The following is a 57004-nucleotide window of genomic DNA, read 5'->3' as shown; positions in this document are numbered from 1 at the left end:
CGCGATCGCTCCCGGCGCGCGGCCCCACCTCGGCGTGGGGGCCAGGCCGACGCTGGAGCAGTGCGAGGCGATCGCCTCGGCTCACCCCGTCTACCGAATCAAGCAGGGCGCCGCCAGGCCGTGACCGTCGAGCAGGCCGCCACCGCCCAGTGACCAGTCGAGCAGGCGTCAGCGCCCTCCACCGTCAACCGCTGCACCACCACCGAGCGGGCCGTCACCGGCCCTTGAACACCGGGTCCCGCTTCTCGGCGAACGCCCGCACGCCCTCCGTGGCGTCCTCCGACATCAGCGCCGCCGCGGCGATGTCGGCCTGCTTGGTGAAGGCTTCCTCGGTGGTCCAGTCGCTCGCCTCGGCGATGATCCGCTTGCTGACCTGGACGCTGATCGGAGCGTTCACCGCGATCCGCTCGGCCAGCTCCAGCGCGGCATCCAGCACCGAACCGGCGGGCGCCAGCGCGTTGATCAGACCGAGCTCGGCCAGCCTGCGCGCAGGCATCGGGTCACCGGTCAGCGCCAGCTCCATCGCGATGTTGCGCGGAAGCCGATCACGCAGACGCAGCACGCCACCGGCGGCCGCGGCCAGTCCGCGCTTGGGCTCCGGCAAACCGAACTGTGCGTCGTCAGCGGCCACGATCAGGTCCGCGGCCAGCGCCAGCTCGCATCCGCCCGCCAGCGCGTGACCTTCCACCGCGGCGATCAGCGGTTTCGTCGGCGGCTTCGCGGTAAGTCCGAGCGGCCCACGTTTCTCGGTGACCGGGAACTGACCGCGAGCGGCCGCCTTGAGGTCCATGCCTGCGCAGAACGAGCGACCCGCGCCGGTGATGATCGCCACCCGCGCCCGCTCGTCCGCTTCGAACGCATCGATCGCGCGTTCCAGCGCGGTGGCCGTGGCCACGTCGATGGCGTTACGGGCTTCCGGCCGGTTCAACGTGATGATCATGACCTGGCCACGACGCTCGGTCAGCACCGGCGGCGCAGGAGGCTCCGGCAACGGCTGCGGCTCCCCCGACTCGAACGTGACCTCGCCGTCGGCGATCTGCACCGGACGTCCGACCGCATCACCGTCGAGCAATGTCTGGATCACCTCGGCCTCGGTGGACCGAATCAGCACACGGGCTCCGTCCGGCGCGAGAACGCTGAGGATGGCCGCCTCCGGCTCTCCGTCGCGGCTGTACGGCACGGTGTAGGCCTCCACGACGGCCGGTCCGCGGTAGCTCGACCGCACCGGCCGCGCGGGCGGGTGCTCGATGACCGGCTGCAGGTGCCGGTATCGCTGCTTCGGCGGGGTCGCCGAATAGATCCCCAGCGCGTGCTTGGTCAAGTACCACCCGAGCGAGGTGGCCAGCCCGAACGCCTCCGGCTCGGCCCGCAGCAAGGGCAGCAACGAGGCGACGCCATGGCTGCCGTAGTTGTTGCCCGGGCCACCACCGAACGTCAGCCCGCCGGTGACCGTCAACGGCCGCCGTGGGTCGTCGGTCGGCAGTCCGAGCTCACGGGCGGCGATCTGCACCGCGGACGGGAAGCACGAGTACAGGTCGACGTGCCGGAGCTCGTCCGGCGTGACGCCCGCGTGCTCCATCGCGGCCTTGCCCAGCGTGTTGATGGCCGGCGAGGCGGCGAGCCAGGCGCGGTTGGCGACGTACCACTCGTCGTGGCCGGAGGCACCGGCATGCAGGAAGACCCACTTGTCCTGCGGGATGCCCGCGGCCTCCGCCGCGGCGGCGCTGCACATGATCAACCCGGTGGCCAGGTCGACCTGCAGGTTCGCGCACATCAGCTTGGTGTAGGGCGCCGAGACCATCCGGTTCTGTTCGGACGGCGTGACGATCTCCTCGGGGTCGAATTCCTGCGGGAGCCACGCGTACGGGTTCTTCGCCGCCACCGCCGAGAACTGCGACCACAGCCGTCCGACGGCCTCCTGGTGTTCCTTGGGGTCGCGTCCCGCCTGGGCCCGCACCGCGGTCTCGAGCAGCGCGTACATATAGATCGGCATGCCGAGCCCGACAGCGGTCTCCGCTTCGTGGTTGCCGGGCCGGTCGATACCCACGACGCGGGTCGGCCGGACGTCGGCGCCCTGCACGGGCCAGTCCGGCGTGCCCTCGGTGGCGGCCAGTGTCGCACCGGCCTCGGCGCCGCTGAGCAAGACGATCGACGTCTCGCCGTTCGCGATCGCCTCTGCGGCATCGTTGATCAGCAGCTGCGCGCCGTCTCCCCCGAGCGGCGTGGACTGCACGGTGCTCTGCGGCCTCGCACCGACGCCTTCGGCCACCGCCCTCGCCTGATCGTTGTACGTCCACGACGCGCTCGCGACCGCGTAGACCGCGTCCGCCGCGCGAAGCAGCTCCTCGTCGACACCCGCGTCCTGGGCCGCGCGGCGCAACGCCACGACCGACAGCGCCGCCGGGTCCTGGTTGCCGCCTTCGCGCTGCACGACTTGTCCGGCGCCGACCAGCACCGGGGTGTTGGGGTCCAGCAGCTCACCGGTGGCGTGGTGCCGCACCGGGGCGCGCTTGGCCCTGCCCGGCGAGTCCTCGTTGGCCAGCACTCCGGCAAGCTGCGCCAGCGAGGCCTGCAGTTCGTCGGTCAGGCTGCGCAGCACGGAAGCACCCATCGGCCCCTTGACCGGCTGGCCGTCGAGCCCGGCGTCGAAGAACACCTGGGCGCCGTCGGCGTGCTCGGTGACCGTGATCCAGAAGGCGAACTTGACCCCCATCGGGCCGAGACCGTGCAGCTCGAGCCCGTTGTCGTTGACCGAGACCACGGTCCAAGTGACGTCCGCGGGGATGCCCATGACCTTGGCCTGCTGCACGAACGTCTGCCCCTCCTGGGCACCTTGCGGCGCTTCCCCGCGCCACCCGGCGTGCGTGGTCAGCCATTCCGGGAACCGGCCGGGGTCGGAGATGAACGCCAGGGTGTCCGCAACCGGGGCCGCGACGACCTGCTCGGCGTGGGTGCGCGCCGCCCACTCCGACAAGCCCTCCGGCGGGACGTAACCGGCGGCCTTGGCCTGCGCAGACGGCTCGGGGTGGCCGGCATCGGCCGGTCGCGTCGATCGACCGAACATCCCGCGGAGGAGTTCCCGGCGCAGGCGTGGATCGGAGGCGGCGGCCCGTACCAGCCGCCGAGCGCCTCGCACCTGGGCACGAACCTTGCGCAGCGGGCTGCTCATCGACCCTCCACTTACCGTCCGTTCGGAATGTATGTTGGGGCATTGTGGCTCACCGAGGCGTACCGCGACACATTTCTTCGGCCAACTTCGGCCGGTGCGGCACGCCCCACGCGAATCACAAGCGCACGACCGCGCGAACCGGTGTCACAGAGGCTTGAGCAAAGGAGTCGCCGTGCGGCGCACCGTCTTCACCACCGAACACGAGGACTTCCGCAAGACCATCCGCGCGTTCATCGAGTCGGAGGTCGTCCCGGTCTACCCGCAGTGGCTCGATGCGGGGATCGTCCCGCGCGAGTTCTACTACCAGCTCGGCGAGCTGGGTGTGTTCAGCATCGGCGTGCCCGAGCAGTACGGCGGCGCCGGCGAGGGTGGCTACAAGTTCCAGGCGGTCATCACCGAGGAGGTCGCGCGGGCAGGCGTGTCGTTCGGCGGCAGCAGCGTGCACATCGGGCTGTGTCTGCCGTACCTGCTGCGTTATGCCACCGAGGAGCAGAAGCAGCGATGGCTGCCCGGCATGGTCTCCGGTGAGATCATGTTCGCCATCGCGATGACCGAGCCCAACACCGGCTCCGACCTGGCGGGTATGCGCACCACGGCGAAGCTGTCCGACGACGGCAAGTACTACATCCTCAACGGCGCCAAGACGTTCATCACCGGTGGCGTGCACGCCGACCGGGTCATCGTGTGCGCGCGGACGTCGCCATCCAAGCCGGACGACCGGCGCTTCGGGATCTCGCTGCTGGTGGTCGACACCAAGTCCGAGGGGTACACGGTCGGCCGGAAGCTGGACAAACTCGGCCTGCGGGTGTCGGACACCGCGGAGCTGTCGTTCACCGACGTGCGGGTGCCGGTCGAGGACCTGCTCGGCGAGGAGAACCAGGGCTTCACCTACCTGGGCCAGAACCTGCCGCAGGAGCGGCTCGGCATCGCGGTGTCCGCGTATGCGCAGGCGGCGGCCGCGGTGCGGTTCGCCAAGGAGTACACGCAGGAGCGCACGGTGTTCGGCAAGCCGGTCGCGTCGTTCCAGAACACCAAGTTCGAGCTGGCCGCCTGCCAGTCCGACGTGGACGCCTGTCAGGCCGTGGTGGACCGCGCGCTCGACGCCCACGACGCCGGTGAGCTGACCGCGGCGGACGCGGCTTCGGCGAAGTTGTTCTGCACCGAGACGGCGTCGCGGGTCATCGACCGCTGCCTGCAGCTGCACGGCGGGTACGGCTACATCAACGAGTACCCGATCGCCCGGCTGTACGCGGACAACCGGGTCAGCCGCATCTACGGCGGGACGTCCGAGGTGATGAAGCTGATCATCGCCAAGAACATGGGGCTGTAGCGCGCAGGCCGCCTGCGTCATCCCGCCCGGTCGAGCACCCCCGGCTCGAGGTCGTCGAGCGCGTGGCCGGACAGCGCCATGGTCAGGTCGAACTCGGCGAGCAGGCAGCGCAGCACGTGCTCCACGCCTTCCTGCCCGCCGAGCGCCAGCCCGTAGGCGAACGGTCGCCCGAGCAGCACCGCCTTCGCCCCGAGCGCCAGCGCCTTGACCACGTCGCTGCCGGTGCGGATGCCGGAGTCGAACAGCACGGTGAGCTCGTCGCCGACCGCCTCGACGATCGGCCCCAGCGCGTCCAGCGAAGCGATCGCGCCGTCGACCTGCCGCCCACCGTGGTTGGACACCACGATGCCGTCCATCCCGGCGTCCGCGGCCGCCTTGGCGTCCGCCACCGACTGGATGCCTTTCAGCACGATCGGCCCGTCCCAGTGCTCGCGCAGCCACGGCAGCCGCTCCCAGCCCAGGCCCGGGTTCGGGAAGACCTGCGCGAACTGCAGGGCCGCGGTGGTCATGTCCTCCTCCGGAGGCTTGGCCAGCTTGCTGCGGAAGACCGGGTCGGTGACGTAGTTGGCGATCCCGTCGCCGGCCAGGAACGGCAGGTAGCCGCGATCCAGGTCGGCCGGGCGGTAGCCGAGCAGCAGGGTGTCCAGGGTCAGCACCAGCACGCTGAAGCCGTTGTCCTTCGCCCGCCGCAGAAAGCTCAGGCACAGCTCGTCGTCGGTCGGCCAGTACAGCTGGTACCACCGCGGGGCGTTCCCACCCGCCTCGGCGACCTCCTCGAAGCTGCGCGACGCCTGCGTGGAGTGCACGTACGGCACGCCGAGGCCGGCGGCCGCGCGCACCGTCGCGAGTTCGGCGTCCGGGTGCGCGAGGTTCTGGACCCCGAGCGGGGCGAGCATCACCGGTGCGGGCATCTCGGTACCGAGCACCGTGGTCGCATAGCTCCGGTCGGCGCGGCTACGCAGCATGCGCGGCACGATGCGATACCGCTCGAACGCCGCCCGGTTCGCCCGCGTGGTCGCGCTGTCGCCCGCGCTGGGCACGATGTAGCCGAACGCTTCCGGGCTGAGCTTGTCCCGCGCGTATTCCTCCAGCCGCGCCAGGTTGGTCGTCCACGACGGCTTGGTCCCGGCGAACATGCCCTGCGCATAGATGCCGAGCTGGTGGTCGCTGAAGTTTCCCGGCTGCGTCATCGCCCCTCTTTCCGCTCCCGTTCCCGTTTGCGTCGTTTTCCTTCGTGCATCGCCACGACCCTGGCGACCGGGATCTCCATGCCCTCGGCCACCAGGTCGTCGCTCAGCCGCTGCCGCTCGGGCATCGCGCTTGCCCACGGGTCGGCGTCACCCAGCCGCTCGAGCACCGTCCGCACGGTGAAGTCGCGCGGGTCGACATCCTCCAGGTCGTCCCAGGAGACCGGGAAGGACACCGTCGCGCCGGGCCGCACCCGCGGACTGTAGGCCGCCACCACGGTCGACCCGTACGCCCTGGTCGAGTCGAGGAAGACCTTGCCACCGCGCTTGTCCTTGACGTACTCGGTGGTGCCCACGTCGGGGTCGACTCGTTCGGCCCTGGCCGCGATGGCGCGCGTGGCCGCTGCGGCCTCATCGGCGGTGGCCCCGGCGAGCGGCACGAAGATGTGCGCGCCCTTCGATCCGCTGGTCTTCACCGCTCCGCGCAGGCCGAGGTCGCGCAGCGCCTGCTCCACCAGCCGGGCGGCTCGGGCCACGGCGGCGAAGCCCTCTCCGGCAGGCGGGTCGAGATCCAGCACCAAGTAGTCCGGATGCTCCCAGTCGTCGGCGCGCACCAGCGTCGGGTGGTACTCCACCGCGCGCTGGTTGGCGAACCACAGCAACGTTCGTCGGTCGTCGCACAGCGCGTGCCGCACGTCGCGCCTGGACGACTGCGCCCACAACTCCACGGTGCGGATCCACTCCGGGGTGTACTTGGGCACGTTCTTCTGCATGAACGGCTCCTGACCAGGGCGAACCCGCACTACGGACAACGGACGGCCGGCCAGGCCCGGCAGGATCCGGTCCGCCACGGCGTCCAGGTAGTCGATCAGATCGCGCTTGGTGGCTTCGGCGCCGTCGAACAGCGTGCTGTCCAAACTGGACAGTTCCACTCCGGCCCGGACCTCGTCCGGCTTGCTCGCCATGGCCGCCTCTCATCCGCACGGATCGACGCCCGGCCTGCCCGGACGCTCGATGCCACGCTCGTCGAGGATCCGCTCCAGCAGCGCCGGGTAGGCGGGCATCAGGCCGTCGGCGCACGAGTCGATGATCCGGTTGTACGTCGCTTCGTCGTCCGGCGCCGTTCCGCTGAACCACACGTGCACCGCGTAGCCGTCGGCGTGCGCCCGGCGGATGAACTCCGGCGTGGCGATTTCCAAGCCCTGATACCGCACCGGAATTTGCAGCGCGACAGTGCCGTGCATCGGTTTGACGCCGAGCAGGAAGTACGCGGCGAGCCCGGCCATTCCAGGCGCGATGGGGATGTCGGGCGCCAGCAGATGGAACTTGGCCACCGCGAGGTCGTTGAACGACGTCACGATGAAGTCCGTGCGGCCGGTCTTTTTCAACAGGCGGGCCAACAGCTTCGCGTTGTGCAGGAACGAAGGAATGTCCGCGTCGCTGGTGCCTTTGATTTCGATGTTGATCGGCGTTCGCGGGAAGGCCTCGAGCACATCAGCCAGTTTCGGGATCGCGAAATCCGACGGCTGGTAGCCCGGCGGCGGCTCCTTGTCCCCGGTCCGCACGCCGCGCAGTGGATACGACTCCGGCGGCTCACCGGGCACCGCATGCCTGCCGGGGATGAAGTTGTACGCCGCGTCGAGCTTGTGCACTTGCTCGAACGTCAGGTCGCGCACCTTGCCGGTGCCGTCGGTGGTCTGGTCGACGGTGGCGTTGTGGATGACCACCAGCTGGTCGTCCTTGGTGGATTGGACATCCAGCTCGAGCATGTTCGCACCGAGCTTTACCGCGCGCTTGAAGGCGTATAGCGTGTTCGCTGGCGCTTCATTCTCTCCGCCGGCGTGGGCCATGTTGAGCACCCTCGCGTCCAGCCACGGATTGTCTGTCGTTCTGGTGGTTTCCCCCGCGGCCGGCCCAGGAAATGCCAGTACCAACGCGACTGTGACGACCAGCACAACGGCTCTGCGCATGGGGTGCACTTTAGCCCGAACGGCCCGGAAGTAGCACTATGAAGATCATCGGCGATACCCAGGGCGGGACCAGACATTTCCGGCATTCACGGCGAGGGGTGGTCATGCCCGAGGTGAGCCCGAAGGTGGCCGTGGTTTTGATCAGCGCGGGCACGGCCATCGCCTACTGGCTGACCGGTCTCGCCGGCCTGCAACTGACGCTGGCCGATGGCCAGATCAGCCCCGTGTGGCCCGCCACCGGTGTCGCGCTGTTCTGCCTGGTCCGCTGGGGATGGCGAGCCGCTCCCGGCGTGCTGATCGGTGCCCTGCTGGCCACGTGGGAGTTCGGCGCTCCGCCGCTCGGCGTGCTGTTCAACGGGCTCGGCAACACCCTCGCCGCGGTCGCCGCCTGGCAGGTGCTCCGGCTGGTCGGCTTCCGCCCGGAACTCGATCGCATCCGCGACGCGGTCGCCCTGATCGTGCTCGGCGGCGTCGCAGCAGTGGCGCTGAGTGCCACGCTGGGCACCAGCGCGCTGATCGCTGCCGAAGCCATGCCTGCGGAGCAGTTCTGGACCACGTGGGCCATCTGGTTGACCGGCGATCTGATGGGTGTCCTGATGGTCGCTCCGGCGCTGTTCGCGCTGTGGTACCAACGCCCTCAGGTGGCACGCCCGCAGCGCGTCCGCATCGAAGCCGCGGTGTTGATCACCGCCACGGTGTGCGCGGCTGTACTCGGCACCGAGACCTCGATCGGCATCCTGTTCCCGACGGTCATCCCCCTGATCTGGGCAGCCGTTCGATTCCAGCTGCTCGGCGCCGCCTCGTGCGCCCTGCTCACGTCCGTGCTGGTCTCGCTGGCGGCCATCGAGGGCAACGGCCCGTTCGCGGGGAAGACCGTCCTGGCGACCATGATCGCGCTGCAGGTCTACAACGGATCCCTGGCGCTGATCGCGCTGCTGCTGTCGACCGCGATCACCGAACGCAACAAGGCGCAAGCCGCGGTCGAGGAGACCTGCGAGGTGCTCGCCGACGCGCTCACCCGGCTCGGCGAGAAGACCGGGCTCGGCGAGCGTACGCTGGCCGCGATCCGCCGGGCCACCACGGCCCCGGAGCCGGAGGCCGGGCTGGAACAGGCCATCGCGACGGTGCTGTCCGACGACGAACCGACCACCCCGGTGAACCCAGCGGACTCGGCATCCGTTGTGCGGGTGGGAGTGATCGATGACCGACGACCGCGCCGCGTTGCTGAGGACCCTGCACGACGAACACGCACCTGACCTCTGGCAGTTCGTGCTGCGCCTGACCGGTGACCCTCAGCTGGCCAGTGACGTGGTTCAGGAGACCTTGCTTCGTGCGTTGCAGCGGCCGGGGGCGTTGGCGCGAAGACACACGTCGCCGCGCGCCTGGCTGTTCACGGTGGCGCGGAACTTGGTCATCGACAACCAACGCAGCGCCCGTCAGCGACGGGAGATTCCACACGACGACATGCCCTTGGCGCGCGGCGCCGAATCGGAGGACAGCACCGATGCGTTGCTGGATTCGTGGCTGGTCGCCGATGCGCTCGCCCAATTGTCATCGGAGCACCGCACGGTGATCGTGCATGCCTTCTACGGTCGCCGCCCGATCGCCGACATCGCGGCCGAGCTCGACATCCCGCCCGGCACGGTGAAATCGCGGCTGCACTACGGACTACGCGCACTACGGCTCGCACTGCAGGAAAGGGGGGTGAGCCAATGACCACCACGGACCGGTACCGGGAATGGGACGCCGCGTACGTGCTGGGATCGCTCCCGCCCGGCGAACGCCGGGAGTACGAGCAGCACTTGTCCTCGTGTGACGAGTGCGCGTCCGCGGTCTCGACGCTGGCCGGGCTCGCCGGCCCGCTGTCCGCGTTGTCGTCGGAACAGGCCTTCGCCCTGCTCGACGACGCGGCGGAACCGCCGAGACCGCCGGACTTGTTGCCGGAACTGCTCGCGCATGCCGAACGGCGACAGCGCCGGTCGAATCGGCAGGCGCGCTGGCGCACCGTCGGGATCGCGGTGGCCGCTGCCGCTGCCGCGGCCGTCGTCGCGCTCGCCGTTCCGTGGGGCGACCAAGGCGGCGGACCCGCCCCGTCACCGCCGAGCATGACGGCGATGAAGAAGGTGGCGCCGAGCCCGATCAGCGCGGAGGCGCGACTGGTGGCCGGGCCGTGGGGCACCAAGATCGAGGGTGTCTGCCGCTACTCCGGCAAGTCCCGGCCGGACGGCCCGTCGTTCGAGTACCTGATGTACGTCACCGACCGCCGCGGCAAGACCCATCAAGTGGGTAGCTGGCGCGCGGGCCCGGGTACGACCTACACGTTCACCGGATCGACGAGCGTGCCGCGCACGGATATCGCGCAGGTGGAGATCTACGGCATCTACGGGGAGAAGAAGATCAAGGTACTCACATTGCCGTAGCCGTGGCGCGCCGAGCATGGCAGCCTCGGGCCATGAACCGCAGAAAACAGATCGCGATGACCGACGACGAGGTCGCCGCGTTCCTCGACGAGCAGCGCACCCTCACCTGCGCCACGATCGGCAAGTCCGGCTGGCCGCACCTGGCCCCACTGTGGTTCGTGCTGCGCGACGGCCAGGTCTGGGCGTGGACGTACGGCAAGTCGCAGAAAGTCCGCAACCTGGAGCGCGACCCGCGGGCGACGCTGCAGGTCGAGGCGGGCGTGGATTACTCCGAGCTGCGCGGGGTGACGTTCGAGTGCGATGTGGTGCTGCACCGTGACCCGGAGACCGTGCTCGGCATCGGCCTCGAGCTCACCGACCGCTACACCGGTGGTGCCGGATTGGCGCCCGGCGCCGAGGACATGATCCGCGCGCAGGCCGCCAAGCGGGTCGGGCTGCAGTTCGTCGAGCGCAAGCGGGCGAGCTGGGACCACAGCAAGCTGGGCGGCGCATACTGACGCGGCGACTTACCCTGGGGGGATGATCAGAACGCCGCCGCAGGACCACAGCGGCTACGCCGGCCGGTTTCCGCCGATCGGCGAGTACGGGTTCCTGTCGGATTGCGAGACCGCCGCGCTGGTCGCCCCGGACGGCGGGCTCGAGTGGCTGTGCCTGCCCCGGATGGACTCGCCGAGCGTGTTCGGCTCGATGCTCGACCGGGACGCCGGGGTCTTCCGGATCTCCCCCGCAGGCGTGCGGGTGCCGTCGGCGCGCCGCTACATCCCGGGAACGCTGGTGCTGGAGACGTCGTGGTGGATTCCCGGTGGCTGGCTGGTGGTCACCGATGCGCTGCTGATGGGGCCGTGGCACCACGACGACGAGCGGTCGAAGACGCACCGCCGCGCGCCGACGGACTACGACGCCGGCCACGTGTTGTTGCGCCGCATCCGCTGTGTCAACGGCCAGGTGCAGGTGCGGATGGACTGCTCGCCGGTGTTCGACTACGGCCGGGCGCCCGCCGAGTGGGCCTTCGACGGTTCCGGTTATCGCGAGGCGGTGGCAAGCGCGCCGGGCAGCGACGTGCGGCTGCGGCTGACCACCGACATGAACGTGGGGTTCGAAGGCCCGCAATGCACCGCGCGCACGTTGCTCAGAAAAGGCGAGAGCCGGTTCGTCGCGCTGAGCTGGAGCGAACACGCCCCGCCGCGCACGATCGAGGAGGCCGACGCCCGCTTGGAGTGGACGGCGCACCACTGGCAGCACTGGCTCGACCACGGCGACTTCCCCGACCACCCATGGCGGTCGTACCTGCAGCGCAGCGCGCTGACGCTGAAGGGTCTGACCTTCGCTCCGACCGGCGCGGTCGCCGCAGCCGCCACCACCTCGTTGCCGGAGGCACCGGGCGGGGAGCGCAACTGGGACTACCGCTACACCTGGATTCGCGACACCACCGCCACCTTGTGGGCGCTGGGCACGCTCGGCTTCGAATGGGAAGCCACCGACTTCTTCAACTTCGTCTGCGACGTGGCCGAGACCGAAGGCGGCGACCTGCAGATCATGTACGGCGTCGACGGCGAGCGGGTGCTCACCGAGTCGACACTGGACCATCTGTCCGGCTACGACGGCGCACGACCGGTGCGCATCGGCAACGGCGCCTACGACCAGCGCCAGCACGACGTGTGGGGCGCCGTGGTCGGCGCGATCAACTTGCACAGCGTGCGAACCGGCCGCATCGGCGACCGGTTGTGGCACATCGTCCACACGCAGGTGGAACGCGCGCTGGAGCGCTGGCGGGAGCCGGACCGCGGGATCTGGGAGGTGCGCTCGGCCCCGCAGCACTTCACCTCGTCGAAGGTAGCCTGCTACCTGGCCGCGGAGGCCGGGGCGGCCCTGGCCGAAGGACGCGGTGCGGCCAAGATCGCCGCGAAGTGGCGGGAAGCCGCCGAAGAGATTCGCGCCGACGTGCTGGCCAACGCCGTCGACGAACGGGGTGTGTTCACCCAGCACTACCAGACGAAGGCGCTGGACGCCTCGGCGTTGATCATCCCGCTGTTCGGATTCCTGCCGCCGGACGACGACCGCGTGCGCGCCACCGTGCTGGCCATCGCCGACGAGCTGACCGTCGACGGTCTGGTGCTCCGCTACCGCACGGACGAGACCGAGGACGGCCTGGAAGGCGCGGAAGGCACGTTCACCATCTGCTCGTTCTGGCTGGTACAGGCGTTGGTGTTGATCGGCGAGCTGGAGCGGGCCAGGACGCTGTGCGAGAAGCTGCTGTCGTTCGCCGGGCCGCTGCAGCTGTACGCCGAGCAGATCGATCCGCACACCGGCCGCCAGCTCGGCAACTTCCCGCAGGCGTTCACCCACCTGGCGTTGATCAACGCGGTGACCGCGCTGATCAAGGCCGACCGACAACAGCCCCCGTGGGCGCTCAAGTCCGCGCCTTGAGCCAGGCCACCACGTCGGCCAGCACTTTCTCCTTCTCCGGTTCGTTGAAGATCTCGTGGTAGAGGCCGTCGTAGACGGTGAACGTCAGGTCCGGCGTCGTCGCGCGCTCGGCCAGCAGTCGCGAGCCCTCCAGGCGGACGACCTCGTCGGCTCCGCCGTGCATCAGCAGGGTCGGCAGATCGACCTTGGGCAGCATGTCGCGGGTCTTGGCGACCGTGCTCAGCGTCTCCGCTCCGGTGCGCACCTTGATCTTGCCCCGGTACACCAGTGGGTCGGCGTCGTAGGCCGCCACCACCTGCGGATCCCGGCTGATCTTGCCCGATACGAACGGTGTCACGGCCAGGTCCGGCACGATCTTCGACAGCACCTTGGCCGCCACCTTCTCCACCGGTGAGCCCACCGCGATGTCCAGCGCGGGCGCGGACAGCACCAGGCCGGCGAGCGGGTAACGCGGCAGGCCGGTCACCTCGCACACGTAACCCGTGGCGATCAACCCGCCCATGCTGTGCCCGAGCAGGAAGACGGGCAAGCCGTCGTGCGCCGCGGCCGCTTTGCGTACCAGCCGGTCGGTGTCGATGAAGACCCCGGCGAACGAGTCGATGTTCGCCCGTGGCCCGTCCGACCGACCGTGACCGTGCTGGTCGAGCGCATACACCGCATAGCCCGCCGCGTTCAGCGCCGCGGCCACATGCGGGTACCGGCCGCTGTGCTCGGCGTAGCCGTGCAGGACGACCACGACTCCGACGGCTTGCCCGTCCGGCAGCCAGGACTGCCAGTAGATGCTTCTGCCTGCGGCGCCGGTGAACCAGCCTTCAGCGTGCTCGCTCATGCTCCAGTCCTACCCGACGCCACCCACCGGTCACCAGGGCCGCACGACCCCGGCGGAGCCGCCGCCCCTGCGCTCCGGCTCGGCCGCCGCGAGCAGCTTGCCGCCGGGCAGGAACTCGATACCGGTGGCGGCACCGATCTCCCCGCCGTCGACGAACTTGTGCCCACGCTCCTGCAGCGCCTGGGCCTCCGGGCTGTCGATCCAGGCTTGTTCGGCGCTGGTGGTCTCGCCGTTGCGTTGGGTCGCCCGCGGCGCCGCGATGGCCTCGGGCAGCGACGAACCGAGGTCGATCCGGTCGACCAGGATCTGCAGCACCGTGGTGATGATCGTCGACCCACCCGGCGAGCCGACCGCGAGCTTGGGCTTGCCGTGGTCCAACACGATGGTCGGCGACATCGAGCTGCGCGGACGCTTGCCGCCCTCGACCCGGTTGACGTGCGTGGTCGAGTCGTAGTTGAAGTCGGTCAGCTCGTTGTTGAGCAAGAAGCCCCAGCCGGGCACGGTGATGCCGCTGCCGCCGGTCGACTCGATGGTGAACGTGTAGGCCACCACGTTGCCGTGCTTGTCCGCCACCGTCAGGTGGGTCGTCGACGTGCCCTTCTCCAGCGTCACCGACGGGGTGCCGCTGCCCGAGCCGCCGCCGTTGTGCGGCCACGGGTCACCGGGCTCGACCTCACCGGCGGCCTTGCCGGTGATCAGCGCGCGGCGCTCGGCGGCGAAGTCCTTGCTGAGCAGGCCCTGCAGCGGGACGTCGACGAAGTCGGCGTCACCGACGTATGCGTTGCGGTCGGCGAAGGAATAGCGCGACGCCTCGAGGAAGTAGTGCAGCGCCTCTTCCCTCGTGATCCACTTCAGGCCGTAGCCCTCCAGGATGTTCAGCGCCTCACCGACGGTCGAGCCGCCACTGGACGGCGGCGCCATGCCGTAGACGTCCAGGCCGCGGTAGCTGACCTTGGTCGGCTCGCGCCAGTCCGCCCGGTACGACTTGACGTCGTCGGTGGTCATGTAGCCCTCGCGCCACTGGTGGTCGGCGTCGTCGGACACCGGCGGGTTGGTCACCGCCTTGGCCATCGCCTCGGCGATCGGGCCCTGGTAGAAGCCCTTGGCGCCGTAGCGCGCGATCCGCTCGTACGCCTTGGCCAACTCGGGGTTGCGGAACGTGCTGCCGACGTCGGGCGCGGTGCCGTCCGGGTCCAGGAACGTCTTGGCCGACGAGGGGATGTCGTCGAAGTACTCGCGGTTGTCCTCGGTCTGCTCCGCGAACGTCTCGTCGACCTCGAAACCGTTGCGGGCCACGCTGATCGCGGGCTGCAGCACCTGGCGCAGCGACTTGGTGCCGAAGCGGTCCAGCGCTTCCTCCCACCCGGCCACGGTCCCCGGCACGCCGACCGACCGTCCGCTGTAGCGGGCGTCGTCGAACGGCAGGACCTTGCCGTCCTCGAAGAACGCGTCCGGCTGCATCGCCTTCGGCGCTTTCTCCCGGTGGTCGATCGCGTGTACCTTCCGGTCCTTGGCCGTGTAGATCATCATGAATCCGCCGCCCCCGATGCCGCACGAGTACGGCTCGGTCACGCCGAGCACGGCCGCGGCCGCCACCGCGGCGTCGACCGCGTTGCCGCCCTTGCGCAGCACGGAAAGGCCGGCACGTGTGGCTTCCAGATCGACGGTGGCCACCGCACCGCCCGATCCGGTCGCCACCGGCTCCTTGGTCAGCGGGCCTGCCCACTTCGGATCGGCGGCCGCCGGCTGCGAAACCAGTCCTACTGTCAGCGCGCAGATCGAGACCATCGCCGCGCCCCGGGCGAAATGTCGGCGAGATACCATCGCGCTCCCCTTTCGACTTTTGGCCACGGGTGAAGATCATGCTCCGCCCGGCGTCGTGACGCCAGCCCCCGACAAAGGCCGGAGAAATTCGCGTGACAACGAACCGCTCGTCGTACTAATGCCGCAGAACACGGGCAAATTTGCTCATTGCGCTGGTCGCGGACGGTGTCACCGACGGGCCGAGCGCTGCCAGGCTGGCCATGACCGCGGCGACCTCCGAGAAATCCAGCGTCACGGGTGGAATGGTGTGTGCGCTGATCACAGTCGCACCGCCGTGCCGACCCGGCGTCACTTCGATCGGAACTCCGGAATGGCGCAGCCGCTGCAAGTCGCGCGCAATCGTGCGTTCGGCGACGCCGAATTCCTCGGCCAGTCTCCGCAAAGGCACGCGGGTGCGCGCGGCGGCGAGCAGCTCGATGATTCGTTGTTGCCGCTCGACGCGTCGCAACGTGAGGTGGTTGTCGCGTGAGGCGGCGGCGCGCCGCGCTGTGGCCTCGGCCATGAAATCTCCCGAAAATCACGACACCGGCGTGTCCTGGTTCGGACCTAGTGTCGCCGGCATGACCGACACCATCGCCGACACGTTCTTCGCCACCTACCGGCGCGCGCTGCTGGATCGCGACGCCCAAGCGATCGCCGACCACTACGCGGTGCCTGCACTGATCGAATTTCCCGGTCAGGCAATCGCAGTGACCGATGCGCAGCAGACCCTGGACTTCTTCGCTTCCGCCGTCGGGCAGTACGAGGGGGTCCATGACACCAAGGCCGAGATCGCCGTCATCGCGCAGACCGGGCACAGCGTGTGGGCCGACGTCGCGTGGTACGACGACGGCGAGCGCGCCGAACGGTTCGTCTACCAGCTCGTCGACACCGACAAGGGCTGGAAGATCGCCGTCCTCACCCCGCTGGAACTGCCGGTGTCATGAGGCCCGGGGCGGCTGGACGTGCGGGAACCGGACCGGTTCGAGATAGCGCTGAAAGAACTTCTGCCACGTACCGTCGGACATGACCTCATCCAGCGCGGCGTCGATTTCGTTCAACAGATCCGGCTTTGCCGGATTCACGCCGATCGAGTACTCGAGCATCCGGGTCTGCAGGTTCGCGTCCTCGGCCACTTTGTCGCGGATGTCGAGCAGCTGAAGGCCGTCACCACCGTCCGCCGCGAGGTCGGCCAGGTCCGCCGCATCACCGGCCACGCCGTCCACTTCCCCGGCCCGAAGCATCGTCACGCACTCGTCGATGCTGTCCCGCTCGACGATGTCGAACGCGGCACGAAGTTCCGCGGCGGGTCCGAACTCGACGTCGCAGACCTTCTTGTTCGACCGGTCGATGTCGTCGAACTCGGTGAGCTTGCCGTCCGCCACGAGCACGTTCGGCCCGCTGATGTAGTAGGGCATGCTCACACCGACCTTCGTGCGCTGCTTGGCGTAGTCCTCCGGCACCGCGACGACGAGATCGACGGCGCCTGCTCCAGCGCGTCGGGTTGATCCTGACGAAGGAGCTGCCAGGTGACGGTGAAGTCCTCGCCGAAGACTCGCTTGACCACCCCGCACGCGATCGCGACCCGGAACCCGTCGATCTTGCGGCCAGTGGCGCGGAGGTCGTCCGGCTGCACGCCGATGGTGACCGACTGCCGCCCGCCGCCTGGACAATCCGCCGACACCGTCTGCTGCTTCGGCGGCTGCTGTTCCGCCCCGACGGCGACCGGATCCTCGGCACATCCGGTGAGAACCGACGCCGCGGCGATCGCGGCGAACGACCTGCGCACCCAGCCGGACGACGACGGGCCGATGCTCAGCTTGCGGGAAGTCACGGGCGGGCAGATCAGCCATAACCCTGTTCAGCGTCAATGTGGTTACACTCGCAGGATGCCTGCTACGCCGTCAGCAGCTCCCGGCCGGCTCGACGTCGTGCGGCGCCTGATCAACACGCGCGACATCGAGGCCGGAACCGACGCACTGAGCACCCCCCGGGGGTGCGTGCGCTGGCTGCGGCAAGAGGGCTTGCTCGCCCGTTCGGTCAGCACCTTCAGCCGCGCCGAGGCCGACCAGCTCGTGGCGGCCCGGGAAGCCCTGCGCTCCGCGTTGGCGGCCGGAGAGGGCGGGCTGGACGACGACGTGCTCGCCGAACTCAACTCGGCGGCCGAAGCCGCCTGCCTGACGATCCGGTTCACGCCGACCGGATCCTGGAAAGTCCACAGCAGCGCAGACGGCGTGTGGCAGGCCATCGGCCGCCTGGTGTCGATCGTGATCGAAGCGATGGCGGACGGCACCTGGTCACGACTGAAGGTGTGCGCCGACGACGGCTGCCGCTGGGCGTTCTACGACCGCTCCCGCGCCCGCTCCGCCCGCTGGTGTTCGATGCGCGTCTGCGGCAACCGGGCCAAGCAACGCGCTTGGCGGGCGCGCGAGGTCCCCCGCGGCCGACTTGTGCCATGACTTTGCCGCACGGACGCGCCATAGTGGAACCAGCACTGCAGCGCCGCAGGTGGGAGGTGGTCGGCCATGCGTGTCGCCGTTCCCCGCGAGAGGAAGAAGCACGAGTATCGCGTGGCGATCACGCCCGCGGGGGTTCGCGAACTGACCGAACGCGGCCACGAGGTGTCCGTGGAGACCGAAGCGGGCGTGGGTGCAGGCATCACCGACGAGGAATATCTGGCGGCCGGCGCGAAGATCCTGCCGACGGCCGAGGACGTGTGGGGCGACGGCGACCTGGTGCTGAAGGTCAAGGAGCCGATCGCCGAGGAGTACGGATTCCTGCGGCGGGATCTGACCCTGTTCACGTTCCTGCATCTGGCCGCGGACCGGGAACTCACCGAAGCGTTGCTGGCCGCGGGCACGACGGCGATCGCCTACGAGACCGTGCAGCTGCCCACCGGCACGCTGCCCTTGCTCGCGCCGATGTCCGAGGTTGCCGGCCGCCTCGCGCCCCAGGTCGGCGCGTACGCGTTGATGCGGCCCAACGGCGGCCGCGGCGTGCTGCCCGGTGGCATCCCCGGGGTGCACCCTGCGCGGGTCGTCGTGATCGGCGGCGGGGTGGCCGGTCTCAACGCCGCGCGCGTCGCGCTCGGCATGGGCGCGCACGTCGAGGTCCTCGACATCAACGTCGACCGCTTGCGCGAGATCGACCTGGAGTTTCACGGCGCCATCCACACGCTGACGTCCAACGCTTTGACGCTCGAGGAAGCCGTCCTGGAAGCCGACCTGGTGATCGGTGCCGTGCTGGTTCCCGGGGCCAAGGCGCCGACGCTGGTGTCCAACGATCTGGTGGCGCAGATGAAGCCCGGGAGTGTGCTGGTGGACATCTCCGTCGATCAGGGCGGATGCTTCGCCGACACCCGGCCGACCAGCCACGACGACCCGACGTTCCAGGTGCACGACAGCGTCTTCTACTGCGTGGCGAACATGCCCGGCGCCGTCCCGCGGACGTCCACGTACGGCCTGACCAACGTCACGCTCCCCTATGTGGTGCAACTCGCCGAGCACGGCTGGCGGGCCGCCGCCGACGCCGACCACGCGTTCGCGCTCGGGATCAACACGCACGCAGGCAAGCTGACCAACGACGCCGTGGCCGACGCACACGATCTTCCCGCGACACCGCTGCAGACCGTGCTCGAGTCGTGATCAACTCCCCGTGGGTGCTGCGCGGCGACGTCGGCCGCGCAAGATAGCCTGCCCGCTGTGCGGTTGTCGCAGACACTCCCGCCGTCCTGGGCGCGGGCCCGCCGACGTGCTCGGTGACCGGCGCAGAAAAAAAGAGGGGCGGCCCGCTCAACCAGCCTGGGGGTCACTGGGAGCAGGCCGCCACTACCACCATAGGGGAACGCGGAAAGTTGTGCGGCAACCTTCGCCAAATTCGTCGGAACGAACTGCGAATGGACCGATTTGTACGGCAGTATGGCGCAGCACGAGCTGTGCGGATCACCCGTGAACGGACGGAGAAGCTGTGATGCAGCATGACGGCAGTGGCCGCATCGTCGTACAGCACCTGAGTAAGAACTTCGGTGCGGTACAGGCGGTGTCGAACCTGAGTTTTACCGTGGAGCCCGGGTCGGTCACCGGCTTCATCGGCCCGAACGGCGCCGGTAAGACCACCACGCTGCGGATGATCCTGGGACTGGTGCGGCCGACCCAGGGCACGGCCACGATCAATGGGCTGCCGCACGACAAGCTGGGCAACCCGGCCACGGTCGTCGGATCGGTGTTGGAGAACGAGGGCTTCCACCCCAAGCGCACCGCGCGCAACCACCTGCGGGTCTACGCCGCGGCGATCGGCGTGCCGGACACCCGGGTGGACGAGGTGTTGAGCCTGGTCGGGCTGACCGACGCGGCGAACCGGAAGGCGGGCGGCTTCTCGCTCGGCATGCGGCAGCGGCTGGCACTGGCCGCCGCCCTGCTGGGCGACCCGCAGGTGCTGGTGCTCGACGAGCCCGCCAACGGCCTCGACCCGGAAGGCATCGCGTGGCTGCGGCAGTTCCTGCGCAACCTCGCCAGGGAAGGTCGCACGGTGCTGGTGTCGTCACACCTGCTTGCCGAGCTCGAGCAGACAATCGACCAGGTGGTGATCGTCAGCCGCGGGCAGACGGTGTACTACGGCAAGCTCGACGACCTGCGTAAGCAGCAGCAGAGCCGGATCCTGGTGCAGGCGGCGGACGGTCAGGCGCTGGTCACCGCGCTGAAGGAGCAGGGCGTCACCCGGGTGGAGACCATCGAGGACGGGCGGCTGGCCGTCTACGACTCCACCGTGCAGCAGGTCGGTGACATCGCCGCCAAGGCGGGCGTGGCGCTCTACGGCGTGCAGGAGGAGACCGCCGACCTGGAGCAGCTGTTCTTCCAGCTGACCCGCAGCCAGTACGCCGGGCAGCAGCCGGCGCAACCGTTCGCGGGACCGCAGGCGCAGCAGGGGCAATGGGGTCCGCCGCAGCAGCCCGGCATGCCGCCGCAGCAGCCCGGCCAGCAGTGGGCGCCGCAGGGGCAGCCGCAAGGTCAACCTCAGCAGTGGCAGCAGCCCCCGCAACCCGGCCAGCAGCAGTGGCAAGGCGCACCGCAGTGGCAGCAGCCGCCGGCAGGCCAACCGCCCCAGCAGCCGCCGGCAGGCCAACCGCCCCAGCAACAGCCGCAACAGTGGCAGCAGGGACAGCAGGGCCAGCAACCGAACCCGTGGGCCGGAGGGCCACCCGGCCAAGGACAGCAACCAGGCGACAGCGGTAACAGTGGAGGTCAGGGCTGATGGGCAGGTTGATCACCGCCGAGTTCCGCAAGATCTTCACGGTCAAACTGTGGTGGGCGCTGCTCATCCCGGCCGTCCTGCTGAGCTTGGGCTTCACGTGGGCGGGCTCGGCGCTCGGCACGCTCGGTGAACTGCAGGAAGAAGTCGGTGGCGCCGTCCCGTTCGCGCTCCCGGCATTCGCCCAGGGCATCAACTTCACCACCGTGTTCGCGGTCATCCTGGGCGCCACCGCGGTGACCAGCGAGATGCGGCACAAGACGATCACCACGACCTACCTGACCGGCAGCAGTCGTGGTGCCGTCCTGACCGCCAAGCTGATCACGTACACGGTCATGGGCCTGGTGTACGGCGTGGCCTGCATGGGCGCGGCCACCCTCGGCGCGTTGTTCGGCGGCGACCTGCCGGACGGTGCGCTGTGGTTCGAGCTGGCCGGGGTCGGCGTGCTCGCGCTGATGATGTGGACCCTGCTCGGGGTCGGCGCGGGCGCGTTGATCGGCAACCAGACCGGCGCGATCGTCGGCCTGGTGATCTACACGCTGATCCTGGAGCCGATCGTGGCCCAGATCCTGCGTAGCAACGACGCCGAGAAGATCCCGTTCTATCTGCCCAACGGCTCCGGTTCGGGCATGGTCAGCGACCTGTCGCTCGATTTGTTCGTGGAAGGGTTCCCCGGCGGACACGGCGACGACGTGGGCAGGGCGATCGAGGAGATCCGCGGCTTCCTCAACCTGGACGGTGCGCCCGCGTGGTGGGCGTCCATGTTGATCTTCCTGGCCTGGAGCGCGGTGATCGGCCTGTCCGGTTGGCTGGTCGCCAAGCAGCGCGACATCACCTGATCACGCCGACGGCCGGAAAACGCCTGACGGCGCGGGCCTGAGATTACGTAACCTGGCGGGGTGTCCGTACCGACCGAGATTCCCACCGAACCTCGGCGGCGGGCACCCCGCCCTTCTGTTCCGCCGCCGTCCGCGGGGTGGCTGCGACGGCTCGTCTCGGCTTGCTGGCGGCATCCGTGGCTGGTGGTGCTGGCGTTCGGCGCGGCCGTGCTGGGGGTCGGGGCGCTCGCTGCCGGGCCGCTGCTGGTCAAACAGGCCATCGACGAAGCGCTGGCCGGCGACACCGCCAGGCTCGGGGTGCTCGCGCTGGGCCTGATCGGCCTTGCCGTGCTGACGTTCGGCGCCGCGTTCGTGCGCCGCTACTTCGGCGGGCGGCTGGCGTTGGATGTGCAGCACGACCTGCGCCAACAGGTCTTCGGCGCGGTGTCCCGGCTCGACGGCGGCACCCAGGACTCCCTGCGCACCGGTCAGATCGCCTCGCGTGCCATCACCGACCTGCAGCTGATGGTCAGCCTGCTGATGCAGGGCCCGCTGTCGGTCGGCTCGGCGGTGTATCTGCTGCTCGCGTTGGGCGCGATGTTGTGGATGTCGCCGTTGCTGACGCTGATCGCCCTGGTGGTCACGCCCGCGATCGGGTTGGCCGTCGCCGCGGCCCGGATGCGCGTCTTCCCGGCGATCTGGTCGTCGCAGCAGCGGGCGGCCGACCTGGCCCAGCACGTCGAGGAAACCGTCACCGGCGTGCGTGTGGTGAAGGGCTTCGGGCAGGAGTCCCGCGAGGTCTCCCGGCTGGAGCGCGCGGCACGCAAGCTGTTCGGCGAGAAGCTGCGGGCCGCCCGGCTGACCGCGAAGCCGATGGCCTCGGTCGCCGCCCTGCCCGCGATCGGGCAGGTCGCCGTGCTGGCGGTCGGCGGCCTGCTCGCCCTCGACGGTGACGTCTCGCTCGGCACGTTCGTGGCGTTCGCGTCCTACGTCGCCGGGCTGGTCTCGCCCGCCCGGATGGTCACCAGCCTGATCATCCAGGCGCAGATCGCCCGCGCGGGCGCCGAGCGGGTGTACGAACTGATCGACGCCCAGCCCGAGGTGACCGACCCGGACGAGCCACGCGAACTGCCGTCCGGCCCGCTGTCGGTACGGCTGACCGACGTCAGCTTCGGCTACACCCGCGAGGACAAAGTGCTCGACGGGGTGTCGCTGCACGTCGACCCGGGCGAGACGGTGGCGTTGGTCGGCACCGCGGGCTCGGGCAAGTCGACGGTGTCGCTGCTGCTCCCCCGGTTCTACGACGTGCACGAGGGCCGGATCGAGGTCGGCGGGGTGGACGTGCGCGACCTGCGGCTCAACGATCTGCGGCGCGCGATCGGGGTGGTGTTCGAGGAAGCGTTCTTGTTCTCCACCTCGGTCCGGGACAACATCGCCTATGGTCGCCCCGACGCCACCGACGAGGAAGTCGTCGCCGCGGCGAAGGCCGCGCAGGCGCACGAGTTCATCGAGGACCTGCCCGACGGCTACGAGACGGTGGTCGGCGAGCGCGGGCTGACGCTCTCCGGTGGTCAGCGGCAACGCCTGGCGCTGGCGAGGGCGCTGCTGACCGACCCGAGGGTCCTGCTGCTCGACGACGCCACCTCCGCCGTCGACGCGAGCACCGAAGCCGCCATTCACGCCACCCTGCACACCGTCACCAAGGACCGGACCACGCTGCTGATCGCGCACCGCCGCTCGTCGCTGGCGTTGGCCGATCGGATCGCCGTGTTGGACGCCGGGCGGGTCGTTGACGTCGGCACCGAAGCCGAGCTGCGGGAGCGCTGTGCACTGTTCCGCGAACTGATCGCCGGCCCGGAAGACGACATCGAGCACCCCACGGCCATGCCTGCGGTGAGCGGCAACGGGGCCGGTGTCAGCGGCCGGCTGTGGCCGCGCTCGGAGCAGGACGAGGTCGACCGCCTGGCGGCCGTCGCGGAGAACCGTGCCGCGCCGGAGCCGACGGTCGGGCGCGGCGGCCCGGGCGCGCGCTTCAACGTCCCGCCGACGCCGGAGCTGCTCGAGAAGGTGCGTGCGCTGCCGCCGGCGCAGGATCAACCGCGCATCGCGGGGCTCGACCCGACCGCCGACGACCCGAACTTCCGGCTGTCGCGCCTGCTGCACCCGGTGCGGTGGCTGCTGCTCGCCGCCGTCGGGTTGGTCGCCGCGGACGCACTGGCCACGGTGGCCATGCCGTCGCTGTTCCGGGTCGGCGTCGACGACGGCGTCGTCGCCGGTTCGTTGACCGTGGTGTTGGTGGTCGCCGGGTTCGGGGCGCTGATCGCGCTGGCCAACTGGGCGGTGATCGCCGCCCAGACCGTGGTGACCGCCCGCGCCGGGGAGAGCGTGCTGTACCTGCTGCGCGTCCGGTGTTATGCGCACCTGCAACGGCTCGGGCTGGACTACTTCGAGCGCGAACTGGCCGGCAAGATCATGACCCGGATGACCACGGACGTGGACGCGCTGTCCACGTTCCTGCAGACCGGGCTGGCCCGCGCCGTGGTCAGCGTGCTCACCCTGGTCGGTATCGCGGGCGCACTGCTGATCACCGACGTGCCGCTGGCGCTGATCACCATGGCCGTGATGCCCGTGCTCATCGTGGCCACCGTGATCTTCCGGCAGAAGTCGTCGCGCGCCTACACCGAAGCCCGGGAACGCGTCAGCGTCGTCAACGCCGACATGCAGGAGAACGTCACCGGTCTGCGGGTCGCGCAGGCGTACACGCGCGAGAAGCACTCGGCGCGCGCGTTCGCCGACCGCAGCGACGCCTACCGGCGCTCCAGGCTGCGGGCGCAGCGCTACATCGCCACGTACTTCCCGTTCGTCTCGCTGCTGTCGCAGGTGGTGGAGGCCGTCGTGCTCTACGTCGGCACCAACCGGGTGGCGGTCGACGAGCTCACGCCCGGCGTGCTGATGGCCTTCCTGCTGTACCTGACGATGTTCTTCTCCCCCATCCAGGAGCTGTCCAGCATCTTCGACAGCTACCAGCAGGCCAAGGTCGGCCTGAACCGCATCGGGGACCTGCTCGCCACGCGCAGCTCGGTCCCACCGCCCGCGACACCGGTCGAGGTGCCCGAGCGGCTGCGCGGTGAGGTGCGGTTCGACAACGTGTCGTTCACCTACCCCGGCACCGACGAACCTGCGCTGCACGACGTCGACCTGCGCATCGCGCCCGGCGAGACGGTCGCGCTGGTCGGCGCCACCGGCGCGGGCAAGTCCACCGTGGTCAAGCTGCTGGCGCGCTTCTACGACGTCGGCTCCGGCCGGGTGCTCATCGACGGCGTCGACGTCCGCGACTACGACCTGGCGGCACTGCGTAGTCGCATGGGCATCGTGCCGCAGGAAGCCCACCTGTTCTCCGGCACGATCGCCGACAACGTGCGCTACGCCCGTCCCGACGCCAGTGACGCGGAAGTGGAAGCCGCCGTGCGCGCCGTCGGCGCGTTGCCTGCCGTGGCCGCGCTGCCGCACGGGTTCCACCAGCAGGTCGGGGAACGAGGCCAGAACCTCTCCTCCGGGCAGCGGCAGCTCATCGCGCTGGCCCGTGCCGAGCTGGTCGACCCCGACATCCTGCTGCTCGACGAGGCCACCGCGGCGTTGGATCCGGCGACCGAAGCGGCCGTGCTCGCCGCGAGCGAAGCGGTCTCCCGGTCACGCACCACCGTCGTGGTCGCGCACCGCCTGGCCACCGCGGCACGGGCGGATCGCATCGTCGTGCTGGAACACGGCCGAATTGCGCAGGTCGGGACGCATGCCGAGCTGCTCGCGTCGGATGGACCGTATGCCCGGTTCTGGTGCGCGGCCGAACGTGAATCTCTGCCAGTGATCCCAGGCAACTAAATGATTTGTCACGGGTTAGCCTGGAGGTGGCGCAAGCTGTGCATTCCGGTTACTACGAGCTCACGGATAGAGGCGAATCTCAGTCGTGACCACCAGTCCTGCCTCCCAGTTCGGTCCCAACGAGTGGATGGTCGAGGAAATGTACGAGCGTTTCCTCGCCGACCCGCAATCGGTCGACGCCGCCTGGCACGACTTCTTCGCCGACTTCAAGCCGACGCAAGGCGGCGACGGAGCGGCGAGCGCCAAGCGTCAGGCGCCGTCGGACTCTCGCCCGGACAGCCGACCCAACGGCGGTCGATCCACCGGCTCTGCTGAGCCGGCCTGGCCGCAGGCCCCGCAGCAGACCAAGGCCGCCGAGCCTGCGCCGCAGGCCACGCAGACGGCCGCGCCCAAGCAGCAGCCCGCTCAGCAGCAGGCACAGCGGCCTGCGCAGCAGGCACCCGCCAAGCAAGAGCCGAAGCCGGAAAAGGCCGCCAAGGACAGCGGCAAGGACGCCAAGGTGCTGCGCGGGATCTCGGCGGCGATCGCCAAGAACATGGACGCTTCGCTGGAGGTGCCGACGGCCACCAGCGTGCGGGCGGTCCCGGCGAAGCTGATGGCGGACAACCGGATCGTCATCAACAACCACCTCAAGCGCACCCGCGGCGGGAAGATCTCCTTCACGCACCTGATCGGCTACGCCATGATCCGGGCGCTGAAGCACTTCCCGAACATGAACCGGCACTACGAAGAGATCGACGGCAAGCCGCACGTCGTCACGCCGGAGCACGTCAACCTCGGCCTGGCCATCGACATGAAGGGCAAGGACGGGGCGCGCAACCTCGTGGTCGCCTCCATCAAGGGCGTCGAGGACATGACGTTCTTCGAGTTCTGGCAGGCCTACGAGGAGATCATCAAGAAGGCCCGCACCAACAAGCTGACCGCGGACGACTTCGCGGGCACCACGATCTCGTTGACCAACCCGGGCGGCATCGGCACCAACCACTCGGTGCCGCGGTTGCAGAAGGGTCAGGGCGCGATCATCGGCGTCGGCGCCATGCAGTACCCGGCGCAGTTCCAGGGCACCAGCGAGAAGACGCTGACCGACCTGGGCATCTCCAAGATCATGACGCTGACGTCGACCTACGACCACCGGATCATCCAGGGCGCCGAGTCCGGTGAGTTCCTGAAGAAGATCCACGAGCTGCTGCTCGGCGAGGAGAACTTCTACGACGACATCTTCACGTCGCTGCGGCTGCCGTACGAGCCGGTCCGCTGGGTGGAGGACATCCCGGACGGCGATGTCGACAAGACCGCTCGGATCATCGAGCTGATCGACGCCTACCGGATGCGCGGCCACCTGATGGCCGACACCGACCCGCTGAACTACCGGCAGCGTCGGCACGAGGACCTGGACATCCTCTCGCACGGCCTGACGCTGTGGGACCTGGACCGCGAGTTCGCCGTCGGCGGCTTCGCGGGCCAGCAGCGGATGAAGCTGCGCGACGTGCTCGGCGTGCTGCGCGACTCCTACTGCCGCACGGTCGGCGTGGAGTACCAGCACATCATCGATCCGGAGGAGCGCCGCTGGCTGCAGGAGCGGATCGAGGTCAAGCACCAGAAGCCGTCGCCCGGCGAGCAGAAGTACATCCTGAGCAAGCTGAACGCGGCCGAGGCGTTCGAGACGTTCCTGCAGACCAAGTACGTCGGGCAGAAGCGATTCTCGCTGGAAGGCGCGGAGACGGCCATCCCGCTGCTGGACACCATCCTGGACAAGGCGGCCGAGCACGAGCTGGACGAGGTCGTCATCGGTATGCCGCACCGCGGCAGGCTGAACGTGCTGGCCAACATCGTCGGCAAGCCGATCAGCCAGATCTTCCAGGAGTTCGAGGGCAACCTGGACCCGGGGCAGGCGCACGGCTCGGGTGACGTGAAGTACCACCTGGGCGCGGAAGGCAAGTACTTCCGCATGTTCGGCGACGGCGAGACCAAGGTGACGCTGACCGCCAACCCGTCGCACCTGGAGACGGTCGACCCGGTGCTGGAAGGCATCGTGCGCGCCAAGCAGGACCTGCTGAACAAGGGGCAGGGCGCGTTCACCGTGCTGCCGGTCCTGCTGCACGGCGACGCCGCGTTCGCCGGCCAGGGCGTGGTGGCCGAGACGCTGAACCTGGCGATGCTGCGCGGCTACCGCACCGGCGGCACCGTGCACGTGGTGATCAACAACCAGGTCGGCTTCACCACCGCCCCGGAGCACTCGCGGTCCTCGCAGTACGCCACCGACGTCGCCAAGATCATCGAAGCGCCGGTGTTCCACGTCAACGGGGACGACCCGGAGGCGGCGTGCTGGGCGGCCAAGCTGGCCGTGGAGTACCGCCAGGCGTTCAACAAGGACGTCGTGATCGACATGATCTGCTACCGGCGGCGCGGCCACAACGAGGGTGACGACCCGTCGATCACCCAGCCGAAGATGTACGAGATCATCGACTCCAAGCGCAGCGTCCGGAAGACCTACACCGAGGCGCTGATCGGGCGGGGTGACATCTCGGTCGAGGAAGCCGAGACCGCGCTGCGGGACTTCTCCAGCCAGCTGGAACACGTCTTCAACGAAGTGCGCGAGCTGGAGAAGCACCCGATCAAGGCGAGCCCGTCGGTCGAGGGGCACCAGCAGGTGCCTGCGCAGGTGCCGACCGCGATCGATCGGAAGACCATCGAGCGGATCGGCGACGCGTTCGTCAACCTGCCGGAGGGCTTCACCCCGCACCCGAGGGTCAAGCCGGTGCTGGAACGCCGCTACAAGATGTCCCGCGAAGGCAACATCGACTGGGCGTTCGCCGAGCTGATCGCGTTCGGCTCGCTGGCGCTGGACGGCAGGCTGGTCCGGCTGTCCGGACAGGACTCCCGGCGCGGCACGTTCACCCAGCGGCACGCGGTGCTCATCGACCGCAAGACCGGCGAGGAGTACGCGCCGCTGCAGCACCTGAGCGAGGACCAGGGCCGGGTGATGATCTACGACTCGGCGCTGTCGGAGTACGCCGCGGTCGGCTTCGAGTACGGCTACTCGGTGGCCAACTCCGAAGCGCTGGTGATGTGGGAGGCGCAGTTCGGCGACTTCGTCAACGGTGCGCAGACCGTCATCGACGAGTACATCTCGTCCGGCGAGGCGAAGTGGGGCCAGCTGTCCGACGTGGTGCTGCTGCTGCCGCACGGACACGAGGGCCAGGGCCCGGACCACACCTCCGGCCGCATCGAGCGCTTCCTGCAGCTGTGCGCGGAGCACTCGATGACGGTGGCGGTGCCGTCCACCCCGGCGAACTACTTCCACCTGCTGCGCCGCCACGCGCTGGACGGGGTGAACCGGCCACTGATCGTGTTCACGCCGAAGTCGATGCTGCGCAACAAGGCGGCGGTGTCCCAGCTCGACGACTTCACCGAGCCGTCGAAGTTCCTGTCGGTCATCGACGACGACCAGGTCGACCCGGCGAAGGTCAGCAAGGTGCTGCTCACCTCCGGCAAGCTCTACTGGGAGCTGGCCGCCGAGCGGGCCAAGCGCGGCAGGGACGACGTGGCGCTGGTCCGCATCGAGCAGTACTACCCGCTGCCGAAGGACAAGCTGCGGGCGGCGATGTCGCGCTACACCAACGCCGAGCGCGTCGTGTGGGTGCAGGAGGAGCCGGAGAACCAGGGCGCCTGGCCGTTCTTCGGACTCAACCTGCCGCGGCGGCTGCCGGACGTGTTCACCAGGCCGCTCGACCTGGTGTCCCGGCGTCCGATGGCGGCGCCGGCCACCGGGTCCAGCAAGGTGCACGAGGTGGAGCAGAAGGCGCTCATCGCCAAGGCATTCGAGTAAACCTGGTTCGGCATCAGCTGGTGGCCGGTCGCGCTCGGCGTGGCCGGCCACCAGGCTTTTCGGCCGCCGGTGCGCCGTTGCGGCGCCCCAAGGCGGGCGGCAGGTAACCCTTCACCAGGCTTTTCGGCCGCCGGTGCGCCGTTGCGGCGCCCCAAGGCGGGCGGCAGGTAACCCTTCACCAGGCTTTTCGGCCGCCGGTGCGCCGTTGCGGTGCCCCAGGGCGGGCGGCAGGTAACCCTTTTGCGGACACTCGGCATCACATTGCCGTGATCGTCTAGCCACCCGACCGTCCGGACGGTAAGGTATCGGCAGCCGGTCACCCCCCAGGACTGGCTGACGCCCCGGTGTCCCCTCCCCCCCCTCGGCGCCGGGGCTCTCTCATGCGCGCAGCAGCGCAGCTGCTTCCAGCGCGGCACTCGCATGGGACGACCTGCGGTCGTGACGCTGCCGAAAGGCCTGCGAACCACGCGTGGCTGCTGTCCCGACAGGAAAGGCCGCTGGCCTCCCGACGGAAGACCAGCGGCCGGTCAGGGCGGAAGAGAAACTCAGTTGGTGATGCTCCAGCTGTCGATGTAGCCGGTGTCACCGCGGTAGACGTCCCTCACCCGCAGCTTCCAGGCGCCGTCGGCCGAGTAGGTCGACAGGTTCTTGGTGTAGGTGGTGGAGACGTTGTCCGCGCCGTCCCAGCCGTCGGACGACTTCAGGTTGATCACCGCACCGGTCGGCGAGATCAGATCGACCACGAGGTCACCGCGGTAGGTGTGCTTGATGTCCACCGCGACCTTCGCCGACGACGAGGCGTTCCGGTTGCAGTTGGACAGCGTGATCGTGCTGGTCACCGCGCTGCCCGCGTCCGGGATCGCCACATCGGTGTCGTTCGTGCCGCTGCAGCTGCCCGGCTCCGGGTCGGTGCTGCCACCGCTGCCGGTGTAGAGCAGCACGTTCGGCGAACCCGAGCCAGGGTTGCTCACCTTGCCCTGCGAGCCGTTCGAGACCAGGTGGTCCCGAACCGTCTGCGGGGAGGCCGACGGGTTGTCGGCCAGGTACAGCGCGGCCGCGCCCGCCACGTGCGGGGTCGCCATCGACGTTCCGCTGATCGCCCGCGAGTCGGAGTCCGACCCGATCCACGCCGACGTGATGTTCGAGCCCGGAGCGAAGATGTCCAGGCAGCTACCCACGTTGGAGAAGTCGGACCGGGCGTCGGTGCTCGTGGTCGATCCGACCGTGATGGCCTCCGGGGTCCGCGCCGGCGACGTGCCACACGCATCCGCGCCGTAGTCGTTGCCCGCCGCGATCGCATACGTCACGCCGTCGTCGATCGAGCGCTTCACCGCGTCGTCCACGGCCTGGGAGGCGGGGCCGCCGAGGCTCATGTTCGCCACTGCGGGCTGGCCGGACTGGTGGTGGCTGGTGACCCAGTCGATGCCGGCGATCACGCCGTCGTAGGTGCCCGAACCGGAGCAGTCGAGCACCTTCACCGCGACCAGATCGACGTCCTTGGCCAGGCCGTAGGACTCGCCACCGACGGTGCCCGCCACGTGCGTACCGTGGCCGTTGCAGTCGGTGTTGTTGCTGTCGACGGTGTTGGTACCCCAGGTCGCGCGGCCCTCGAAGTCTTCATGCGACGTGCGGATACCGGTGTCGATGATGTACGCGGTGACGTTGCTCGCCGTCGTGGAGTAGCTGTACTTGTCGTCCAGCGGCAGGTCGCGCTGGTCGACCCGGTCCTGGCCCCACGACGGCGGGTTGAGCTGGTCCTCGGTCGCCGTGACGCGCTGGTTCTGCTCGACGTAGGCCACCGACGGGTCCGCGGCCAGCCGCTTGGCGGCCGACTCGCTCATCTTCGCCGCGTACCCGCGCAGGGCGTGCTTGAAGGTACGGGTGACCTTGGCGTCGAACTGCTCAGCGGCCGCCGTGGCCTCGGCCGACGCCGACACGCCGTCCTTGAGCACCACGATGTAGCTGCCGTCGATGGCGCTGGGGCTGTCCGCGTTGCGGATCACGCCTTCTTCCGCGGACGCGACCGCTGGGCCGCCCAACGCCGCGAGGGCCGCGGAAGCGCCGATCACCGCGACCTTCGTCCCTATCGACCGTCTCACTGTTCCTCCCAGGCAGGGCAAATGCGCGCCACGGGGCCCGCATTTCTCGGGGTTGATCACGTTCGGTCGAACGTGGTGATCAAGATTAGGTCTGCGCGGTTAGCGCAAAACAGTCCTTGATAAGAGGCCCGTTCTGTGTACGTGGCTCGTCCGAATAGTCGAGTCACGTCGAGAATCCCGACCAGCAGCCATCACCCAAGGTCATGCCCGCACTACACAAAGTCCGGGCGGCCCGAGAGGCATGCGTAAATGGGAAAATCACGCATGGCGAGCTGACGACACACGCCGTCAGTTACCGCAGAAGGGCGCAGCGCGTTGCACTGTTCGGAGTAGCGACACAGGTCCGAAAGGACCAGTACCGAAGCCGCGAATTCGCCCGGCGGCGGACCCGCAAAGCAGCGGCCGACCAGCAACAACGTGCTGGCCGGCCGCCTACTTGCCGTTGCCGGAGGGCGTCAAGCCACCCCGGAGTCCTTGGCCGCCTGCGCCACCGCGGCGGCCACCGCGGGCCCGACCCGGGGGTCGAGCGCGCTCGGCACGATCTTGTCCACGGCGAGCTCTTCCGCCGCCACGTCGGCGATGGCGTCCGCGGCGGCCAGCTTCATCTCGTCGGTGATCGCCCGCGCACCGGCGTCCAGCGCACCCCGGAACACGCCGGGGAAGGCCAGCACGTTGTTGATCTGGTTCGGGAAGTCGCTGCGCCCGGTGGCCACGACCGCCGCGTACTGCGCCGCCACCTCCGGGTGGACCTCCGGATCCGGGTTGGACAGCGCGAACACGATCGGGTCGTCCGCCATCGTCTTCAGCAGCGTCTCCTCGATCGTGGCGCCGGACAGGCCGATGAACACGTCGGCGCCGTCCATCGCCTCGGGCAACCCGCCGGTGAGCCCGGCCTTGTTGGTCGACCACGCCAGCTCCTGCTTCACCGGCGTCAGCCCGTCCCGGCCGACGTGGATGATGCCGCGGGAGTCCAGCACCGTGATGTCCCCGACCCCGGCGGACAGCAGGATCTTCGCGCAGGCGACCCCGGCCGCCCCGGCACCGGAGATCACCACCCGCTGCTTGCCCAGATCCCGACCGAGCACCTGGTTGGCCCCGCGCAGCGCGGCGAGCACCACGATCGCCGTGCCGTGCTGGTCGTCGTGCATGACCGGGCAGTCCAGCGCGTCGATCAGCTTGGCCTCGAGCTCGAAGCACCGGGGCGCGGCGACGTCCTCGAGGTTGACCGCGCCGAACGACGGCCGCAACCGCACCAGCGTCTCCACGATCTCGTCGACGTCGGTGGTGTCCAGCACCAGCGGAATCGAGTCCAGCCCACCGAACGTCTTGAACAGCACCGCCTTGCCCTCCATCACGGGCAGCGATGCGCTCGCACCGATGTCTCCCAGACCCAGCACCGCGGTGCCGTCGCTGACCACGACCACCAGGCGATGTGCCCACGTGTACCGCGCGGCCAACCGGGCGTCCTCGGCGATCGCCGTGGAAACCTTGGCCACGCCGGGCGTGTAGGCGATGGAAAGCTCGCGGGAATCGGAGATCGGCCTGGTCGCCGCTACGCCCAGCTTGCCCCCGAGGTGACCCGCGAAGATCTCCTCGTTGGTTGCCGGCGCCGCGGCGCTCGCGGCAGCCTGGTCGGGGGCAACGGCAGGGCTAGCAGTCTTCCAGCTGGTCTCCATGACGAATTCCTGTCAATCAGTACGACAACGCCGGAGCACTCCGGCGCAGGAAAAGGGCAATTGTGCCTGACAAACGCACGTGGCCCGGTGCGGTGGCACCGTCGGCCGTACGGCGCGAAATCCGTCCGGGGCTGCATCTCGGGTCCGTCGCAGCGCCACCGGACACGGTGGATGCAGACCATTGTGACAGGTGTGTCAGGCTGCGGGAATGCAGGTACGCGAACTTGCCGTCCCCGGAGTGTTCGAGTTCACCCCGCCGAGCTTCCCCGACCAGCGCGGGAAGTTCGTCGCGCCGTATCAGCAGAAGGCGTTCGTCGAGGCCGTCGGGTACCCGCTGCGGGTGGCCCAGACCAACCACAGCGTGTCGAGGCGAGGCGTCATTCGCGGCGTGCATTTCGCCGACACTCCTCCCGGCCAGGCCAAATACGTCTACTGCGCACACGGCGAGGCGTTGGACGTGATCGTCGACCTACGGGTGGGGTCGCCGACGTTCGGTGTGGTCGACACCGTCAAGCTCAGCAGCGAGAACATCAGCGCGGTCTACATCCCCGAGGGGCTCGGTCATGCGTTCGTGGCGCTGACCGACCACACGGTGATCAATTACTACTGCAGCGCGGAGTACAACCCGTCCGCGGAACACGGTGTCAGCCCGCTCGACGAGGACCTGAACCTTCCGTGGCCTGCGGACATCGAACCCACCCTGTCCGACAAGGACCGCTCCGCGCCCACCGTGGCCCAGGCCCGCGAGCAGGGACTGTTGCCCAGCTACCAGGCCTGCACCGAGTGGTACGAGCACCTGCGGGCTAACGCTTCTTCGGCGTGACCCAGATGGTGATGACGGCCTCGGTGACCGGCTTGTCGTCGTCGCCGAACACGGTCACCGGCACCGGCAACTCGAAACCGTCCTGGCCGAACTCGGGCAGCTCGTCCACCCGCGCCACCGCGCGCAGGCTGGACTCGGCCTTGGCTACGTAGCGCACGGTCATGCCCTTGGGCAGCCAGCGATGGGTCGCCGGCACGGTGGCCTCGGCCAGCATGCCCATCGCCACCTCGGCCAGGTTGCAGGTGGCGATGGCGTGGAAGGTGCCGATGTGGTTGTGTACGCCGAACCACTTGGGCGCGGTAACCTCCGCTCGGCCGGGCTCCATCACCCGTACCGACGGCAACACGGTGGCGAAATACGGCGCGCGGGCCATCACCGCGGCCGAGAACAGGCGCCGCCCGCCGGGTTTGCCGGCGAGTTTGCGCCAGATCGTCAACGTCTGCGCCATCGGCCCACTCCCTTGCTACTCACGAGTAGCTTACGACCGTACGTGCTGACCGCAAGAGGTGAGGACATGACCGTGATCCGCCCCACCACCCCGGACGACGTGCCGGTCGTCGTCGAGTTGGTGCACGAACTCGCGGCTTACGAGAAGGCGCCGCACGAATGTCACCTGACCACCGAGCAGCTGCATGCGGCGTTGTTCGCCGAGCAGCCCGCCCTGTTCGGCCATGTCGCCGAGGTGGAGGGGCAGGTCGTCGGCTTCACGCTGTGGTTTCTGAATTTCTCCACCTGGCGTGGTGTGCACGGGATCTATCTGGAGGACCTCTACGTGCGCCCGGAGTTCCGTGGGAAGGGGATCGGCAAAGCGCTGCTGGCCGAGCTGGCCGCGGAGTGCGTACGGCGCGGCTACGCCCGGCTGGAGTGGTGGGTACTGGACTGGAACCCGGCGACGAAGTTCTACCGAGCGCTGGGCGCGGTGCCGATGGACGAGTGGACGGTCTACCGGCTCACCGACGAGCCGCTCACGGCGCTGGCCGCCGAGCGTGACGGCTGAGACCCCGGCGCAGCGCCCTGGCACGGACCACTCCGGGCGCCAAAAGACGCGCCTACTCGTGATCCTCGGCAGCCCACGCGCGTGCAGGCTCCCGGAACAACAGCACGAGCAGCGCAAGCCCGAGCAGAGCGACCGGGACACCGAGCTCCAGGCGGCCGGACGGGCCCGCGGCGTACCACCCGACCCCGATCATCACCAGCGCGATGACCACACCCGGCGACCGCGCCCACGAGTAGCCGAGAAACAGGCCGATCCCGCAGGCCGTCAGGCCGCCGCCGAGCACGGCGTAGTAGATGGCCTCGCCGTAGACGTTGTCGCTGCCGAACGTCGTGTTGCCGGACAGCGCGGCGATCAGCAGGACCACCGCGAAGACCAGCGCCGCCAGCCCGGGCAGCACGGCGATCACGCCTGCCACCCGCACTTCGCGCGGCGCGGGTCGGAACAACTCGGCCAGCCGCACCATGGGCCCCTTTCCCGGCGAGCACGTGCCCGGGAGAACCACCCGCTCGGCACACTCGCATGACACTCTGCGTAAGCGTCACCGATGGTATGCCACCCACTCGGCCGTTTCCTCACCGCGGCCGAGACGTCATGATCGGATCAGTGTCGGCGGGATCACTCCTACCGTCGGCACGGCTGGTGACCGCACCGCAGTGCTCCGAAGTCGTCCAGCGGTCGTCAGCCACTGACGGGTCGGCGGTCGGCCGGGTGCAGCCCGTCAGGGACAGGAGCCGCACGACGATGAGGCGGACGGTCTCGCGCCGGGCCCGCCTCGGAAAGGAGCCGTTGGCGACCGAGTAGCTCGCGAACTCTCGACTTCGTCGGTGCCCGGGTGACCCGCGTACCGTCAGCGGCGGGTCTATGCCCTACGGATGCAGCCCGCCGGTACGTCTCGTTCCCGGGCGTGATGAGCGCCGTCAGACGCGAAGTGCTGTGGTGTTTGCCTCCTCGGTTCGCGGATGCGGCGCGCGCCCACTGTGGCGCCGTAGGCTGCCGTCATGCGCGCTGTCCTGGTTGTGAATCCGCAGGCGACCGCGACGACGGCAGGAGGCCGCGACGTGCTCGCGCACGCGCTGGCCAGCGAGGTCAAGCTCGAGGTCGTCGAGACGACCCATCGCGGGCATGCTGCGGCCATCGCCGCCGCTGCGGCTGCCGACGGTGCCGGGCTGGTCGTCGCCCATGGTGGCGACGGCACGGTGAACGAGGTGGTCAACGGGCTGCTCAGCGGCGGCTCCCACGGCCCGGACGCGGCGCCGTTGTTCGCCGTGGTCCCCGGTGGCTCCGCCAATGTCTTCGCGCGTGCGGTCGGTTATCCCCGCGATCCGGTCGAGGCCACCCACGTATTGCTCGACGCCCTGATCGCAGGCAGGCGGCGCACCGTCGGCCTCGGCAAGGCCAACTCCCGCTGGTTCACCTTCAGCGCCGGCATGGGCTGGGACGCCGACGTCGTCGAGGGAGTGGAGGGCAAGCGGGGCAAGGAGACCAGTCCCGCGCTCTACGCGCGCGTGGCAACCGCGGTCTACCTGCATCCGCCGCACGGCAGGCACACACTCAAGCTCGAGCTGCCCGGCAGCGAACCGCAGACGGTTCGCACGGCTTTCGTTTCCAACACCGATCCGTGGTCCTACCTGGGCAAACTCCCCATCCGCCTGAACCCGGAGTGCTCTTTCGACACCGGTCTGGGTGTGTTCGCGTTGCGTAAGCTCGGCCTGTTCGGGGTACTACACCACCTACGCCAAGCACTGAACGGGAAGGGACGCCAACGTGGGCGTCATCTCATCCGTGTCGACGACGTCACGAAAGTACGCATCTATGCAGAGAAACCAGTAAACTTGCAGGTTGACGGGGATCTGGTCGGTGAGCGCACGGACGTGGAGTTCGTCAGCGTCCCGAAAGCCTTGACAGTTGTGGTGTGAGGACCTCGCACGGTCATCGCACGAAAACGTCGGGCAGAGCGCCGTCGAGTGATCGGTTCGCCGAACCGATGTCTACCACTCGTCGCAAAACTAGCTCCGCTCGCCGCACCGTTTTCCCGGCCTCGTCTCCCCGCCAGGGGAGAAACCGCAGGTCAGGCGGGATTGGATCACAGGTGAGTTCGCTCACCGCTGGTGAGAAAACCCTTGCCCAACTCTGCGGTTCGTGAAAGCATTCACAAGCACCCAAAATACGACCGCCATCAGAGACGACCGTGGCGCGGCTGTCCCGCGTCGCCACGAAGGAGCACATCATCATGGACTGGCGCCACCGCGCGGCCTGCCGAGACGAGGATCCTGAGCTGTTCTTCCCCGTTGGGACCAGCGGTCCTGCGCTCACGCAGGTGGCCGAGGCCAAGGCCGTGTGCCACCGTTGCCCCGTCGCGTCCGACTGCCTGGCTTGGGCTCTGGCCACGGGTCAGGACGCCGGCGTCTGGGGCGGCATGAGCGAGGAAGAACGGCGTGCGCTCAAGCGCCGTCGGGCTCGTATCGGCAGCACGAGCTTCTGAGCAACAGGCTTCAGACAAGCCTCCCGCACAACGCGAAAGAGCCGGCACCGCTCGTGCCGGCTCTTTCGCGTGTCCGTACGATCTTTCGGCCGCCCTCTGCGCGCCGATCCCGGAAGCGTTCGTTTCCGCGTCTCCAGGGCTGTCAGCCGCGCCGCGTCAGCGGGATACGCAGTTCCGCCGTCGTTCCGGACGGTTCGTGATCCCGCAGCCCCAGCGAGCCGCGCAGCTCGGATTCGACCAGTGTCCGGACGATCTGCAGCCCCAGCCCCTCGGCTTGCTCGAGTGAGAAGCCCGCGGGCAGGCCGCGACCCTCGTCGATGATCGACACGTCCAGCCAGCGCGCCGACCGGGCCGCGCGCACGATGACTTTGCCCGCCCTCCCCCGCTCGAACGCATGCTCGGCGGCGTTCTGCACCAACTCGGCCAGCACCATCACCAGCGGGGTCGCCAGGTCGGCGGCGACCACGCCGAACGAACCCTCGCGTACCAGCTCGACCGGGGACTCGGTGGCCGTGGTGACCTCCGACAACATCGGCAACACGCGATCCAGCAACTGGTCCAGGTCGACCCGCTCGTCCAGCGACATGGACAGCGTCTCGTGCACCATGGCGATCGACGAGACCCGGCGCACCGAGTCCTCCAACGCGCGCCTGGCCTGATCGCTCTGCGTGCGGCGCGATTGCAGCCGGAGCAGCGCGGCCACCGTCTGCAAGTTGTTCTTCACCCGGTGATGGATCTCCCGGATCGTCGCGTCCTTGCTCATCAGCGCCCGGTCGCGCCGCTTCACCTCGGTGACGTCCCGTACCAGGACCAAGGCGCCCGCCGGATTGCCTCCCGGACGCAACGGAAGCGCACGGAACAGCACCACCGCGCCACGCCGGGACTCCGCCTCGACGCGGGTGCCCGGACGGCCCTCCAACGCCTCCAGGATCCGGTGCGAGACCTCCGTGGCGTCGAACGGATCCGCGATCAGGGAGCGAGTCAGCGGAGCCAACCGCGTCCCGACCAGTTCGGATTTGTGCCCCATGCGGTGGTACGCGGACGAGCCGTTGGGGCTGGCGAACACCACAGTGCCGGACGGGTCGAGCCGGATGAACCCGTCACCCACCCGCGGACTGCTGTGCACGTCGGTCTGCGAGCCCTCGTGCGGGAACGTCCCGTCCGCCACCATCTGACACAGATCGGAGGCGCCCGCGAGGTAGGCGATCTCCAACGAACTCGGCACCCGGGGCACGCTCAGGTTCGACTCCCGGCTCAGCACCGCGATGACCTGGTCCCGGAACCGCACCGGAATCGCTTCCCGGCGCATCAGGATGTCGCCGTCGGACAGCCTGGGCTCCTCGTCACGCATGATCCGCCCGGACCGCAGGGCCGCAGCCAGCTGGGGATGCTGGCGTTCCTCGACCCTGCTGCCCACGACGTCCTCGGGGTGCGCGGTGGCGCCGGTGGTCGGGCGCGCCTGCGCCACGCAGGCGAAGTGCGAGTCGCTGTCCTCGATCGGGACCCACATCAAGAAGTCGGCGAACGACAGGTCCGCGAGCAGCTGCCATTCCGCGACCACCATCTGCAGGTGGTCGGCGGCCTCCCCGGACATGCCGGTGTGTTCGGCCAACAGCTCGGCAAGCGTACTCACGGCACTCCCCTGACTCGACGCTTCACGCCCCGTGTCAGACTAAGTCGTCCGTTCACACGAGGAGAAAACGCATGTCGAAGCGAGCTCGTAAGCGTCGTGACCGCAAGAAGAAGAGCGCCAACCACGGCAAGAAGCCGAACGCCTGAGTGAGCTAGTCCTCACGCACCTCGACGGTGGCCTCGTCGCCCGTAGTGCGCTCACCCTTCTCGGCTTGGAGATACGACTCGCGGATCTTCGCGCGTAGTCGCTCCTTGAGATCCTCCGGGGCGTGGTCGCCGCCGCACTTGCGGGCCAACAGCTGCTTGAGCCCCTCGGAAATGCCGTACTGCTCCAAACAGTCCGGGCAACCGTCGAGGTGCCGGCGCAGCTCGGCGGCGTGCTCCTCCTGGCATTCGTGGTCCAGCAGCAGGTAGACCTCGGCAAGCACGTCGGAGCAGTCGGTACGGGCGTCAGCGCATTCGTCATTCATCGCTTCGCCACCTCCACCCCCTGCTTGATGAAGCCCCTCTCGCGAGCCACGTCGGCCAGCAGCTCACGCAGCTGCCCGCGCCCCCGATGCAGCCGGGACATCACGGTACCGATCGGCGTACCCATGATCTCGGCTATCTCCTTGTACGCAAAGCCTTCGACGTCGGCCAGGTACACGGCCAGGCGGAATTCTTCCGGCAGGCGCTGCAGAGCCTCTTTGACGTCGGAGTCCGGCAGCTGGTCGAGCGCCTCCATCTCGGCCGACCGCAGACCGCGCGACGTGTGGCTCTCCGCCTGTGCCAGCTGCCAGTCCGTGATGTCCTCGGTCGGCTGCTGCATCGGTTGCCGCTGCTTCTTGCGGTAGGAGTTGATGTAGGTGTTGGTCAGGATCCGGTACAGCCACGCTTTGAGGTTCGTGCCTTCGGCGAACGAGGCAAAGGCGTTGTAGGCCTTCAGATACGTTTCCTGCACCAGGTCTTCGGCGTCGGCCGGATTGCCGGTCATCCGCAACGCGGCCGAGTACAACTGGTCCAACAGCGGTAACGCGTCCCGCTCGAATCGCTCGGCGAGCTCGATGCGTTCCGCCTCGGTCATCTGACTGGGCAAACCGGTCCTTTCCGTTGCCGCTCCCGGCCCACGACGCACCGTGCACTCGTGATGCGTCCCCAGGCCCGTCCCCGGGCTCGCCGACGACGGTGCCGAGGATACGCGCGGTGTGGCCGGACCGCGCTTCGAAGCACGACGAGATTGCCCTCGCGGGTTGGTCGGCCGGGTTTCGGTGATCACGCCGGATACAACGCCGCGGGCCCGGCGGAAATTCCCCGCGCCGGTGCTGGCTAGGCTGCGCATCCATGGCGGGCAAAGGCACCCCGGCCACCACGATGCTGGCCAAACGCAAGATCAAACACTCGGTGCACGCCTACGAGCACGACCCGGCGGCGGAGTCGTACGGACTGGAAGCCGCCGAGGCCCTCGGCGTCGAGCCCGGGCGCGTGTTCAAGACGCTGGTGGCCGAGGTCGACGGCAAGCTCACCGTCGGCGTAGTGCCGGTGACGCACCAGCTGAACCTCAAGGCGCTGGCGGCGGCAGCCGGTGGCAAGCGGGCGAAGATGGCCGATCCCGCGGCGGCGCAACGCGCCGCCGGATACGTAGTGGGCGGCATTTCGCCCCTCGGGCAACGCAGCCGGCTACCGCTGGTCGTCGACGAGTCGGTGCACGACTGGCCGACGGTGTACTGCTCGGCGGGCAGGCGCGGGCTCGAGATCGAGCTGGCTCCGGCGGACTTGATCGCGGTGACGTCGGCGACGGTCGCGGCGATCGCGAGCTAGTTTGCCGGGCACCTTGTTCTGTTGGTTTCCCGGTCGATCGGCCAGGGCCGAGCGTGCCGGTCCGCGCAGTTGACGGGCAGACGGCGCTGGGCCGCCCGGGCTGACCAGGCCCGCTAGTCGTTCGGGCGCAGGACCGCGGGCAGCGACTCGACCCCGTAGACGATCGATGCTTGCCGGAACTCCAGTTGCTCCTCCGGTGTCGCCAGTCGCATGTCCGGGAAGCGCTGCAGCAGCGCGGGGAACGCCGCACGCAGCTCCATCTTCGCCAGTTCGGCGCCGACGCACCGGTGCGGACCCCAGCCGAACGCCAGGTGCTGGGTCGGCTCTCGTCCGGCGTCGAAGGAGTCCATGTTCTCGCCGAGCGACTCGTGCCGGTCCGCCCCGCTGAGCGACACGACCACCATGTCGCCCTCCTTGATCAGCTTGTCGCCGACCTGGATGTCCTCCCTGGCGAACCGCGGGAACGCCACCTGCACCACGGTCAGGTAGCGCAGCAACTCCTCGACGAAGCGCTGCACGGCGGGGTCCTCGGCGTTGCCGTCGAGCACGATCCTGCGGGCTTCGGCGTCACGCAGCACCACCATGGTGCCGAGCGCCAGCATGCTGGCGGTGGTTTCGAAGCCGCCGGTGAGCACGCCGTCGGCCAGACCGGCGAGCTCCCGGTCCTCGATGTCGTCGCCGTGCTCGCGGATGATCATGCCGAGCAGGTCGTCGCCGGGGTTCTTACGCTGTTCGCGCACCACCCCGAGCAGGAAGTCGAGCGACTCGGAGATCGCGCCGAGCGAACCCATCGACCCGCCGAGCAGGTCGAATCGCTGCATGGCCAGGCGCTGGAACTCGTCGCGCCTGCCGTAGTCGACGCCGAGCAGGTCACAGATCACCAGCGACGGGATCGGCAGTGCGAAGTGCTCGACCAGATCGACCGGTCGACCGTCCTTGCCCGCCGCGTCCATCTCGTCCAACTGCCGCTTGATGATCGCGTCGATGTTCGGCGTCAGGCGCTTGAGCCTGCGCGCGGTGAACTCCGGCTGCAGCATCTTGCGCAGCCGGGTGTGGTGCGGCGGATCCGCGAAGCCGAGACCGCCTGGGTTCTGCTCCGCGGTGGCCCCTGGCGCCTTGCCGACCAGGTTGCCGAAGTCGTTGCTGAACGCCTTGACGTTGCTCAGCACCGCCCTGGCCTCCGGATATCCGGTGACCAGCCAGATGTTCACACCGAACGGGACGGGTAGCCTGCTCACCGGCTCACGACGGCGGATGTCCCCCAGGTTCTCGATCGGATCCAGGCCGTTGCGCCGCAGCGGCACCAGCGCCGGCTCCGGCAACTTCTCCAGGTTGAACCCACGGCGTCCGGCCCTGGCCAGGTACAGCCGCGTCAACCACGAGGTCAGTCTCGACTTGATCCGCAACACACCTCGACGGTAGCTGCCCACGTCAGGGCATTGCCAAGCGGATGTCCCCTAAGCGTGCAACGTCACGATGAGGCGTCACTGCGCCGGACGGACCACCCGTGTCAGCCACTCGCCGACGTAGCGGGCCACCGACGGCAGGTCCGCGAACCGTGAATGGTTGCCCTTGACCACATGGATCTCGTGGTGGAGACCGGCCTGAGGACACCCGAAATGGTCGGCATCGCCCTGCACCACCAGCGTCGGAACCCGCACCGCGTCCAGCTCCGGCTGCCTGCTCGCCTGCGGATTCCACGGCGGGGTCAGCGGAAACGCCAGGCACAGCACCGCGACCGCACCACCGGCTTCCGCGGTACGGCAGGCCACCCGCGCACCGGACGAGCGACCGCCGAATACCAGCGGTGCCCCGTCGAACCGGTCGGCCACGGCCTGAGCGACCGCCAGCCACGCCTCGTCGAGCCGCTTCGCCGGAGGTGGACTCCGTCTTCCTGCCACCCGATACGGCTGTTCGACCAGCGCCACGTGCACGCCGACGTCCTGAGCGGCCCGCGTGACCGCGACCAGGTCGTCCGACGTGATGCCGCCACCGGCGCCGTGACCGAGCATGAGGCCTGCCGACCCCGACTCCGCCAGGTGCAGCTCGGCCGCGGCCGGACCGTACGGTGTGTCGATCGCGATCCGCGTCATGCCGAATTGGGCGCGTCGAACAGCGCGGGCTCCTCGTCCAGCTGCTGCGCGGGGTCCACCCGCTCGATCAGTTCCGGGCCGTTGTTGCGGACGCTGTTCACCTTGTTCGACACCGGACGCAGCTCGAGCTGGTCGACCACCTGCAGCGGCGGCGGCTGCAGCAGCTCGGCGACGTCGTCGAGGTCCGGGTCGAGCCACTGCCGCCAGGCGTCCTTGGACAGCACCAGCGGCATCCGGTCGTGAATGTCGGTGAGCGGGCCGACCGCGTCCACCGTCAGCACCGAACAGGTGACCAGCGGCGGCGCGTCCTTCTCCTTCGGATCCCGCCACGTCTCCCAGATGCCTGCGAACGCCAGCGACGAGCCGTCCCGCGGCGTCATGAAGTACGGCTGTTTGCCCTTCTTCTCGCCCAGCCGCTGCCACTCGTACCAGCCGTCGGCGGGCACCAGGCAGCGGTGTCGCTTGAGCGCCTTGCGGAACGCGGGCTTGCTCGCCGCCGTCTCCGCCCGCGTGTTGATCATCTTGGCGCCGATGGACTTGTCCTTGGCCCAGAACGGCACCAGGCCCCACCGCATGACGCGGAGCCGGCGTTGGGCAGGCTCGTCCTCGAGCACCGAGCCGTCGGCGTCACGCGGGTGCCGTTCGACCACCGTGACGACGTTCTTGGTCGGCGCCACGTTGTGATCCGGCCGCGCCATTCCCTCCGTGTTGTCGACCGCGTCGAACTCCTTGACCAGCGTCGCCGGGTCCTTCGTGGCGGCATAACGCCCACACATCGCGGTCCTCCTCTGCTCGATGCGACCCTGGCCGCTTATCGTAACCACCGTGCGCGACTGGACCAGACTGGACGAATCCGACGTACGGGTGCGTCCTGGGCGTGGGTCCCGTCCGCGTAGCAAACGTCGACCCCGGCACGAGGACGCCGTCACCGCCATGGTGACCGCGGTGGATCGGGGCCGGTGGACGTGCGCTGTGGACGGTGACCCGGAGCGCCTGGTCGTCGCCATGCGAGCCCGCGAGCTCGGTCGCACGCCGATCGTGGTCGGTGACTCGGTCGGTCTGGTCGGCGACATCAGCGGCAAGCCGGGCACGTTGGCACGCATCGTTCGGGTGCACGACCGGCGCAGCGTCCTGCGCAGGACCGCCGACGACACCGACCCCTACGAGCGCGTCGTGGTGGCGAACGCCGAGCAGCTGCTGATCGTCACCGCGTTGGCCGATCCCCCGCCCAGGACCGGTTTCATCGACCGCTGTCTGGTCGCCTGCTACACCGGTGGTTTGCAGCCGGTGCTGTGCTTGACCAAGGCGGACCTGGCCGACCCGGACGAGGTGCTGGAGTACTACGCCGACTTGAACGTTCCGTCGCTGGTGACCAGCGTGGACCATCCCTTGGACGAGCTGCGCGAGCTGCTCGCCGGGCACGTCACCGCGCTGGTCGGACACTCCGGGGTGGGTAAGTCCACGCTGGTCAACCGGCTGGTCCCGGACGCGGACCTGACCACCGCCGAGGTCAGCGCGGTCGGCAAGGGCAGGCACACGTCGGTGGCAGCCGTGGCGTTGCCGCTGCCCGGCGACGAAGGCGGCTGGGTCGTCGACACCCCGGGTGTGCGGTCGTTCGGGCTCGCGCACGTGACCGCGGACGACATCGTGAAGTCGTTCGAGGAGTTCGCCGAGGCGGCCGAACACTGCCCACCGAACTGCGGGCATCTCGGGCCACCCACCGATCCGGACTGTGCGCTGGACACGCTGGTCAGCGAGGGTGCGGTGCCCGCTGTGCGGCTCGGCTCGCTGCGCAGACTGCTGGCCTCGCGAACCGGTACGGATACCGTCGCCGGACGCTGACGAGACGCGTTCGATACGGCGACCCCGTAGGACGGGACCGACGGCCCGGTCCACGGGTCGCGTCATCGGACGAGCGAAACGTCTTTGGGGGTCAGCGTGCGGACAGCACTCATCAAGGTGGCAGGGGGCTCGCGCTTGCGCTGGCCCTGAGTTCATGCGGCGGTGTCGGTGACGGCAAGTACCAGGACGCGGACAGCCTGGTCCGGGCCGCGAAATCCAGCACCGAGAAGTTCGAATCCAACGCGGTCACCATGTCCATGAAGTTCGGCCCGGTGACCGCCACCGGAGAAGGTGCGGCCGGCGTCGAAGGTGGCGAACCCCGCTCCATGATGACCATGTCCATGAACATGGGGGCACTGAACGGTGTCAACGGCACCGGCACCATCGAGTTGGAAATGCGCCAGCTCGGCGAGGACGTCTACGTGAAGATGCCCAGCGAGCTGACCGGGACCCCGGCGGACGAGGGCAAGCCGTGGTATCGGACGACCCTGTCCGAGCTGACCGGCTGGAACATGGATGTCGACCAGTTCCTGCAATCCACCGACCCGAGCAAGATGATCGAGGCGCTCAAGGAATCCGCCGATCTGGTGGACACCGAGACCGGGGCGTCGGTCAACGGGCGGTCGGCCACCAAGTACCGGTTCGAGGTCGACTTCCGGAAGGTGCTGCAGACCTACGGCGCCGGTCTCGACAACGCCGAGGAACTTGCCCAGCTCGAGCTGGACGCCATCCCACTGGACGTGTATCTGGACGACCGGGACCTTCCTGCGCGCGTGCGCATCGACTTCAGCACGATGTTCGAGCAGATGATCGAGCAGGTCGGTGGCCAAGACACCGTGCCCGACGGGGTGAACTTCGACGAGGCCTACATGCAGATGGACTTCACCGACTGGGGCAACGAGGTCCACATCGAGCCACCGCCTGCCGACGAGATCAGCGACGAACCGTTTCCCGGATTGGACAACTGAACGCAAATCCTGCCGCTGGGGTCGGCGAGGGCCGCTGCGCGGCTCGCGCCGGCCCCGAATGCACGTCCGATTCCCGTGGCCGGACAGTGACGCGACGCGTTGGATGCGCCGATTGCGTAGTACAGGAAACCGATGACCCTTTTCACGCGTCAGAACATCGGACAATCACAACGCCATCAGGGAGTCAGCGTGCGTAAAGCGCTCATCACAGCGGCAGGGGGGCTTGCGCTCGCGCTGGCCCTGAGTGCGTGCGGCGGTGTCGGTGACGGCAAGTACCAGGACGCCGACAGTTTGGTCCGGGCCGCGACGGCCAGCACGGAGAAAGTCAAGTCAACCGCCTTCACCCTGACCATGAAGGTCGGCCCGCTCGGCATGACCGGCGAGGGCGCGAGCAGCTACGACAGCTCCGATCCACGCACCCAGATGACCATGTCGATCGACGTGGGCGCACTGGGCGGGGGCGCGGAGCCGATGGAGATGGAGGCGCGCCAGATCGGCGAGGACCTCTACCTGAAGCTGCCCACCAACCTGCCCGGCGGGATGGTCGACGAGAACAAGCCGTGGCACAAGACGAGCGTGGCCGAGCAGGTGCCCGGCTCGACCCTCGACGTCGACAGGTACCTGCAGTCCACCGACCCGAGCAAGATGATCGAAATGCTCAAGGAATCCGGCGAACTGGTGGACACCGAGACCGGGGTGTCGGTCAACAACCGCTCGGCGACCAAGTACAGCTTCGAGGTCGACTTCCAGAAGGTGCTGGAGAACTACGGCGGCAACCTGGAGAGCATGCCGGGCATGTCGCAGTTCGACCTCGACGCCATCCCGGTCGACATCTACCTGGACGAGCAGGACTTGCCCGCGCGGCTGTACATCGACTTCCGCGAGGTGGTCGAGCAGGCCATCGAGCAAGCGGGCGGGGAGGGAAATCTTCCCGACGGGGTGAGCTTCGACGAGGCCTACATGCAGATGGACTTCACCGACTGGGGCAACGAGGTCCAGGTCGAAGCGCCACCCGCCGACGAGATCAGCGACCAGCCGATCCCTGGAATGGGTGGTTGAGCGCCGAACCCGGACGGGGTGCGTCAACACACAGACCCCCGAGTCGCCACGATCTCCAGTCCATGGAAACCTGACAGGTGCTCGGGCACGTCCAATGCCCAGACACGAGCAAATACATAGAGGGAGACCCACATGCGGAAGGCACTCATCGCCGCCGGCGCGCTCGCATTGGCGCTGACGGTCGGCGCCTGCGGCGATAACGAGGGGGGCACCCCGACCGGGGACAACGGCCAGAGCCAGAACACCGGTCAGAGCGGTGTCTTCAACGACGCGCAGAGCCTCATCAACGCCGCGAAAGAGGGCACTGCGAAGGCCAAGACATCGAAGTTCACCATGGACATGGCCATGGGCTCGATGTTGTCCATGAAGGCCGACGGTGAAGCCGAGTACGCCGGCGAGAACACCAAGATGGCCATGAACATGACCATGAACATGAACATCCCAGGTGCGGGGTCGTCCGCCCCCAAGGACCTGAAGATGGAGATGGTCATGGTCGACAAGACCGTCTACATCAAGATGCCGGAAGGCATGCCGGGTGCCGATGCGTCCAAGCCGTGGATGAAGATGCCCATCGATCAGCTGGAGGGTGGCCAGGGCGCCCAGTTCAGCCAGTCGATGGAGTTCTCCGACCCGGCCAAGACCCTTGAGATGATCAAGGAGAACGGCAAGATCAACGCCACCGAGCAGACCGAGGTGGACGGCCAGCCCGCCACCAAGTACTCGGTGGAGCTGGACTTCGCCAAGCTCGCCCAGAAGATGGGCCAGCAGATGCCGCAGGGCATGAACATCGACTCGGTGCCGATGGACGTCTACCTCAACGCCGACAACCTTCCGGTGCAGATCGAGATGAACCTCGGCAAGATCATGAAGGACGTGGCCAGCCAGTCCGGCCAGCAGCTGCCGGAAGGCATGGACCAGGCCAAGATGGTCGCCAAGTACACCGACTGGGGCGCGCCGGTCAACATCCAGGCGCCGCCGCAGGACCAGGTCAGCGACTCGATGCCGGGCATGGGTGGCATGGGCTCCACCCCGCCCAGCACGCCGAACTGATCGAACCGATCACGGTCTGAACGAGAAAGACCCCGCACCGACAACCGGTGCGGGGTCTTTCGTTCGTGGTCAGCCCATGTGCGGGTAGGTGTGGTCCGTCGGCGGGACCAGCGTCTCCTTGATCGAGCGCGGGCTGGTCCAGCGCAGCAGGTTCCACATCGAGCCCGCCTTGTCGTTGGTACCGGAGGCCCGCGCGCCGCCGAACGGCTGCTGGCCCACGATCGACCCGGTGGGCTTGTCGTTGATGTAGAAGTTGCCCGCGGTGAAGCGCAGCTTCGTCATCGCCTCCTGAACAGCGGCCCGATCGGTGGCGAACACCGCGCCGGTCAGCCCGTACGGGGCGGTGGTGTCGACCGTGTCCAACACCTCGGAGTATTCGCTGTCCTCGTAAACGTAGACCGCGAGGATCGGACCGAAGTACTCGGTGGCGAACACCTTGTGATGCGGGTTGCTCGACACCAGCACGGTCGGGTCGACGAAGTAGCCGACCGAGTCGTCGCAACCGCCGCCGACCAGCACCTCGATCTCGCCGTCGGAGCGCACGTCGTCGAGCAGCTGCGAGTGCTTGGCGAACGCCCTGGCGTCGATCACCGCGCCACCGAAGTAGCTGAAGTCGGTCACGTCGCCGTAGCGAATGGTCTTGGTGACGTCGGCCAGCTGGTCACGCAGGCCGCCTTCCCACAGCGACCTCGGCAGGTAGGCACGGGAGGCCGCCGAACACTTCTGCCCTTGGTATTCGAACGCGCCTCGGATCAGCGCGGTCACCAGCGGTTCGATCTGCGCCGACGGGTGCGCGACCACGAAGTCCTTGCCGCCGGTCTCGCCGACGATCCGCGGGTAGGCGCGGTAGCGGTCGAGGTTCTGCGCGATCGTGGTCCACAGCAGCTTGAACGTCGCGGTGGATCCGGTGAAGTGCAGGCCGGCGAAGTCCGGGTCGGACAGCGCGACCGCACTGACCGCCTTGCCGTCACCGGTCACCATGTTGATCACGCCGGGCGGCAGGCCCGCTTCCTCGAAGATCCGCATGGTGTAGTGGGCGGCCAGCTGCTGGGTCGGGGTCGGCTTCCACACCACGGTGTTGCCCATGATCGCCGGGGCGGTCGGCAGGTTGCCCGCGATCGCGGTGAAGTTGAACGGGGTGATCGCGGTGACGAAGCCTTCCAGCGACCGGTAGTCGGAACGGTTCCACTGCCCGGGCGGCGACATCGGCTGCTCGGCCATGATGCGCTGCGCGTAGTGCACGTTGAACCGCAGGAAGTCGATCAGCTCACAGGCGGCGTCGATCTCCGCCTGCTGCACCGACTTGGACTGGCCGAGCATGGTCGCGGCGTTGAGCGTGTCGCGGTGCGGGCCCGCGATGAGGTCGGCGGCGCGCAGGAAAATGGCGGCGCGCTCGTCGAACGGCATCTCTCGCCATTCGGGCGCGGCCTTCTTGGCGGCGGCCACCGCGTCGGCGACGTCCTGCTCGGTCGCCTGCGCGCTGGTGCCCAGGACGTGGCTGTGCTCGTGCGGCGTGACGACGTCGAACGGTTCACCACCCGCCATGCGTTGCACGCCGCCGATGGTCTGGGTGAGCTCGGCCTTGTCGGCCTTCAACTCGGCCAGCTTGTTCTGCAACGACTCGCGCTCCGCGCTCCCCGGCGCGTAACCGAGCACCGGCTCGTTGCGCGGCGGCGGGACAGACGTGATGGCATCCATGGCGCTCTCTCCCTGAGGGTTCCGGTGCCTTGTGGGCTTGCCCCCATCGTGGCACGCCTCACCCCGCCGCGCGCTTGTTCACTCGGACTACGCCACCTGAGCAGCATTGTCCGACCGAACAACGACTCAGAGCAGTTCGAGCAGGAACGGCAGCTCCTGCGGCGCGTACCAGGCGAGCTCGTGGTCCTCGGCGTCGCCCAGCACGAACTCCGCGTCGTCGTCGCCGAGATCGGCCTGGTCGATGACCTCGGTCGCGGCGCGCACGGCCTCCTCGGCCTCGGCCGCGTCGACGTGTACCGCGGCCACCGCGCTCATCGGCACGGCCCCGGACACCCGTACCACCGCCGAGTCCAGATCCGGCCGCAGCTGCACGGCGTCGGTGTCGGCCGCGACCACGGCACGACGCGGCGGGTCGGTGGTTCCGGCGTCGAGCTCGGCGGCCACCAGGCGCAGCGAAGCCCGCGCCGCTTCCAGCAACGCGATGTACTCCAGCTCCTCGTCGGTGCCGCCGGTGTAGAATTCCCGCAACGTGGGCGTCAGCGCGAAAGCCGTGCCGTCGACCGGGGCGAGCTCCCCCTTCGCGGCGAGCTCGCGCAGCATGCTCACGGTCGCCGGTAGGTAGACCCTCATGCGCCCGCCTCCTTCAGTTCGTCCAACGACTGTCGGATCATGGCCGCCACCACGTCGATGTCGTATGCCCCTTTGCGATCGCCATTGAGTCCAAAGTAGACCCCTCCGTCGTACGACGTCACGCCGATGGCCAGAGCTTGATTCCGCATCAGCGGGATGATCGGGATCATTTCCAGCAGCCTGGCCTGCGCGGCGAACATCGGCACCTGCGGACCGGGTGAGTTGGTGACGATCAGATTGAAGATGCGGTCGGACAGGCTCCCTGCGGTCCTGGCACCCAGCGAGTGCAACGTGGCAGGCGCGAAGCCACCCAGCTTCAGCAGGGACCGGGCGGCAACCGCCCGCCCGGATGCGGCGTGCTCGGCCATCGTGTGCGAGATGTGCTGCAGCCGGATCCCCGGGTCGGGTTCGCCGATCGGCAGGTCGACTAGGTGCGGGTCGACCTGGTTACCGACCAGCCCTGCCGACGAGTAGCCGGGCGTCGCCGGATCCGTCACCGCGACCGGGACGAGCGCGCGGACGGTGGTTTCCTGGCTCAGCTGCACTCCGCGGGTCAGCATCCATTCCCGTAGGGCGCCGGTGACCACGGCCAGCACGATGTCGTTGACCGTGCCGCCGCGGGCTGCCCGGATGGCCCGGTATTCGTCCAACCTGGAGCGGACGGCGGCGAAGACGCGTCCGCCGGAAACCGAGACGTTGAGCGGGCTGGGCGGAGCCGGACGAACGACCGTTCGCAGGGCCGAGGCCGCGCCACCGACGACTCCGGCCAGTTTGGACAGCGTGGCCACGGCGTCCCCTGCGGCACTCCGGGCGGATTCGACCAACATGCCGGGGCTGTGCACGGTTTCCGCCAGGGCGTCGAACAGCAGCTCACCGCGCGATGGCGTTTTCGCAGGCAGCCAGGTGTCGTCGTCGTCGACCGTTTCGTCCACCTCGGTCGGCGTGGGCTCGAGGACGACCTGCCCGAGTTCGATGGTGCCGATTCCGTCGACCAGCGCTTGATGCGTCTTCGTCACCAGCGCCACACGGTCACCGGTGAGACCTTCGACGAAGTACGCCTCCCACAGCGGCCGCTCGTGGTCCAGCGGCCGGGCCATCAGGCGCGCGACGAGCTCGTAGAGCTGCTCGTCGCTGCCCGGTGAAGGCAACGCGGACCGGCGCACGTGATAGTTGAGGTCGAAGTCGACGTCGTCGACCCAGACCGGGCGGGCCAGGTTGCCCGGCACCGTCATGACGCGCTGACGGTAGCGCGGGAGGTAGCCGAGCCGCTCGCGGATGAGCGCCAGCGCGGTGTGGAAGTCGAAACCGGTGTGCCGTTCGAAGATCGCCACCGCCCCGACGTGCATCGGCGTCGCCTGACCGTCCAGGTAGAGAAACGACGCGTCGAGCGCGGACAGTCGATCCGGCATGCCATCGATCCTGGCATACGCTGCACCCGTGGTGTCCCCGAAGGATCGCTTCGTCACTGTCTACGGCCGCAAGCCGGTGCTGGAGGTACTGGCCGATCGGAGCCTGACCGTGGACAAGGTGGTGCTCGCCGAGGGTTCCCGCGGGCAGGCGGTGAGCGAGATCCGGCGGGCGGCCAAGGCCCGCGGCGTGCCGGTGAACACAGCCAGCGCGCACCGGGTGAAGGTGCTGGCGGGGAACGGCAAGCAGGACCAGGGCGTGCTGGCCGACGTGGTCGCGCCCCGGATGCGGCCGTTGGCCGACGCGCTGGCCTCGGATGCGCCACGACGCATGCTGCTGCTGGACGGCATCACCACCCCGGCGAACGTGGGCATGATCTTGCGGACGGCGACGGCCGCGGGGATCGGCGGCGTGATCGTGCCGCGTAAAGGCGTGGCGTCGATCGACCCGCTCGTGGTGAAGGCTTCTGCAGGCGTGGCCTTCCGGGCGCCGGTGCTGCGCTGCGCCACGGCTGCCGAAGCCGCGCAGGCCGCGGTGTCGGCCGGCTACGCCCTGTATGCGCTGGCTGCGGATGCTCCGCATTCGGTCTTCACCGCACCGTTGGAGGACCGCGCGGTGTTCGTGCTGGGGAGCGAGTCGGCGGGCATCGGTCAGGCCGTGCGGGAGCTGGTGACGGGACAGCTGAGTATCCCGATGCGGGGTGGCGTGGAGTCGCTGAACGTGTCAGCCGCGGCTGCGGTGCTGTGCTTCGAGTTGCTGCGCCGCGAGCAGAGTCGCTGAACGTTTCGGCTACGGCCGCAGTGCCGTGTTTCGAACTGCTGCGCCGCGGGTGAACGGCGTTCAACAGTCCACGCTGGTCGTAGTGGCGAAGCGCGCGGCTGGTGGCGCCTCGTTCCGCAGCAGTTCATCGCACGATCCGGTGATCGTTGCGGCCGACGCCGGGGCAGCTGCCTCTAACTGATCGACGGCGAGACGTTTGGGGGATCTCGCCATTGAGGAAAGGGGAGAAATTGCCTCTCACCGTCACGTCCAGAGCCCGGCTGCGGTTCGTCGGTCCGGTCGAGCCACAGCCGGGCACGATCGTCGATCGCTGTCCCTCGGGGCAGCTGAGCATCCCCGTCCAGGCACGCCAGGTGACCGTGCCGGTCCAACGGACCACCGACGTCGCCGACGAGCCCGGACAAGCACAGCTGCGACGCTGGCTGTCAGCGCTGATCGAGGTCGCCGAAGGCCGCCGCCCAGCAGCCAGCTTGGAACGGAAGGTCAGCGCCGACCTGCAAGTACGACTGCGTGGCAGGCACGGTCTCGGCATCGGTGCGCGCTGTGTCATCCGACAGGTGCACGTCAACCGGTCCGAGCCCGGCACGCTGGAGTACTGCGCGACCGTGTACGCGCCGGGGAGGGGGCGGGCGTTCGCGGTGGCGGGCAGGCTGCAAGCCTTCTGGCACGGGTGGTCAATCACCGATTTCGAGGTGATCAGCCCGGTAAGCAGTCATCCGCACCACGCGACGGTCGCCTGATCGACGATCACCCTGGACACAGTGAAGCCCGCGGCGCCTTCCGGCCCCGCGGGCTTCACTTGTCGGTGCGCTTCACGGCGTCGCCTTGTCCGCCTTCCCGGCTCGCGGCGTGCCTTCGTCGCCTTGGTCAGCAGCGCGCCTGTGTCGTCTACCCGGCTAGCGGCATGCCTTCGTCACCTTGGTCAGCGGCGCGCCTTCTTCGCCTTCTTCGCCTGCGCACGGGCGGCCGCACGCCGTTCCCGCCTGCTGGCACCCTGCTGCTGGGCACCCCGGTTGCCCTGGCCACCACCGTTGCCGCCGCTGCGTGCGACGCCACCGCCTTCCGCCGGGCCGGAGTAGCTCAACGGGGCGCCACCGCCCGACGGGCCACGCAGGGCTGCCGGAATGGCCGACTCCTCCACCGCCGGCTGTGGCGGCACCGGCTTGGCGTGCCTGGCACCCTGACGACGCTCGCCCCGCTCGGCTTGCCCGTTGCCGCGGACGGCACCCGGGACCTCCGTCGCCGCTTCCGCCGCGGGCTCCGGCTCGACCGCCTCGACCTGCAGGTTGAACAGGAAGCCGACGATCTCCTCCTTCAGCGAGTCCAGCATGGCCTGGAACATGTCGAAGCCTTCGCGCTGGTACTCGATGACCGGGTCCTTCTGCGCGTAGGCCCGCAGCGAGATGCCCTCCTTGAGGTAGTCCATCTCGTAGAGGTGCTCGCGCCACTTGCGGTCCAGCACCGACAGCACGACGCGACGCTCCAGCTCGCGCATCGCGCCTTCGCCGACCTTGCTGTCGATCTCGGCCTCACGGCTTTCGTAGGCCCGCAGCGCGTCCTCCACCAGAGCGTCGGCCAGCTGCTCCTTGGTCAGGTCGGGGTGGCTGTCCTCGATCTCGTCCCACGTCACCGAGACCGGGTAGATGTTGCGCAGGTTGGTCCACAGCTGCTCGTGGTCCCAGTCCTCCGCGTAGCCCTCAGCCGCGATCTCGTTGACGTAGTCGGTGATGACGTCACGCAGCATGTGCTGACACTGCTCGCGCAGGTCCTCGCCCTCGAGCACCCGACGGCGCTCGGCGTAGATCACCTTGCGCTGCTGGTTCATCACCTCGTCGTACTTGAGGACGTTCTTGCGGATCTCCATGTTCATCTGCTCGACCTGCGCCTGAGCAGACTTGATCGCCCGCGTGACCATCTTGGCCTCGATCGGCTGATCGTCGGGCAGGCGCATGGTCGTCATGACCCGCTCGACCATGTTGGCGTTGAACCGCCGCATCAACTCGTCCTGCAGCGACAGGTAGAAGCGGGACTCACCCGGGTCGCCCTGACGACCGGAACGACCACGCAGCTGGTTGTCGATACGCCGGGACTCGTGCCGCTCGGTACCGAGCACGTACAGGCCGCCCGCCTCGATGACCTCTTCCGCCTCACGCTTGCTCTCGGCGATGGCCTTCTCGTGCTCCGCCGGGTACGCGGCCTCGTACTCCTCCGGGTTCTCCACCGGATCGAGCCCGCGCTCACGCAGCGCCTGGTCGGCGAGGATCTCCGGGTTGCCGCCCAGCACGATGTCGGTACCACGACCGGCCATGTTGGTCGCGACCGTGACCGCGCCCTTGCGCCCGGCCTTGGCGACGATCAACGCTTCCCGCTCGTGCTGCTTGGCGTTCAGCACCTCGTGCGGGATGCCCCGCTTCATCAGCAGCTTGGACAGGTACTCGGAGCGCTCGACGCTCGTGGTACCGACCAGCACCGGCTGACCCTTCTCGTACCGCTCGGCGATGTCGTCGGCGACCGCCTCGAACTTCGCCTCCTCGGTCTTGTAGATCAGGTCCGGCAGATCCTTGCGGATCATCGGCTTGTTGGTCGGGATCGGGACCACACCGAGCTTGTAGGTCTGGTGGAACTCGGCCGCCTCGGTCTCGGCGGTACCGGTCATACCGGCCAGCTTCTCGTACAACCGGAAGTAGTTCTGCAGCGTGATGGTGGCCAGCGTCTGGTTCTCGGCCTTGATCTCGACGCCTTCCTTGGCCTCGATCGCCTGGTGCAGACCCTCGTTGTACCGGCGACCCGACAGCACGCGGCCGGTGAACTCGTCCACGATCAGCACTTCGCCGTTGCGGACGATGTAGTCCTTGTCGCGCTTGAACAGCTCCTTGACCTTCAGCGCGTTGTTCAAGTAGCCGATCAGCGGCGTGTTGGCCACCTCGTACAGGTTGTCGATGCCGAGCTGGTCCTCGACGAACTCGACGCCCTTCTCCGTGACACCGACGGCCCGCTTGCGCTCGTCGACCTCGTAGTGCACGTCCTTCTTCATCAACGGGGCAAGCCGGGCGAACTCGAGGTACCAGCGCGAGGACTGGTCCGCAGGCCCCGAGATGATCAACGGCGTACGGGCCTCGTCGATGAGGATCGAGTCCACCTCGTCGACGATGGCGAAGTAGTGGCCGCGCTGGACGCACTCATCCAGGCTCCACGCCATGTTGTCGCGCAGGTAGTCGAAGCCGAACTCGTTGTTCGTGCCGTAGGTGATGTCGGCGTTGTAGGCGACCCGCCGCTCGTCCGGCGACATGTTCGCCAGGATGACGCCGACCTCGAGGCCGAGGAAGCGGTGCACCCGGCCCATCCACTCGGCGTCCCGCTTGGCCAGGTAGTCGTTGACCGTGACCACGTGGACGCCCTTGCCCGCGATCGCGTTGAGGTACGCGGGCAGCACACAGGTCAGCGTCTTACCTTCACCGGTCTTCATCTCGGCGACCTGGCCGAGGTGCAGCGCGGCACCGCCCATGACCTGCACGTCGTAGTGCCGCTGACCGAGCACCCGCCGCGCGGCCTCACGAGCGACCGCGAACGCCTCGGGCAGCAGCTCGTCGAGTGATTCACCCTTGGCGTGACGTTCCCGGAACTCGTCAGTCTTGGCCCGCAGCTGCGCATCGGACAGGGGCTTGACGTCGTCTTCGAAGGAGTTCACGGAGTCAGCGATGTGCTTCAATCGCTTGACCCGCTTACCCTCACCCGCTCGCAGCAGGCGGCTTAAAACCATTCCGGCTCGACCTCACTGAGTCTGGCTTTGTCGTCTCACGGTGCACGAATGGTGTCCATCGTAATGGCCAACCAGTAGGGACAACGGTCGCCTTGACGCGAATAGTTCCTCTTGCTGCACCGACTTCGGTCGCGAACCTACCCTGTCGTCCGCAGCTCGTGGCCAGAACAGCCCGATGCCCCGCGCCTGGTGGCCGCGGGGCATCGGTCGTCTCTGCAGGTTCACCGCTCGATCAGCCGAGCCGGATCACCCCGTAGTCGAATCCTTTCCTCCGGTACACAACGCTTGGTTTGCCGGTTTCGGAGCAGTTGAACAGGTAGAAGTCGTGTCCCACCAATTCCATCTCGTAAAGGGCCTGGTCGACCGTCATCGGGGTCGCGGGGTGGGTCTTCTCCCGCACGATGCGGCCGGGCTCGTGTGTCTCGACCCCGTCGTTCCAGCGCTTCTGCTCAGGGACCGTGATCTCGTCGGTGTCCTCAGCTTCTGCCGTGTTTGGCGCGGGCGCTTCGAGTACCGCGGTGGACGCCGCGCGACGCCGACCGTTGGGCGCCGAGCCGTTGACGGCTGCCGCCGTGGCTTCCGCGACCGACTCAGGGCATCGCCTCCCGTAACTCACCTTCCTGCGATCATGCATCCGACGCATGCGGTTCTCCAATTTGGCGACCGCTGCATCCAATGCCGCGTAAAAGTCACCTGCCGTGGCCTCGGCGCGTACCGGCGAACCCTTCCCCATGCCGGTGATCTCGACGCGCTGGCAGTTCTTGAGCTGACGGCGGTTCGGCTCGTGGAACAACTCGACGTCGAAGCGGATGATCTTCCTGTCGTAGCGCTCGAGACGGGCCAGCTTGTCGCTGACGTGCATCCGATAGTGCTCGGGCACCTCGACGTTGCGGCCCTTCACGACGATGTCCATACACGACCTCCCTAGCTCGCGATGCGAGCTTTGTGATCAACGGGGCTCGGTACCAGTAACGTCGATCGCTCACCGGCACCGAAGGGACATGGGCTGTTCACCTCCTCGTGCCTGGCAGGATCGGGGGGAACCTGATAGCGCAGCACGTTAGCCGGTGACGTCCATGAACAACAGCCCCCGGTGCGGGGGATACCAAGGCGTGCGGCATAATGCGCGACCCTCGCGCTGCGCGACATCCATCGCGGGGTGACCGGGAAGTAATCGGCCAGTCGAGTGGCCTGGGTCTCACCCCGACGGAGCAAGATCAGCAGAAAGTAGCCGCTGCGGGTAACAATTCGGCCTCGAGGCTCCACGGCGCCCGGTGGGGTGAATTCCACCCGGCGGCAGCCG

Annotated in this window: 50 protein-coding genes (1 of these 50 cut by a window edge); 26 read left to right on the top strand and 24 right to left on the bottom strand. The window is 68.6% G+C overall.

Going from position 1 to position 57004, the window contains the following annotated elements; genetic code table 11:
* Positions 1-124, top strand: the final stretch of a protein-coding gene (locus tag YWM_RS0106845) for a nitroreductase/quinone reductase family protein (RefSeq protein ID WP_028850098.1). 386 nt of this gene lie to the left of the window's left edge; only the last 124 of its 510 coding nucleotides appear in the window; its start codon lies beyond the left edge, outside the window; the stop codon is at positions 122-124.
* 90 nt (positions 125-214) lie between these two features.
* Here YWM_RS0106845 and YWM_RS0106840 read toward each other — a convergent pair whose 3' ends face one another.
* Positions 215-3169, bottom strand: a complete 2955-nt coding sequence (locus YWM_RS0106840; protein ID WP_028850097.1) for a type II toxin-antitoxin system Rv0910 family toxin — start codon at positions 3167-3169, stop codon at positions 215-217.
* Positions 3170-3341: 172 nt separating this feature from the next.
* Between YWM_RS0106840 and YWM_RS0106835 the strand changes: the two genes are divergently transcribed.
* Positions 3342-4499: an acyl-CoA dehydrogenase family protein gene (locus YWM_RS0106835; RefSeq protein WP_028850096.1), complete on the top strand. Its 1158-nt coding sequence runs from the start codon at positions 3342-3344 to the stop codon at positions 4497-4499.
* A gap of 17 nt (positions 4500-4516) precedes the next feature.
* Here YWM_RS0106835 and YWM_RS0106830 read toward each other — a convergent pair whose 3' ends face one another.
* Genes YWM_RS0106830 through YWM_RS0106820 form a run of 3 tightly spaced genes read right to left on the bottom strand, consistent with a single transcriptional unit; the run spans position 4517 to position 7536 of the window.
* Positions 4517-5689: an alpha-hydroxy-acid oxidizing protein gene (locus tag YWM_RS0106830; protein WP_028850095.1), complete on the bottom strand. Its 1173-nt coding sequence runs from the start codon at positions 5687-5689 to the stop codon at positions 4517-4519.
* The gene (gene ligD, locus YWM_RS0106825; protein WP_028850094.1) at positions 5686-6651 is read right to left on the bottom strand and encodes a non-homologous end-joining DNA ligase; all 966 of its coding nucleotides are present in this window, start codon (positions 6649-6651) and stop codon (positions 5686-5688) included. The genes YWM_RS0106830 and ligD overlap by 4 nt, the downstream gene beginning before the upstream one ends.
* A gap of 9 nt (positions 6652-6660) precedes the next feature.
* Positions 6661-7536 (bottom strand): glycerophosphodiester phosphodiesterase family protein, encoded by an 876-nt coding sequence (locus YWM_RS0106820; protein WP_245565946.1) that lies wholly within the window; start codon positions 7534-7536, stop codon positions 6661-6663.
* Positions 7537-7760: 224 nt separating this feature from the next.
* On the opposite strand from YWM_RS0106820, the gene YWM_RS22510 reads away from it, so the two are divergent.
* From YWM_RS22510 to YWM_RS0106795, 5 genes are read left to right on the top strand one after another with little or no spacing between them, the layout of a single operon-like run.
* The gene (locus YWM_RS22510) at positions 7761-8912 is read left to right on the top strand and encodes an MASE1 domain-containing protein (protein ID WP_169720965.1); all 1152 of its coding nucleotides are present in this window, start codon (positions 7761-7763) and stop codon (positions 8910-8912) included.
* Positions 8857-9372, top strand: coding sequence for a sigma-70 family RNA polymerase sigma factor (locus tag YWM_RS0106810; protein WP_028850092.1), 516 nt, complete (start codon positions 8857-8859; stop codon positions 9370-9372). Before YWM_RS22510 ends, YWM_RS0106810 begins: the two co-directional genes overlap by 56 nt.
* Entirely contained in the window at positions 9369-10076 is a 708-nt protein-coding gene (locus YWM_RS22505; RefSeq protein ID WP_052344629.1) for a zf-HC2 domain-containing protein, read from the top strand. The genes YWM_RS0106810 and YWM_RS22505 overlap by 4 nt, the downstream gene beginning before the upstream one ends.
* A gap of 32 nt (positions 10077-10108) precedes the next feature.
* Positions 10109-10573 carry a pyridoxamine 5'-phosphate oxidase family protein gene (locus YWM_RS0106800; RefSeq protein WP_028850091.1) on the top strand — a complete coding sequence of 155 codons (465 nt, stop codon included), beginning with the start codon at positions 10109-10111 and terminating at the stop codon, positions 10571-10573.
* 22 nt (positions 10574-10595) lie between these two features.
* Positions 10596-12503: a glycoside hydrolase family 15 protein gene (locus YWM_RS0106795; RefSeq protein ID WP_028850090.1), complete on the top strand. Its 1908-nt coding sequence runs from the start codon at positions 10596-10598 to the stop codon at positions 12501-12503.
* Here the strand turns inward: YWM_RS0106795 and YWM_RS0106790 are convergent.
* From YWM_RS0106790 to YWM_RS0106780, 3 genes are all read right to left on the bottom strand, one after another.
* Positions 12487-13332: an alpha/beta hydrolase gene (locus YWM_RS0106790; RefSeq protein WP_028850089.1), complete on the bottom strand. Its 846-nt coding sequence runs from the start codon at positions 13330-13332 to the stop codon at positions 12487-12489. The genes YWM_RS0106795 and YWM_RS0106790 overlap by 17 nt on opposite strands.
* Before the next feature lie 30 nt (positions 13333-13362).
* On the bottom strand, positions 13363-15156 hold the full coding sequence (gene ggt, locus YWM_RS0106785; RefSeq protein ID WP_052344628.1) for a gamma-glutamyltransferase: 1794 nt from the start codon (positions 15154-15156) through the stop codon (positions 13363-13365).
* 115 nt (positions 15157-15271) lie between these two features.
* Complete coding sequence (locus YWM_RS0106780) at positions 15272-15658, bottom strand: helix-turn-helix transcriptional regulator (protein ID WP_028850087.1); 387 nt, start codon at positions 15656-15658, stop codon at positions 15272-15274.
* Between the two features lie 58 nt (positions 15659-15716).
* Here YWM_RS0106780 and YWM_RS0106775 point away from each other — a divergent pair, with 58 nt between their 5' ends.
* Complete coding sequence (locus YWM_RS0106775; RefSeq protein WP_043659905.1) at positions 15717-16082, top strand: hypothetical protein; 366 nt, start codon at positions 15717-15719, stop codon at positions 16080-16082.
* On the opposite strand, the gene YWM_RS26395 is transcribed toward YWM_RS0106775, so the two are convergent.
* The gene (locus YWM_RS26395; protein ID WP_028850085.1) at positions 16077-16598 is read right to left on the bottom strand and encodes a transporter substrate-binding domain-containing protein; all 522 of its coding nucleotides are present in this window, start codon (positions 16596-16598) and stop codon (positions 16077-16079) included. The two genes, YWM_RS0106775 and YWM_RS26395, sit on opposite strands and share 6 nt — an antisense overlap.
* Positions 16556-16969 carry a hypothetical protein gene (locus tag YWM_RS26390; RefSeq protein WP_028850084.1) on the bottom strand — a complete coding sequence of 138 codons (414 nt, stop codon included), beginning with the start codon at positions 16967-16969 and terminating at the stop codon, positions 16556-16558. Before YWM_RS26390 ends, YWM_RS26395 begins: the two co-directional genes overlap by 43 nt.
* A 55-nt stretch (positions 16970-17024) precedes the next feature.
* Here YWM_RS26390 and YWM_RS25590 point away from each other — a divergent pair, with 55 nt between their 5' ends.
* The 6 genes from YWM_RS25590 to YWM_RS0106735 all read left to right on the top strand — a co-directional run bounded on the left by YWM_RS25590 (position 17025) and on the right by YWM_RS0106735 (position 28908).
* Positions 17025-17594: a CGNR zinc finger domain-containing protein gene (locus tag YWM_RS25590; RefSeq protein ID WP_028850083.1), complete on the top strand. Its 570-nt coding sequence runs from the start codon at positions 17025-17027 to the stop codon at positions 17592-17594.
* A 66-nt stretch (positions 17595-17660) separates the two neighbouring features.
* Positions 17661-18779 carry an alanine dehydrogenase gene (gene ald, locus YWM_RS0106755; RefSeq protein ID WP_028850082.1) on the top strand — a complete coding sequence of 373 codons (1119 nt, stop codon included), beginning with the start codon at positions 17661-17663 and terminating at the stop codon, positions 18777-18779.
* 325 nt (positions 18780-19104) lie between these two features.
* Complete coding sequence (locus tag YWM_RS0106750; protein ID WP_028850081.1) at positions 19105-20385, top strand: ATP-binding cassette domain-containing protein; 1281 nt, start codon at positions 19105-19107, stop codon at positions 20383-20385.
* Complete coding sequence (locus YWM_RS0106745) at positions 20385-21221, top strand: ABC transporter permease (RefSeq protein ID WP_028850080.1); 837 nt, start codon at positions 20385-20387, stop codon at positions 21219-21221. The genes YWM_RS0106750 and YWM_RS0106745 overlap by 1 nt, the downstream gene beginning before the upstream one ends.
* Before the next feature lie 78 nt (positions 21222-21299).
* Positions 21300-25079, top strand: a complete 3780-nt coding sequence (locus YWM_RS22500) for an ABC transporter ATP-binding protein (RefSeq protein WP_084612233.1) — start codon at positions 21300-21302, stop codon at positions 25077-25079.
* Positions 25080-25206: 127 nt separating this feature from the next.
* Positions 25207-28908: a multifunctional oxoglutarate decarboxylase/oxoglutarate dehydrogenase thiamine pyrophosphate-binding subunit/dihydrolipoyllysine-residue succinyltransferase subunit gene (locus YWM_RS0106735; RefSeq protein WP_084612215.1), complete on the top strand. Its 3702-nt coding sequence runs from the start codon at positions 25207-25209 to the stop codon at positions 28906-28908.
* A 545-nt stretch (positions 28909-29453) separates the two neighbouring features.
* Here the strand turns inward: YWM_RS0106735 and YWM_RS0106730 are convergent.
* Positions 29454-31007: a S8 family peptidase gene (locus YWM_RS0106730; RefSeq protein ID WP_043659902.1), complete on the bottom strand. Its 1554-nt coding sequence runs from the start codon at positions 31005-31007 to the stop codon at positions 29454-29456.
* A gap of 455 nt (positions 31008-31462) precedes the next feature.
* Positions 31463-32683, bottom strand: coding sequence for an NAD(P)-dependent malic enzyme (locus YWM_RS0106725; RefSeq protein ID WP_043659900.1), 1221 nt, complete (start codon positions 32681-32683; stop codon positions 31463-31465).
* A 208-nt stretch (positions 32684-32891) separates the two neighbouring features.
* Between YWM_RS0106725 and YWM_RS0106720 the strand changes: the two genes are divergently transcribed.
* Positions 32892-33506: a dTDP-4-dehydrorhamnose 3,5-epimerase family protein gene (locus tag YWM_RS0106720; protein ID WP_028850076.1), complete on the top strand. Its 615-nt coding sequence runs from the start codon at positions 32892-32894 to the stop codon at positions 33504-33506.
* On the opposite strand, the gene YWM_RS0106715 is transcribed toward YWM_RS0106720, so the two are convergent.
* Complete coding sequence (locus YWM_RS0106715) at positions 33487-33954, bottom strand: hotdog fold domain-containing protein (RefSeq protein WP_028850075.1); 468 nt, start codon at positions 33952-33954, stop codon at positions 33487-33489. The genes YWM_RS0106720 and YWM_RS0106715 overlap by 20 nt on opposite strands.
* A gap of 66 nt (positions 33955-34020) precedes the next feature.
* Here YWM_RS0106715 and YWM_RS0106710 point away from each other — a divergent pair, with 66 nt between their 5' ends.
* On the top strand, positions 34021-34503 hold the full coding sequence (locus tag YWM_RS0106710; RefSeq protein ID WP_028850074.1) for a GNAT family N-acetyltransferase: 483 nt from the start codon (positions 34021-34023) through the stop codon (positions 34501-34503).
* 52 nt (positions 34504-34555) lie between these two features.
* Here the strand turns inward: YWM_RS0106710 and YWM_RS22495 are convergent, their stop codons facing one another.
* Positions 34556-34966 carry a hypothetical protein gene (locus tag YWM_RS22495; protein ID WP_052344626.1) on the bottom strand — a complete coding sequence of 137 codons (411 nt, stop codon included), beginning with the start codon at positions 34964-34966 and terminating at the stop codon, positions 34556-34558.
* Positions 34967-35501: 535 nt separating this feature from the next.
* Between YWM_RS22495 and YWM_RS0106700 the strand changes: the two genes are divergently transcribed.
* Both YWM_RS0106700 and YWM_RS0106695 read left to right on the top strand, forming a co-directional pair.
* Positions 35502-36419 carry a diacylglycerol/lipid kinase family protein gene (locus YWM_RS0106700; RefSeq protein WP_028850073.1) on the top strand — a complete coding sequence of 306 codons (918 nt, stop codon included), beginning with the start codon at positions 35502-35504 and terminating at the stop codon, positions 36417-36419.
* Between the two features lie 314 nt (positions 36420-36733).
* A complete protein-coding gene (locus YWM_RS0106695) occupies positions 36734-36985 on the top strand; it encodes a WhiB family transcriptional regulator (RefSeq protein ID WP_028850072.1) in 252 nt (83 codons plus the stop codon).
* A gap of 142 nt (positions 36986-37127) precedes the next feature.
* On the opposite strand, the gene YWM_RS0106690 is transcribed toward YWM_RS0106695, so the two are convergent.
* Positions 37128-38618: a sensor histidine kinase gene (locus YWM_RS0106690; protein WP_028850071.1), complete on the bottom strand. Its 1491-nt coding sequence runs from the start codon at positions 38616-38618 to the stop codon at positions 37128-37130.
* Between the two features lie 71 nt (positions 38619-38689).
* Here YWM_RS0106690 and YWM_RS27150 point away from each other — a divergent pair, with 71 nt between their 5' ends.
* Positions 38690-38764: a 50S ribosomal protein bL37 gene (locus YWM_RS27150; protein ID WP_425426512.1), complete on the top strand. Its 75-nt coding sequence runs from the start codon at positions 38690-38692 to the stop codon at positions 38762-38764.
* Positions 38765-38769: 5 nt separating this feature from the next.
* Here the strand turns inward: YWM_RS27150 and rsrA are convergent, their stop codons facing one another.
* Positions 38770-39087 carry a mycothiol system anti-sigma-R factor gene (rsrA, locus tag YWM_RS0106685; RefSeq protein WP_028850070.1) on the bottom strand — a complete coding sequence of 106 codons (318 nt, stop codon included), beginning with the start codon at positions 39085-39087 and terminating at the stop codon, positions 38770-38772.
* Positions 39084-39680, bottom strand: a complete 597-nt coding sequence (locus YWM_RS0106680; RefSeq protein ID WP_052344625.1) for a sigma-70 family RNA polymerase sigma factor — start codon at positions 39678-39680, stop codon at positions 39084-39086. Before YWM_RS0106680 ends, rsrA begins: the two co-directional genes overlap by 4 nt.
* A 257-nt stretch (positions 39681-39937) precedes the next feature.
* Here YWM_RS0106680 and ybaK point away from each other — a divergent pair, with 257 nt between their 5' ends.
* Positions 39938-40414: a Cys-tRNA(Pro) deacylase gene (ybaK, locus tag YWM_RS0106675; protein ID WP_028850068.1), complete on the top strand. Its 477-nt coding sequence runs from the start codon at positions 39938-39940 to the stop codon at positions 40412-40414.
* 113 nt (positions 40415-40527) lie between these two features.
* On the opposite strand, the gene YWM_RS0106670 is transcribed toward ybaK, so the two are convergent.
* The 3 genes from YWM_RS0106670 to YWM_RS0106660 all read right to left on the bottom strand — a co-directional run bounded on the left by YWM_RS0106670 (position 40528) and on the right by YWM_RS0106660 (position 43283).
* The gene (locus YWM_RS0106670) at positions 40528-41820 is read right to left on the bottom strand and encodes a cytochrome P450 (protein WP_425426511.1); all 1293 of its coding nucleotides are present in this window, start codon (positions 41818-41820) and stop codon (positions 40528-40530) included.
* Between the two features lie 78 nt (positions 41821-41898).
* Positions 41899-42507: an alpha/beta hydrolase family protein gene (locus YWM_RS0106665; protein WP_028850066.1), complete on the bottom strand. Its 609-nt coding sequence runs from the start codon at positions 42505-42507 to the stop codon at positions 41899-41901.
* Positions 42504-43283: an SOS response-associated peptidase gene (locus tag YWM_RS0106660; RefSeq protein WP_028850065.1), complete on the bottom strand. Its 780-nt coding sequence runs from the start codon at positions 43281-43283 to the stop codon at positions 42504-42506. Before YWM_RS0106660 ends, YWM_RS0106665 begins: the two co-directional genes overlap by 4 nt.
* 19 nt (positions 43284-43302) lie before the next feature.
* Here YWM_RS0106660 and rsgA point away from each other — a divergent pair, with 19 nt between their 5' ends.
* The 4 genes from rsgA (at position 43303) to YWM_RS0106640 (ending at position 47426) form a co-directional block, all read left to right on the top strand.
* On the top strand, positions 43303-44349 hold the full coding sequence (gene rsgA / locus YWM_RS0106655; protein ID WP_043659894.1) for a ribosome small subunit-dependent GTPase A: 1047 nt from the start codon (positions 43303-43305) through the stop codon (positions 44347-44349).
* 140 nt (positions 44350-44489) lie between these two features.
* A complete protein-coding gene (locus YWM_RS0106650; protein ID WP_483855301.1) occupies positions 44490-45317 on the top strand; it encodes an SCO4651 family lipoprotein in 828 nt (275 codons plus the stop codon).
* Between the two features lie 189 nt (positions 45318-45506).
* Complete coding sequence (locus YWM_RS0106645) at positions 45507-46376, top strand: SCO4651 family lipoprotein (protein WP_028850062.1); 870 nt, start codon at positions 45507-45509, stop codon at positions 46374-46376.
* 132 nt (positions 46377-46508) lie between these two features.
* The gene (locus tag YWM_RS0106640; RefSeq protein WP_028850061.1) at positions 46509-47426 is read left to right on the top strand and encodes an SCO4651 family lipoprotein; all 918 of its coding nucleotides are present in this window, start codon (positions 46509-46511) and stop codon (positions 47424-47426) included.
* A 69-nt stretch (positions 47427-47495) separates the two neighbouring features.
* Here the strand turns inward: YWM_RS0106640 and pruA are convergent, their stop codons facing one another.
* From pruA to YWM_RS0106625, 3 genes are all read right to left on the bottom strand, one after another.
* Positions 47496-49124 (bottom strand): L-glutamate gamma-semialdehyde dehydrogenase, encoded by a 1629-nt coding sequence (pruA, locus tag YWM_RS0106635; RefSeq protein ID WP_028850060.1) that lies wholly within the window; start codon positions 49122-49124, stop codon positions 47496-47498.
* 126 nt (positions 49125-49250) lie between these two features.
* Entirely contained in the window at positions 49251-49754 is a 504-nt protein-coding gene (locus YWM_RS0106630) for a DUF6912 family protein (RefSeq protein WP_028850059.1), read from the bottom strand.
* Positions 49751-51163, bottom strand: a complete 1413-nt coding sequence (locus tag YWM_RS0106625; protein ID WP_028850058.1) for a WS/DGAT/MGAT family O-acyltransferase — start codon at positions 51161-51163, stop codon at positions 49751-49753. The genes YWM_RS0106630 and YWM_RS0106625 overlap by 4 nt, the downstream gene beginning before the upstream one ends.
* Between YWM_RS0106625 and YWM_RS0106620 the strand changes: the two genes are divergently transcribed.
* Positions 51162-51941, top strand: a complete 780-nt coding sequence (locus YWM_RS0106620) for a TrmH family RNA methyltransferase (protein ID WP_043659889.1) — start codon at positions 51162-51164, stop codon at positions 51939-51941. The genes YWM_RS0106625 and YWM_RS0106620 overlap by 2 nt on opposite strands.
* 230 nt (positions 51942-52171) lie before the next feature.
* Entirely contained in the window at positions 52172-52681 is a 510-nt protein-coding gene (locus tag YWM_RS25120; RefSeq protein WP_052344624.1) for an Rv3235 family protein, read from the top strand.
* A 182-nt stretch (positions 52682-52863) separates the two neighbouring features.
* On the opposite strand, the gene secA is transcribed toward YWM_RS25120, so the two are convergent.
* Together secA and hpf are read right to left on the bottom strand one after the other, a co-directional pair.
* The gene (gene secA, locus YWM_RS0106610) at positions 52864-55701 is read right to left on the bottom strand and encodes a preprotein translocase subunit SecA (RefSeq protein ID WP_028850056.1); all 2838 of its coding nucleotides are present in this window, start codon (positions 55699-55701) and stop codon (positions 52864-52866) included.
* Between the two features lie 232 nt (positions 55702-55933).
* A complete protein-coding gene (gene hpf, locus YWM_RS0106605) occupies positions 55934-56614 on the bottom strand; it encodes a ribosome hibernation-promoting factor, HPF/YfiA family (RefSeq protein WP_028850055.1) in 681 nt (226 codons plus the stop codon).
* Between the last annotated feature and the right edge of the window lie 390 nt (positions 56615-57004).

It is taken from the genome of Thermocrispum municipale DSM 44069 (assembly GCF_000427825.1).
Classification (GTDB): Bacteria; Actinomycetota; Actinomycetes; order Mycobacteriales; family Pseudonocardiaceae; genus Thermocrispum; species Thermocrispum municipale.
This window is presented reverse-complemented; position numbering and strand designations above follow the sequence as displayed.

Excerpts from the sequence above, each read along its gene's own strand:
- YWM_RS0106710 (WP_028850074.1), top strand. The coding sequence starts at position 34,021 with ATGACCGTGATCCGCCCCACCACCCCGGACGACGTGCCGGTCGTCGTC.
- YWM_RS22510 (WP_169720965.1), top strand. The coding sequence starts at position 7,761 with ATGCCCGAGGTGAGCCCGAAGGTGGCCGTGGTTTTGATCAGCGCGGGC.
- YWM_RS0106775 (WP_043659905.1), top strand. The coding sequence starts at position 15,717 with ATGACCGACACCATCGCCGACACGTTCTTCGCCACCTACCGGCGCGCG.
- YWM_RS0106625 (WP_028850058.1), bottom strand. The coding sequence starts at position 51,163 with ATGCCGGATCGACTGTCCGCGCTCGACGCGTCGTTTCTCTACCTGGAC.
- YWM_RS0106795 (WP_028850090.1), top strand. The coding sequence starts at position 10,596 with ATGATCAGAACGCCGCCGCAGGACCACAGCGGCTACGCCGGCCGGTTT.
- YWM_RS0106780 (WP_028850087.1), bottom strand. The coding sequence starts at position 15,658 with ATGGCCGAGGCCACAGCGCGGCGCGCCGCCGCCTCACGCGACAACCAC.
- rsrA (WP_028850070.1), bottom strand. The coding sequence starts at position 39,087 with ATGAATGACGAATGCGCTGACGCCCGTACCGACTGCTCCGACGTGCTT.
- pruA (WP_028850060.1), bottom strand. The coding sequence starts at position 49,124 with ATGGATGCCATCACGTCTGTCCCGCCGCCGCGCAACGAGCCGGTGCTC.
- YWM_RS0106810 (WP_028850092.1), top strand. The coding sequence starts at position 8,857 with ATGACCGACGACCGCGCCGCGTTGCTGAGGACCCTGCACGACGAACAC.
- YWM_RS0106750 (WP_028850081.1), top strand. The coding sequence starts at position 19,105 with ATGCAGCATGACGGCAGTGGCCGCATCGTCGTACAGCACCTGAGTAAG.
- ybaK (WP_028850068.1), top strand. The coding sequence starts at position 39,938 with ATGGCGGGCAAAGGCACCCCGGCCACCACGATGCTGGCCAAACGCAAG.
- YWM_RS0106660 (WP_028850065.1), bottom strand. The coding sequence starts at position 43,283 with ATGTGTGGGCGTTATGCCGCCACGAAGGACCCGGCGACGCTGGTCAAG.
- YWM_RS0106665 (WP_028850066.1), bottom strand. The coding sequence starts at position 42,507 with ATGACGCGGATCGCGATCGACACACCGTACGGTCCGGCCGCGGCCGAG.
- YWM_RS25590 (WP_028850083.1), top strand. The coding sequence starts at position 17,025 with ATGCCTGCTACGCCGTCAGCAGCTCCCGGCCGGCTCGACGTCGTGCGG.
- YWM_RS0106735 (WP_084612215.1), top strand. The coding sequence starts at position 25,207 with ATGGTCGAGGAAATGTACGAGCGTTTCCTCGCCGACCCGCAATCGGTC.
- YWM_RS0106720 (WP_028850076.1), top strand. The coding sequence starts at position 32,892 with ATGCAGGTACGCGAACTTGCCGTCCCCGGAGTGTTCGAGTTCACCCCG.
- ggt (WP_052344628.1), bottom strand. The coding sequence starts at position 15,156 with ATGGTATCTCGCCGACATTTCGCCCGGGGCGCGGCGATGGTCTCGATC.
- YWM_RS0106640 (WP_028850061.1), top strand. The coding sequence starts at position 46,509 with ATGCGGAAGGCACTCATCGCCGCCGGCGCGCTCGCATTGGCGCTGACG.
- secA (WP_028850056.1), bottom strand. The coding sequence starts at position 55,701 with ATGGTTTTAAGCCGCCTGCTGCGAGCGGGTGAGGGTAAGCGGGTCAAG.
- YWM_RS0106700 (WP_028850073.1), top strand. The coding sequence starts at position 35,502 with ATGCGCGCTGTCCTGGTTGTGAATCCGCAGGCGACCGCGACGACGGCA.
- rsgA (WP_043659894.1), top strand. The coding sequence starts at position 43,303 with ATGCGACCCTGGCCGCTTATCGTAACCACCGTGCGCGACTGGACCAGA.
- YWM_RS0106680 (WP_052344625.1), bottom strand. The coding sequence starts at position 39,680 with ATGACCGAGGCGGAACGCATCGAGCTCGCCGAGCGATTCGAGCGGGAC.
- YWM_RS0106745 (WP_028850080.1), top strand. The coding sequence starts at position 20,385 with ATGGGCAGGTTGATCACCGCCGAGTTCCGCAAGATCTTCACGGTCAAA.
- YWM_RS0106840 (WP_028850097.1), bottom strand. The coding sequence starts at position 3,169 with ATGAGCAGCCCGCTGCGCAAGGTTCGTGCCCAGGTGCGAGGCGCTCGG.
- YWM_RS0106725 (WP_043659900.1), bottom strand. The coding sequence starts at position 32,683 with ATGGAGACCAGCTGGAAGACTGCTAGCCCTGCCGTTGCCCCCGACCAG.
- YWM_RS0106830 (WP_028850095.1), bottom strand. The coding sequence starts at position 5,689 with ATGACGCAGCCGGGAAACTTCAGCGACCACCAGCTCGGCATCTATGCG.
- ald (WP_028850082.1), top strand. The coding sequence starts at position 17,661 with ATGCGTGTCGCCGTTCCCCGCGAGAGGAAGAAGCACGAGTATCGCGTG.
- YWM_RS22505 (WP_052344629.1), top strand. The coding sequence starts at position 9,369 with ATGACCACCACGGACCGGTACCGGGAATGGGACGCCGCGTACGTGCTG.
- YWM_RS0106820 (WP_245565946.1), bottom strand. The coding sequence starts at position 7,536 with ATGGCCCACGCCGGCGGAGAGAATGAAGCGCCAGCGAACACGCTATAC.
- YWM_RS0106695 (WP_028850072.1), top strand. The coding sequence starts at position 36,734 with ATGGACTGGCGCCACCGCGCGGCCTGCCGAGACGAGGATCCTGAGCTG.
- YWM_RS0106620 (WP_043659889.1), top strand. The coding sequence starts at position 51,162 with ATGCCATCGATCCTGGCATACGCTGCACCCGTGGTGTCCCCGAAGGAT.
- YWM_RS0106800 (WP_028850091.1), top strand. The coding sequence starts at position 10,109 with ATGAACCGCAGAAAACAGATCGCGATGACCGACGACGAGGTCGCCGCG.
- hpf (WP_028850055.1), bottom strand. The coding sequence starts at position 56,614 with ATGGACATCGTCGTGAAGGGCCGCAACGTCGAGGTGCCCGAGCACTAT.
- YWM_RS0106790 (WP_028850089.1), bottom strand. The coding sequence starts at position 13,332 with ATGAGCGAGCACGCTGAAGGCTGGTTCACCGGCGCCGCAGGCAGAAGC.
- ligD (WP_028850094.1), bottom strand. The coding sequence starts at position 6,651 with ATGGCGAGCAAGCCGGACGAGGTCCGGGCCGGAGTGGAACTGTCCAGT.
- YWM_RS22495 (WP_052344626.1), bottom strand. The coding sequence starts at position 34,966 with ATGGTGCGGCTGGCCGAGTTGTTCCGACCCGCGCCGCGCGAAGTGCGG.
- YWM_RS0106715 (WP_028850075.1), bottom strand. The coding sequence starts at position 33,954 with ATGGCGCAGACGTTGACGATCTGGCGCAAACTCGCCGGCAAACCCGGC.
- YWM_RS0106630 (WP_028850059.1), bottom strand. The coding sequence starts at position 49,754 with ATGAGGGTCTACCTACCGGCGACCGTGAGCATGCTGCGCGAGCTCGCC.